Consider the following 56,263-nt stretch of genomic DNA (forward strand, 5'->3'; position numbering starts at 1 on the left):
TTCGATCCAGATTCGTCCACCGTAGCGCTCGATGAGCGTCCTGCAGATGAAGAGCCCGAGACCGTCGCCCCTCCCCCGGGCTTTCCCCCGCTCGAACCGGTGGAAGAGTTTTTCCTTCATGTCGTCGGGCACGCCGGGCCCGTTGTCCTCGACCGTCACCAGCACCTCGCCGTCCCGCTCCTCCGCCCGGACGACGATCTCCACGCCCGGCCCGCCGAACTTGACGCTGTTGCCGATGAGGTTCATGAAGACCATGGAGAGGAGGTTGTCCGCCATGACCTCAAGCGGCGGAACCTCCCGGCGTATCGATGCGCCGCGGAAGTTTCCGCCCTCCTCATCGACGACCATGCTGAGGTCGACCGGTGAAAACCCGGTCGAACTGGTGTGAATACGCCTGATCGTCGAGACGTTCATGAGGATCTCGGTGCTCCGCGAGATGCTGTCGTGAAGTTTTTGCGCGTAGGCCTTCTCGCGCTCCTCGAGCAGATCGAGCATGAGGCCGGCGTAGATGCCGGAGACGTTGTTCGCATTCCTGATGTCGTGTGTCATGATGTCGAGGTAGAGGTTCGCCTCCCGGTGCGCCTCCTCGAGACTGGCGATCAGCCGGTTCCGCTCCTCCTCGGCATGTTTTCGGTCGGTGACGTCGCGTGCGTTGACGATGAACCCCCGGGCGCTCCCCTCCCGGAGCAGGCTCGCACCGGTAACTTCGAGGTGTATCCACCGCCCTGAAGAGTCCCGGACCCTGACCTCGAAGGTGATTATCGCCGATGGCTGAACCATTCTGGTTCTCATCGCCTCCAGCACTGTTGGCATATCATCAGGATGCGTAAGGTCGAGTGCATTCATTCCTATGAGATCTTCGGGGTCGTAATTTCCAATCCGCTTCACTGAGGGGCTCGCATAGGTGATGCACCCGTTTATATCGAGAAGGAGGATGATATCGGACGCGTTCTCGATGAGAGAACGGAAGTGCTCCTCGCTCTCCTGCAGAGCCCGGTTGAGAAGCGCCAGCTCTTCGGTCTTCTCCTGTAACTGCTCGGCGGTGCACTGCAGTTCTTCGTTCTGGACCTCCATCTCTTCGGCCGACTGCTGCAACTGTTCCAGGAGTCTCTGCTTCTGCGCCTCCGCCCGCTTCAGTTCCGTAATCTCCGTTCCGACGGCGATGACTCCAGTGATGCCTCCCTGCGCATCCCGGAGAGGGGTCTTTGTCGAGTAAAAGATCCGGTTCCCGACCTCTTCCTCGAAGGTCTCGGTGATCCCGGTCTCCATAACGCGCTGCTCGTGGGCTACGACGGGTCCGCCGACCTCCGGGCCGAGGAGTTCGGCCTCCGACTTCCCGAGCACCTCGGGGTGCGATCTGCCGATTGTCCGGAGCACGGCGGGGTTGCACATCACGAGACGGCTCCGGCGATCGGTGACGTAGATGGGTGCCGGCGTATTCTCGCAGATGGCGTTGAGGATGGCGTTGGCCTTCGCGAGTTCGTCCGTGCGTTCGATCACGCGCTCCTCAAGCGTCTCGTTCAGTTTTTGCAGCGCCTCCTCGGCCCGCTTGCGCTTGGTTATGTCGATACCCACCTCAAGAATGTGGAGGGGGCCGTCCGCTTCGGTGAAGGGGAAGTCGAAGATATCGTAATCGTGACCGTCCGGGCCGGTCCACTCCCAGTGGTGGGGCGCTCCCGTCCTCACGACGTTGTATGACTCGCAGTTCTCGCAGGGCTCCGTGCGTCCGAAGAGATATTCGAAGCAGCGCCGGTCACCGCATTCGCCGAACCGCTCCCGGAAGGAGCGGTTGGCGAAGGGTACGCGGTAGTCTGGCGAGAGGAGTATCACGTATACCGGCAGGGTCTCCAGGACGTCGTAGAGCCGTTTCCGCTCGGCCTTCGCCGCCTCCTCGGCCCGGATGCGTTCGGTGATCTCGGCCTGCAGCGCTTAGTTCGCCTCCCGGAGCTCGAGGGTCCGTTCCCGCACACGCATCTCGAGTTCATCGTACGCTCTCTGCAGCGCCTCCTCGGCCTGTTTGCGCTCGGTGATGTCCTGGCCCTGCGCGATGACCGAGGAGACCGTCTTCTGGTCGTCTTCGTACACGGCGGCGGAGTTCCAGAGGACCGTCCTGATCCTGCCGTCCGCCGTGAGTATGGGGATCTCGACGACCTCCCATCGCTCCCCTGCCGTCGTCTTCCAGATGAGATCCATCAGTTCTTCCCGCCGGGTTTCGGGAAAGAGGATCTCCGGCGACCGGCCGATGACCTCGCTCGCGGTCCGCCCCGTCAGCCGTTCGAAGGCGTTGTTGAACCGCGTTATCCTGAGACTCGCATCCCAGACGATTATGGGGGCGTTGGCGTAGGTGATCAGGTTCTCCAGGTACTGGGTCGTTTCAGATCCTTTCTCGGGTGATTCGTGATCGTGTATCAAAATTTGATCCTCCTTCATAAGACACGCTGTCGAGCGAACCGGGAGCGTGGGGAGGTTATCACCGGCGGCCCGGAGCGGTTTACTCTCTCGAGCGCTCCCGGTGCCGGCCTTATTGTGGGCTGATCCGGCGACGTTCCGGGTAGAACGCTTGAATGGAATTGGACCCCTATCCGTGAACCGGTTTTAGGATACCTCTGCAATTAATCTTTGGCATTTGGTACCTGCAAAGGCACAAGAAGGCCGGACTATACTCCTTTTTGTCTCCAGACGCCCTTCATTCGGTTCGTGCCTCCATAAACCGCCGGCAGGAACCGTCCGGCCGAGAGCAGGCGCCGTGAGGGCGGTGCGTGAATAACGTTCAATCTAAGTGGGCATTTTTCCCGAAAGTGGCGTCGAATACGACGATAAATTCGCTATGTTTTTCTACCCGGGTCGCCTTTTTTCCTTCATGCGAATACGTATCGGTACGACTCATTTTCTTCAAAATTGCCTCTGTCTCTTCGCCGTGCTTCTTCTGGTATCGAATGCAGCGGCATGCACCGTCTTTGCGATAACCCCCGGCGCATCCGAAGACGGGTCGATGTACGTCGGGCATACGAACGACGGTGTCGGGAAAGACTGGAGGAACATCGACGACATCAGCATACTCTACGTTCCAGCGGCCGACCATGCTCCCGGAGAGAAGAGGCCGGTCTTCTTCGATCCCGACAGCGGTTCGGATGCGGCGGGAGGCGCGAGCGCCGGTGATTCGCGCCTGGTTCTCGGGCATATCGACCAGGTGCCGCACACCTACGCCTATTACACCGGCTCGTACGGCATGATGAACGAACACCAGCTCCTCTCCGCCGAGTGTACCGACTACGCGAAAGTCGAGTTCGATGCAGCCGAAGGAAAGCGGATCTTCTACTCCTCGGAGCTCTCGAACGTGGCGCTCGAACGGTGCACGAAAGCGCGTGAGGCGGTCGAGCTGGTCGGCGGCCTGATCGACACCTACGGCTACTATGGAACCGGCGAGACGCTCGTCTTCGCCGACCCACAGGAGGCATGGGTCATCGAGATCTGTTCGAGCCTCGATGAGGCGGACGGCGGCGGTCTCTGGGTCGCACAGAAGATCCCCGATGGAGAGGTCTTCGTTGCGGCAAACGAGTTCAGGATCCGCGAGGTCGTTCCCGGGAGCCCTGATCAGATCTACTCGAAGGATCTCTTCGGGAAACTCGAAAAGGCGGGATTATGGTCGCCTGCGGACGGCCCGATCGACTGGCTCGAGGCCGTCAGCTACGGCGAGTATGCACATCCCTATTACTCGCTGATGCGGGTCTGGCGTATCCAGGATCGGCTTGCCCCGTCGCTCAACCTGAGCCCGTACGTCGAGAACTCGTACATGAAGGCGTACCCGTTCACTATCAAACCCGACGAGAAGGTCAACCTGACCGGAGCGTTCTCGCTCTTCCGGGATCACTACGAGGGAACCGAATTCGACTTATCGAGCGGTGGGGCCGCAGGGCCGTTCGGAAACCCGTACCGCTATTTGGGGCCTGCCGACGCCCACACCAATTTCCAGAACGGATCGTACATGGAGGTCCGTCCCGGGGCGAATCCGCGGCCGATCTCGGAGATCTTCTGCAGTTACAGTTACGTCGCTCAGGCACGCTCGTCCCTCCCCGACCCGGTGGGAGGCGTGCTCTGGTTCGGTCCGGCGGTCGCGTACGAGACGGTCTATGCGCCTATCTACGCGGGCTCGACGAACGTATCCGCCGCGTACGCGGCCGGCGACCGGTCGACATACGATAGCAGTACCGCCTACTGGACGTTCGACTTTGTGACGAACTGGGCCATGCTTCGCTACGACGCGATGATCGAAGAGATCACCGAAAAGCAGGGCGAACTCGAGGCCGGGTCGATAGCGCTCGTGCAGGAGACCGACAGAAAGGCGGCCGACCTCATCTCCGACGGCGACGATGAAGGCGCGGCACATCTCCTCACGGACTTCACCGTCACCCGGGGCGACGAGATCATCGAGGAGTGGCACGATCTGTCGGGCACGCTGATCGTCACGTACTCGAACGGCCTCATAACCGACCCGGCGACGGGGGCGGTCGAGGAGCCCGGGTATCCGGCATGGTGGCTGAACGAGACCGGGTACCAGTACGGGCCGCGGGTCTACGAACTAGATGAACTCCGCGCAACCGACGGGCTGAACTACACCGAGAGCAGCGTCTGGGTCCCGAAGAGCGCAACGTTTGCGGATATCCGGGAACTCATCTGACCACTTTTTTTGCCGATTGGGCGTCACCGTTATATGACGTGAGCAGGATGGGGGTGCACCCATGGATGGGGGGGACTCCTATGAGAGATGTGATCCTGCTTGCAGCGGTCGTATCCCTGCTCCTCCTCGTCGGCGGTGTGGGCGCCGCCGACATCGGGACTGCCGGGATGCGGAACGGAACGACGGTGAATATCCTGAGCGGCGGCCAGAGTTATCCGGCTTACATCACGACCCCCGAGGACGGCGGGCCGTCCCCGGCCGTGGTGCTGCTCCACTCCTTCAACGGCCTGGAGCCCGGCTATCAGGTCATGGCCGACCGCCTGGCGACGGAGGGGTTCGTCGTCATCGCCCCCGAGTGGCAGACCTACGCCCAGTCGCCGGAGGACAACGTGACGGAGGCGCTGGTCCGGGATACGGTCGCGTATCTCGGAACCCGGCCCGAGGTTAACTCAAGCAGCATCGGCCTGACGGGGTTCTGCGCGGGCGGGCGCTACACGATGCTCTTCCTGCCGCAGATAGAGGAGTTCAGTGCGGGTGTCGCCTGGTACGGCTTCCCCTACTCCGGCGGGCAGGCGAACGGGACCGCCCCGGCGGAGGTCATCGGCAACATCACCGACCCGATGCTGATCATCCACGGCACGGCGGATGAGGCAAGCCCGGTGACCGATATCTACCGGTATGCGACCGATCTCGATGCGGCCGGGAAATATTTCGAGCTCAAGGTCTACCAGGGCGAGCCACACGGGTTCATGATTGGAGAGGACGGGCAGCTGGTGGAGAGTCCTGTCGCAGAGAGTGCGTATGAGGAGATGGCAACTTTTTTCAACCGGACGCTTGGGTGAGTGCTATCTTATTGAACATTTCTTATTTTTTTGGCTCTGTTGAAACCATATTCTGATCTTCACCCTTACCCTGATGAGGGCGGTGCCGGACTAGTCTCGTCCCTAGGGCGATCTTTCGTCTCTGGGGCATGTCCTCATACAGTGACCGTGGCGGCTATCGCCATTGGGGGTGGGGCTGACGGGGAGGGGGAGACCCCCTCCCCTGTCTCCCCTATCTGAGACACCAGTAACCCCCACCCCACCCGGCCTCCGGCCTCCTCCTCCGCACCTTCGGTGCTCATGCTCCGGCCCTACAGCCCGTCGCACCCCGCCCCGGGGGCGGGGGCAGTCATGGCGATATGCGATGGACGGAACGCCCGGAGCGCAAACACCGCAGATGTGCAACCTGGTGAAAAGCCATACCCATGAGTCCCCCTGATTGTGGCCACCTGGAACAAACAGTTGGGGTTTCAACAAAGCCCAATTTCAATAGCATTAAATCCAAGAGCGACTCCTCTTGCCCATTTAATTTAGGCAATATGTGTTGCGTTTTTGTCGGCTAACGCCCCATATCCGAGCCCGCCTTTCCAGGGCGTTTAGAATCCCCTCCTGAAGAGTTAGCCCGTTATTTCCTGACTATGGTGAATACAGTCTGTCGCTCCGGTCGATCTTCTTCACCACCTTCCCCCAGGACTCCGTGATGAGGAAACTCTCCTCCATGAAGCCGACCACCTGGATAAACTTCTTCATGGGAAAGGCCATCGTCAGGACGTCCAGCGGGACGCAGGGCCGTGCCGAGGGGTCGAACATCCCGAGCACCGCTCGCGGGTTCTCGCTCTGCTGTTCGAGCCACGGGAAATAGAAGACCGAGCTGCACCCGGCGCCGAAGGGAGTGATGACGCCGTTCGGGTCTGACCGGTCGAAGTTTGCAAGCGTGAAGAGGCCAGAGAGCACCTCGGGCCGGGCGAAGAAGACGACGGCGTCCGGGTTGTCCGCGTCCGTGAGATTGTCCCAGCGCTTGAAGACGATGCTCTTCCCTTTCGTCGGTATTCGGGTGGTCCCCCGGTCGAGTTCGTCGACGATCTCCGGCGTCTGCTTGTAGCGCTCCCCCTCCATCTCGCCGGGTTTCCCGTAGGAGAGGAAGTAGCGGAAGTCGGGGAACCGTTCGGCGTCGTAGCCGAGGTAGAACCTCCCCCCGCGGCACCCGATGGCATCTTCGGAGAAGGCGAGGCTTTTGCCGTTTCGCACCTTCGTAAGGTCGCAGACGAAGCACCTCCAGCCCTTCGGGGCGGGGGCCTTCTCCACACCGTCGGTCGGTCCCCCGACCTCGAAGGCGATCGGGAGGTCCGTTCCCGGGAAGTAGTTCTCGTGGAGTCGCGTGTAGGCGTCGCGCAGTGCTGTGTCCATACGGGCCTGTTTTGGCGCGGTGGGGATTAATATTCTGATCCGTGCCGCTTCAGGCTTTCCTCAGCGTGTTCCAGCGCATGAGCCTGAGGGCGTATTCCGTCACGCTCCCGATGATCCGGGCGCCGACGGTCTCATACTCCTTTGTAACCTCCGCGAGGTGCTCCGGGATGGGGAGATGCTGCGGGCATACCTTCACGCACTTGCCGCAGTTCCTGCATAACGACGCATACGCCGGTTCCGCTCCGTCCATCTTCCCTCCGACCCGGAGGTGGTACATCACCTTCGACTGGAGCGTCCCCCCGCCGGTGTTGTAGGCCTCGAAGCATCCGGGGATGTTCACGCCCGCCGGACAGGGCATGCAGTACCGGCACCCGGTGCAGCCCACCCTGTTCAGGCTGCGGTAAGCCTCCGCCGCCCGGCCGACGATCTCGAGTTCCTTCTCGGTGAGAGAGTTCGGGCGAGCTTCTCCGGCGATCCGGATATTCTCCTCGATATGCTGCTCGTCGTTCATCCCCGAGAGGACCACCGTGACCTCGGGGTGGTTCCAGACCCACCGGAGCCCCCATTCGGCCGGAGTCCGCTTTGTATCGGCCTCGTCCCAGACTGCCCGCACCTGCGCCGGCGGGTCTCTCGCAAGGTAGCCGCCCCGGAGCGGCTCCATGATGATGACGCCGAGCCCCTTTGAAGCCGCATACATGAGCCCTTCGGTTCCCGCCTGGTTCATCTCGTCCAGGAAATTATACTGGATCTGGCAGAAGTCCCAGCCGTAACCGTCGACGATCTCCTTGAAGGCCTCGACGCCGCAATGCGATGAGAAGCCCGCGTTCACGATGCGGTCGTCCGCCTTTGCCGCATCGAGAAACCCGGCGACCCCGAGGTCGTTCATCTTCCTCCAGCCCTCGCCGCTCGTGAGGCTGTGGATCAGGTAGTAGTCGATATGGTCCGTCTTTAAGGTCCTGAGCTGGAGATCGAGCATCCTGTCCATATCCTCGCGGGACGTAACGAGCATGTGCGGCAGTTTCGTCGCCAGTTTGACCTTTTCCCGGTAGCCGTCGGCAAGCGCGCGGGCGAGCACCTGCTCGCTTCCCGGGTATATCAGCGCGGTGTCGAGGTAGTTCACCCCGTGGTCGACGGCATACCGGATCTGCCGTATCGCCCGCTCTTCATCGATACCCATCCGCTTCGTCGGCAGCCTCATGCAGCCGAAACCCAGCACCGAGAGTTCGTCGCCGGTCTTCTCCATCTTCCGATATAGCATGGTCAGTACCTCCTCTCTCAAAGAACCGCTATCCGTCATTCTCTCGTCAACCCTCCTGCCGATCTCCTCCGCCATCCGGTTCTTGATGAGGTCATCCCGAAAAGATCCTGAACGTTCCACACTCCCTGATCGGAACACTCACCTCCGAGGTTTCTCCCCTCTGAACGATATCCCGGGCAAGGGGGGTGAAACGGCTTCCCATCGGGTATCGCCACTCGGTGGAGGGATCGGGAGGGGGTGTCCCCCTCCCGGCAAAGAGGTTTTAGGACAACTTCGATATCAAAGTAGGCGAAGTTGATGAGTTCCTCTTTCGTCGGGAAGTAGTGAAAGAGCGTCCCGTTTGAGATGCCGGCCTCGCGCGCGATGAGCGACGTCGGGGTGCCGTGGAATCCCCTCTCCGTGAAGAGCCTGACGGCAGTGGCGACGATGGCGGTCTTTTTTCTGTCCCTGTCCTCGGTCATACGGGCCTCGCGGGTGTGACCGGTCGTTCTGGAGTGACCACTCATTCCAACGATCTTCAGGGCATTATGGCTTTCTTTTCGTGCGGTTTCATACACGATTCGGACTGCCTCCATGAGCGGAGAGGGTATGAGGGGTATACCGATCTCCCCGGGTACGTGGGCGGCCCTGCAGGAGAGTTAGCGGTGAAACAAATCGAAATGTATATATTGTCAACCTCTGAATGTTGACGCATGCCTATCCCCTTAAACGACAGGCAGTTTGCGTTCTGGAACCTCCGGCGGAGCGGTCTTCCCAACATCCAGATCGCGGACCGCTTCAAGATATCCCGCCAGGCGGTCTCGAAGGCGCTGCTTGCCATGGACCGGAAGGTCGAGGAGACGCTTCTTTCGATGGCGCAGGCGAACCAGATCGAGATCGAGCGCCTGAACGCGGGAGTTGGCGTTCTCTTCGGGCGTTCCGTCCCCTTCGACGCGGCGGCCATTGTCTTCGTATCGGCGGACCACGGGGTGCAGGTCTGGTACGAGCACGAGGGCGACTGCGGCGCGTGCCGGCGATACACCCGGTGCATCGAGCTCCTCTGGGGCTACGCGGACGAACTGGGGATTACGCTTGAAAAGACCGACGATCCGACCCGTCTGGCCGACGAACTCTTTGCGAAACTCCGGGAGATGGTATGATGACTCTCATGGAGACGATACGGGCGTACCTCGGGTGGTGCCCCGCGGAGGGGCAGACACGCCGGCAGATGCAGCTGGGGCCCGAAATGCGCGGGGACACTCCACATGACGGCCGACGGCGTATAGGCGGTATAAGTATGAAGTTCGATTCCATCGTCAAAGAAGAATTCTGGCGCTCAACTGCAGTCTTCTGGATCTTGGTCATCATCACTGCTTTCGTCATTACGGCTGGTTATCTCCCAATACCGGCATTTCTGTTGTTTCCCCTGCCACTGGCGATCACTGCAGTAATCTTCTGCATCGTGGTGTGGTACAGGCGAAAAGAGCATCTGACCGATCCCAATCCTGTGAGCATCCTCCATCACGCTCTCGGGTTAAGAAACAGAGAGAAGAAAACGAAGCGGAGAGGAACTGCCATCGAGAAAATGTTCGATGCCGTCCTTCTCGCTCTAATCTTCTTAATCTACCTCTACGCATCCCTTGCGTACTCTATCAGCCAGATCTACTGGCTTCCCGTCCTTATCGTCATTGGCCTGTTCCTGACACGCATTGTCTTCACCGACGGTGGTGTTCAACATGTCACCGTTGCGCGATCAGTTATCTTCTACCTCATAGTAGCCATGATCTTTCTTCTGCGCTACCTAGCATTGGGGTATCCCATTGTCCCCCTCCTCCAGGCATTCGTGCTTATTGGTATCGTTTCTTTCCCCATCCTCTACATCTGGGAACGGCGGCGCACACAGGAGGGAACAGATTGATGATAACTCTTGGAGCGATGGAGCAGTTTTGCACACCCGTCCGGGAGATATTCGGGGCGGAGATCAGCAGCGAACCCACTTTGCGGGAAATGGTAGCGGACAGACAAAGAATTCGGGAGATGATGCTATGACTCTCATGGAGACGATCCGGGCGTACCTCGGATGGTGCCCCATGACGGGGGCGGTGCAGGCGGAACTCGCGGTGCGGTCGGCTGCGGCCGTAGCGGCGGGCGGGCGGGACTGCGTCCCCCGGAACGAACCCGGGTGGTGGCGCCGCTATCACAACCAACTCTTCACCATGGCGCTGGCCGCATCGGCGGCGACAGCAGCGGTTTATCTCCTGATCGGGGATGAGTTGGGGTATCCGGATGTGTGGACGGGCCTTGCCATCGGGGCTGGAGGGGCCCTCGGCTTCCTGCTCGGTCACCGGAAGCAGTATGCGCGGGTTGCCGCCGGCGAGTTCATCAGGGCCAACATGAGCCGGCAGCAGCGCGTCATCCGGGACCTGGGCGGGCCGGTGGCCCTCATTCTCTCCGCCGCCATCATGGTGCTTTTTGTTTGGAACGGCATGTTCGGCCAGATCATCGGGTTCATGCTGGCCGTGAGCCTCATCGGGTGGGCGACGTACGGTATCACGATCCTCTGGGAGCGCCGGCACCGGACAACCCTGATCGCGGAGAAGGGGTCGATGTATATCCTGGATACGACAGCGGAGGGTGAAAACGCATGATGCTGAAGGTCACCGGGGCGATACGGAGGCTTATGGGCTGGTGCCCCATGACGGGGTCGATGCGGCCGGAGCTCACGATGCGACCGGCGACTGCCGCGGTACCGGGCGGGCGGGACGGCCCCCTCCGGACCCGGCCCGGGTGGTGGCGGCTCCACCACAACCAGCTGCTGGTCGCGGCAATAGCCTTCTCGGCGGCGGCACCGGCGCTCTTTATCCTGGTCGAGGATGCTCTCGGGCACCTCGCCATGTGGACGGGTCTTGCCGTCGGGGTAGGAGCGCTCCTCGGCTCTCTGCTCAGTTACCGCTCCCGGTATGCGCGGGTTGCCGCTGGCGAGTTCCGCAGGGACAACATGACCCGAAGACAGCGCATTGTCCAGTACCTGAGGGTGCCGGTGGCCTCCGTTCTCCTCGCCGCCGGTATGGCGTATTTTGTTCTGGGCGAGATGTTCGACCGGATGCTCGGGGTCGTGCTGGGCATGTGTCTCATCTGCTGGATCTGGTACGGCCTCACGATCCTCTGGGAGCGCCGGCACAAGGCGATCATGATCGCGGAGTGGGGGTCGGTGTATACCGTGGATACGGCAACAGAGGGTGAACGCGTATGATAATGAAGTTCTCCGAGACGATACGGAGGCTGATGGGCTGGTGCCCCATGGCAGGATCGGTGCGGATGGATCTCTCAGTGCGGCCGGCGGCGGCCGCGGCAGCGGGCGGGCGGGACGGGCTCTTTCGGGCCGGGGCCGGGTGGTGGAGGCACTATCATAATCAGCTGCTGGTCATGGCGCTGGCTGTCTCGGCGGTGGCAGCGGCGTTCTTTACCCTGGTCGAGGACGCTTCCGGGTATCCGGCCGTATGGATGGGTCTTGCCATCGGGGCGGGAGCGGTCATCGGCTTCCTGCTCGGTTGCCGAAAACAGTATGCGCAGATTGCCGCCGGCGAGTTCCGCAGGGAGAACATGAGCCGGCAATTGCGCATCACAAGGGAACTGAGTGTGCCGGTAGCCTTCATTCTTCTTCTCGCCCTTATGGCTTATTTACTCCAAGAAGGCTTGTTCGACCAGATCCTCGGGTTCATGCTGGGCTTGAGCCTCGCCTTCTGGGCTCTATATGGCATCACGGTCCTCTGGGAGCGGCGGCACCAGGCGACCCTGATCGCAGAGAAGGGATCGATGTATGTCGTAGATATGGAGCGCAGCGAGGAGGAAATTGTATGACGCTGAGGCTTTCCGAGACGATCCGGAGGTGGATGGGCTGGTGCCCGAACGCGGACACTAACAGGTTCAGTCGACGCTACGCCACGCTGGACGATGAGATCGTGACCGGAACGGCGAAAAAAAGCGACCGGGAGGCGGTGGAGGGGGCGCTGGTGGACTATGGCCTTACCGGGAATCCGGCAACGTACCTCATTCTAATTGTTGCCACCGCCCTTCTCATCGGCTGCTTCTTCGTTACGTCTCCTGCAGGGAACCTGTTTCTGCTGGTTATCATACTGGCTTTCTCCGGTGTGGAGTTGTACGGGGCCCTGAGAAAGGCCCGTGTCGAGATCTCTTCGGATACGATCACTATCCGGCGGCCACTCTTCCGCCCCATAGTCATCCCGAAGGATGCCGTCGAGAAGGCGGAGGTGGGAGAGAAAAAACTCCCCGTCCCTTCCTGGCTCCTCGTGGCGGCGCTCGCGGCGATCTTCGTGTCGGCGGCCGGCGGCATATACTCTGGATGGGGTGATCCGACCTCCATGCGGTTCATCTTCGGGCTTGCCGCCGCGATCTTCTTTCCGGTGCTCTTCTACCGCACCTACGTGCGGATCCGCTACCTGCAGGTCCTGGTGATAACGACCACGAAGAAGAGGATTGCTGTGATCTACACGGACGATCCCAAACGGATAGCCCGAGTGCTGGGGGTAGCCAGATGACGTTCTTCATGGAATATCTCAGGAAGAAGCTCGGTTGGTGCCCGAACGCAGCAGTGACCGGCACCGTCCGGCGGCGGTACGCCGCGCCGGCCGGCGAGGTCGGTATGGCGAGAGAAGGCAACCGGGATGTGGTGGAGGGTGCACTGGTGGACTACGGCCCGATCGGCACCCCGGGGAGGCTCTTCATTCTGCTTGTTGCCGGCGCTCTCCTCACTGGATGCCTCGTCGTTCTGGCACCTGCTGTGGGCCTTTTTGTGCTGGTCATCATACTGGCTTACTCCGGTATGGAGATCTATGGAGTCATGCGAAGAGCCCGTGTTGAGGTCACCCCGGACACGATTACCATCACGCGACTCTTTCGGCCCATCGTCATCCCGAAGGACGCCGTCGTGAAAGTGGAAGTGAAGGAGAACAAACTCCCCATCCCTTACTGGCTCCTTGTGGGGGCACTGGCGATGATCTTCCTATCGGCGGCCGGCGGTATATACTATGGACTCTCAAATCCGGCCTCCATGCGGTTTATCTCCGGGCTTGGCGCCGTGATCTTCTTCCCCGTGATCATCTACCGCACCTACGTGCGGACACGTTACCCGCGAGCCCTGACGATAACGACTCCGAAGAAGATCGCCGCAATCTACACCGATGACCCCGAACGGATTGCCCGAACGCTGGGGGTAGCCGGATGACGGTCTTCATGGAGTATATCCGGAAGAAGCTCGGCTGGTGCCCGAACGCCGGCGCCGTCAGACCTGTCCGCCAGCGATATGCCGAGCCGGCCGGCGAGGTCGGGCTCGGGGCGGCGGCGGGCGGCAACCATGAGATGGTGGAGGGTGCCCTTGTGGATTACGTCAGTCCCCGCCTCTTACCGCTGATACTGCTTGCCTTCGGTGGGTTCTTCGGGCTCCTCGTAGTAGGCTTCCTGATCCCCCAGTTGCGTTCCGGGTTCTATATCCTCCTCGCCCTCACCTTCACGACGTATGCCGCAGTGCGCCTCTATCTCGATACGAAACAGACAGTAGTAGAGTCCTTCGGGGATGCCATCGTCGTCCGGAGACCACCTTCCCGACCGCTCATCTTCGGAAAGGATGTCATCAGGTCGGTCGAGGTGAAAGAGACAAACCTTCCCATTCCACGCTGGGCGTTCGCGTTGCTCTTTCTTCTCCTGATTGCGGGGATATTCTTCGGCCTCGCAGGGAGGGGGTTGACGCAGTTTTTAGGTGGCCAGGTCATCGACCCCGATCTCTCGTTTCATCTTCTCTTTTCAGCCGGCTTTGCGGTGTATTTGCTAGCGAAGTTATATCACGCCCTTCTCAGTCTGGGGTATCCCGGTTACCTCAAGGTGAAACTGGAGCCCGCCGGATACCTTCATATCTACACGGACGACCCGGAGAGGGTTGCGGTGCTGCTCGGTTCCTCTCGATGACGGGGCATACCTTTTGACGGGAACCGTCCAATATACAGAGCGACATCCGATGAAACTCCTGTACCGCATCCCCACCCGACGGAGCAACCGGCATGACCGATAACACTCACTCCTCTCCCCCGCCGCTCATCGAGTTCCGAAACGTCAGCGTCGTCCGGGACGGCCACAGACTCCTCGACCGGGTATCGCTCACGATCCGGGAGGGAGAGCATATCGCCATCCTCGGCCCGAACGGTGCCGGGAAGTCGTCGCTCATCCGGGCGATCACCCGCGAGTACTACCCCTCCTCGCCGGGCCCGGACGTCACGTTCCGGTTCCGGGGGCGGGAGACCTGGGACGCCTTCGACCTCCGGTCGCATATCGGGCTTGTCTCCGGCGACCTCCAGCACACCTTCACCCGCGGCATATCGGGCCGCGAGGTCGTGCTCTCGGGGTTCTTCTCAAGCATAGGGCTCTTCCTATCCCATGAGGTTACGGACGCGATGGAGCGAAAGGCCGACGAGGTCCTCGAGTTCCTCGAGGTCGCCCACCTCGCCGACCGCCAGATGACCGAGATCTCCTCGGGCGAGGCCCGCAGGCTCCTGATCGGGCGGGCGCTCGTCCATGACCCCGGCACCCTCGTCCTCGACGAACCCACGAACAGCCTCGACCTCGCCGCGCTCCACACCTTCAGAAAGACCCTCCGGAAGATTGCACAATCGGGCACCGGCATCATTCTGGTGACCCACAACCTCCACGACATCATCCCCGAGATCTCCCGGGTCGTGCTTATGCGGGACGGCGCCGTCCGGATGGACGGCCCGAAGGCGGAAATCCTGACCGATGAGGCCGTCGGGGACCTCTTCCGCGTCCCGGTCCGCGTCCGGGAGGAGGACGGCTACTACTACGCGACGGGCTATTGAACGCCTTCAACGCTGCTTTTTCCGATCGACATAACGCTTAAGGCCGGTGACGATCTCTCCCGGCTGCTTGTCCCTGCGATGGGCCAGCACGATCCGCTCGACGGGTTCGTCACCTACAACGAGTTCCGGGCGGCGGCCGGGGGGACCCATCTCTCGGTCGAGATCGCCGGGATCTGCCGTGGCGGCTCCCTTGTCACGGACGATCCGCTCGGTATCGGCGGTCTTCTGTTTGATGCTGAAAGGGTGGCGCAACTCGCGGACAGGGAAGGGTTTGCATACGAAGATCTGCTGGCGTCAGTCCTCGATGCAGCCCTCTCCGGCCTCGCTGCCTTTGCCCGGGGCGGGATGCTCCATTATCCCGCGGACCACCGCCTCGCCTTCCGGGAGCTCGGGCTCTCGATCGGGCTTCACGGGGTCGGTATCCTCACGGAACGGCTCCGGGAGAACCCGGCTCTCTTCCGGTGGGCGGACGCTCTCATGTGGTATGTGCCGCTCGTCGATGAGATCGAGCGCTTCTGGCTGGACTCAAAGAACCGGGAAGCCGGTACCTGGATGCAAAACCGGGAGATCAACGTGGTGATGCTCGCGACCAGCCTCGCCCCCGGGGAGTTTCTGGCAGTCTGAGGCCACGGTTCCTGCAACCCTCCTTCCCCGGGACACCGTCACCCATACCATTTTAAGGAGAGGCGATAAGGCTGGGTTTAATTGGAGGAAAAAATCATGACATCAAAACTGATTGACTACTTTAACAAACAGCCGAGGATCGGCGTCCTGAGCACCGCAAACAAAGAGGGGAAGGTCGATGCGGCAATCTTCGGCTCGCCGATGATGACCGACGAGAAGACCGTCGTCATGGGGCTCGGGGAGAACCGCACGTTTGAATACCTGCAGGAGAACCCGAACGCCGTCTATACTATCGTGGAGAGCGGCGAGACGATCGTGGACTGGAAGGGGCTCCGGGTCTACCTGAGGATGAAAGAGTACGCGACCTCCGGAGAGATGCTGGAGGGCTATAAAAGGCAGATTGCCGAGATCGTGGGCGAGGATGCGGCGGCGATGGTCCACGCCACGGTGACGTTCGAGGTCACTGAAATCCGCCCCCTCGTCGATATGGGCCAGGGCTGGGAGCAGTCCACCTGAGTCCTCTGCCGGGAGGGCTGTGTCTTCCCGCGTAACCTCAAGGTGATTCTCATGAGACTGAAAGATAAGGTTGCCATCGTCACCGGGGCAAGCTCCGGGATGGGAGCCGCAATCGCCGAACGTTTTGCCAAGGAAGGCGCCTCCGTCGTCGTGATTGCACGGCGCAAAGAGAGGCTGCAGAGCCTTGTCGACCGGATTGCCGCCGACGGCGGCCGGGCTCTCGCCGTTGCCGGAGACGTGACCCGTGATGAGGATGTCGAGAACGCGGTGAAGACGGCCGTCCGCGAGTTCGGCAAACTCGACATCGTCGTCAACAACGCGGGGTTGCTGGACCGATTCGTTCCGGTTGCCGAGCTCGATAACGACCTCTGGAACGCGGTTCTCGACGTCAACCTGACGGGGCCGATGCGGATGTTCCGGGCCGCTATCCCGGAGATGGAGAAGACCGGCGGGGGCTCGTTCGTCACCATCGCGTCTGTCGGCGGGCTCCATGGGTGCCGGGCAGGGACCGCATACACGGCGTCGAAACACGGCGTGATCGGCCTCGCGAAGAGTGTTGCCTACATGTATGCCGCAAAAGGCATCCGGTCGAACGTCATCGCACCGGGCGGCGTCAAGACCGAGATCGGCGCAGGCCAACCAGCGAATGAGGGAGGTGCGGCCATATGCATGACAGGCATGAACACTAACCCGCGAATGGGTGAGGCCGAGGAGATTGCATCCGTAGCCCTCTTCCTGGCCTCGGATGAGGCCAGCTTCGTGAACGGTGCGACGGTAGTCGCCGACGCCGGGTGGACCGCTTACTAGGCGATCCTTCTGCCGCCCCCTCCCTTCCCGGGGCGGCCGGCCTCCCGCCTACTCCGAGAGGAACGGAAATATCCGCTGCAAATCCCTATCAAGCGGTTTCTTCTTCTGCCAGGTCTCCTCGAGCGGGGTGTAGGTGAGGTTCCCGCCGACCTCCCCCACCATGCACTCGCTCCGTCCATCCATCAGCGTCTCGACGGCGGAGAAACCGAGGAGGCTCCCGAGCACCCGGTCGCGCAGCGTCGGCGGCCCGCCCCGCTGGAGGTGCCCGAGGACGACGACCCTTGAATCGAAGTTGAGGCGCTCGCTGACCTCCCGGGCGATCTCAAATGAGATGCCGGGTCTCTTCCCCTCCGCCACCACCACGATCGCGCTCTTTTTGCCGATGGTGAACCCTTTTTTGATGCGCTCGCTGATCCGGTCGATCGAGACCTCTTCTTCCGGGATGACCAGTTCCTCGGCGCCGCCGGCGATCCCGCTCTCGAGAGCCAGGAACCCGGCCGTCCGCCCCATCACCTCGATGAAGAAGAGGCGCTCGTGGGACCGGGCCGTGTCGCGGATCCGGTCGATCGCCTCGACCGCACAGTTCGCCGCCGTATCGAACCCGATACAGTAGTCGGTCCCGTAAACGTCGTTGTCGATGCTCGCCGGCACCCCCACGAGCGCCGCCGTATCCGCGTCGGCGGCAAGCAGGCTTGCCCCGTGAAACGTCCCCTCGCCCCCGATCAGGACAATCCCGTCAAGTTCCATCCGGTCGACGGCGGCCGCCGCTTTGAGCCGCCCTTCGCGGGTGTAAAAGTCCTTGTTCCGCGAGGTCTCGAGGATGGTGCCGCCCAGGTGGATGGTGTTACGGATCGCCGAGCGATCAAGCGTCATCGCGTCGCCGGCGATGAGCCCGGTATACCCCCGGCGTATCCCGACGACGGCGAGGTCGTTTGCGAGCGCGGTCCGCACCGCCGCCCGGATACAGGCGTTCATTCCGGGAGCGTCGCCCCCGCTCGTCAGGATACCGATGCGCTTCATGGTCTCTCTGCATCGTCGAGCGCTTCAACGCCCGGGAGCGGCTTTCCTGCGAGCATGGCGAGAGCGGCCCCGCCGCCCGTCGAGACGTGGGTCATCTCGTCGGCAAGCCCGAACCGCTGCACCGCATCCGTGGTCGAACCCCCGCCGATGACCGTGGTGCCGCGGAGGTTGGCGAGGGCCGCAGCAACCCGGCGGGTTCCTTCCGCAAACTCCGGGATCTCGAAGACCCCCATCGGGCCGTTCCAGACGACGGTTCGCACGCTCCCGAGTTCCCGGGAGAACTCGTCGGCTGCCTCCGGCCCGATATCGGCGATGATCCGGCCGTCCGGGATCTCCGTCGCGGGCACAACCCGGGTCGGGGTGCCCGCTTCCAGCCTCTCCGCGACGACGACATCGCGGGGAAGGATGAGGCGGACGCCGCGTCTTTCTGCATTCTCCCCGACTCTTCTGACGTCGTCCAGACGGTCGATCTCGACGTGCGACGCACCGGTCGGGTAGCCCCGGCTCGCAAGGAACGTCGCCGCCATGCCTCCCCCGATGAGAAGGAGGTCTACCCGGGAGATGACGTTGTCGAGAACCTCCAGTTTGTCGCTCACCTTGGCGCCGCCGATCACGGCGGCAAACGGCCTCTCAGGGTTCTCCAGGATGCGTGCAAACGCGTCGACCTCCCTCTCCAGCAGGAGCCCGGCCACCGCCGGCAGGTGCTGTGGGACCCCCACGACCGATGCGTGGGCCCGGTGCGAGGCACCGAATGCATCGTTGACGTAGATCTCGGCAAGATCGGCGAGCCTCTCTGCAAAGAAGGAATCATCCGCCCGCTCCTCCGCGTGGAACCGGAGGTTCTCGAGGAGGACGATATCCCCGTCGCTCATCGCCGCGACCGCGCTCTCCACCTCCGGCCCGATGCAGTCCCGGAGCGCGGCGACCGGCCGGTCGAGCAGTTCGGAGAGCCGGTTTGCCACGAGGGCGAGGCGTAACCGCTCAACGATCTCACCTTTCGGCCGGTCAAGGTGGGAGCAGAGGATCACCCGCGCTCCCTGCTCGCAAAGGTAGCGTATCGTCGGCAGGCTGGCCCGAATACGGGTATCGTCGGCGATTGTCCCTTCCTCATCGAGCGGCACGTTGAAGTCGGCACGGACGAGCATCCTTTTGCCCCGCACGTCGATCTCCCGGACTGTCTTCTTCCGTCTTGGTATCACGTTCTGCATACCGGCATACCCCCGGAGCAGCGGAGAACGGCAGGTTTCCGTGACTGGTGTGCGGGCGGCTGCACCCCCAGATCCGGCTGTCTCCTGCCTTTTAACGTTCCCCGCCGGATTACGGTCCCGCAGTGCATGCGTGCCCTCGCATATATAGTGTTCGTAGCGCCACCCATGGCGCGGATCCGGGGGTACACTGCCCCGGAGATCGCGCGGCAAAGGCGGCGAGGCCGTCGTCCCGGGTTGCAGCCCTCTCAAAATTGTCGCCGGCCCCGGTTCTCTGCAAGGGCCGGCATTGATCGGATTCCGGTTCTCTCGAGCAAGCTCACCGCTCCATGCGGCGTTCCCAGTAGGGCGTGTAGCCGTAGTGGCTGTACATCCCGGTGAGCCACCCGCGTTCGGCGCTCGTCGGCCAGTTGTCCTTGTCGAAGCCCGGCGCGTTCTCCAGCCGCTCTCTGGGCATGTCAAGGACGAAGGTGTCGTCGGTCGCGTTGTACTGCAGGGCCTCCCAGGGGACGGCGAAGAGTTTGTCGCCGAGCCCCAGGATCCCCCCGAACGAGAGGGCGGCATAGGCGATGCAGCCTTCGCTCGTATCGATCACGACGTCCTTGATCGTCCCGAGATCCTCACCCTGCGGGTTCCTGACCGAATAATCCGCAATATCCTTTCCCCGTATAATATTCCGTGTCTGCATCTCTGTGGCAGTTCCTCTCATCTGCATCACGTCTCCACGATCGTGGAACGTCCTGTCCCACGGTAAGAGGGTGAATACAGGCCGGGGTTATTTAATCCTTATTGAAATATATTGGCGATTGGATATGTTGTGCCACAGGAGCGTTCTCCCGGGCGGGCGCCCGGAAGACAGGATTGCCCGGAGCACGATCGAATGTGTCGCTCCTCCTCTCTCCTCCACGCTCCGCCCGCTCCTTTCTCGTAGACCTGCTTCACCGCCGACCGGGCGATCGCGCGAGTCTTGTGGGTTTCGCCGCTCCGAAAGGTCGGCGTACTGCTCCCGGGCGCTGTTGACGCTTCACCGTAGATGTCCCGGCCGTGCCCGGGAAGCGGCTCTCTCACCAGCAGCGGCAGGTCGTCACCTTAATCGCGTGTCCAGAGAGATTGGTAGGATACATGCCGTGCAGACAGAACCGCCGGGAACCCCGGTGAGCGCAGGCTGCACGGCCGGAACACCGCAGATATGAAGGTCTACTGGCGACAGATCCCCCAGGCGAGCAACACCTTCGCCGCGCTTACCGCAGCGTGCGAGGTGCACGGATACGTCCTCGAGGCGGCGGACGGGCCGCGCCCCGACGTCACCATCTATAGCCTGAACTCCATCAACGAGCGCCTGTACCGCGACGAGATCGCGGAGGCCGACTGCATAACGATCGTCGGCGGCCCCCACGCCTCTGCCTGCTACCGCGAGGTGGCGGAGTACGCCGACTACGTCGTCGTCGGGGAGGGAGAGTACACCCTCCCGGCGCTTCTCTCCGCCATTGAGGAAGGAAGAGATCCTCCTCCCGGGGTCGCCACCGCCGCGGGCTACACGCCCGCCAGCCACACCGTCCTCCTCGACGCTTACCCGCCCTTCTCGCAGATCAAGGGTTTCGTCGAGATCACCCGGGGGTGCCCGTTCTCCTGCGGCTACTGCCAGACACCGCGCCTCTTCGGGCGGTGCATGCGCCACCGCTCCATCGAAGAGATCGTCCGTTACGCCTCGCGCTACCGGGATATCCGGTTCGTCACCCCGAACGCGTTCGCCTACGGCTCCGACGGCGTCCACCTCCGTCTCGACAGGGTCGAACGTCTCCTCCGGAGCCTCGACGGCCGGGTCTACTTCGGCACCTTCCCCGGCGAGGTGCGCCCGGAGTGCATCTCGCGGCAGTCCGTCGAGCTCGTCGTCGACCACTGCGCCAACACCCGCCTGCACTTCGGGGCGCAGTCCGGGAGCGATGCGGTTCTGCGTCGCCTGCATCGTGGGCATACCGTCGAGGACGTCGTCCGTGCCTTTGACCTCTGCCGGGAGCACGGTCTCGTCCCGGTCGTCGACTTCATCCTCGGGCTGCCGTTCGAGAGCGACGATGACCAGCGCGCGACCCTCGAACTCGTGGAGATGGTTGCCCGGGGCGGGAAGGCGCACATCCACTACTTCATGCCGCTTCCTGGGACTCCCCTTCAGTATGCCCGCCCCCGTCCGCTCCTTCCTGAGGCGGAGAAGGTTCTCGGGAAACTCGCGCTCGACGGCAGAATAACCGGCTCGTGGATGGATCATGAGATAAGGTTTTTTAGACGCACTTCTCATCTATAGAGCATGACGGATGTGCTACTCCTAGCAGATCTGCACGGTAACTACGGAAAGCTTGACGCTTTTCTCAGCTACGACTACGATGCAGTCATCATTGCAGGCGATATCACCAATTTCGGTCCACTTGAGCCTGTAGATTCGGTACTCTCCAACTTTGAGGTGCCGTGTTTCGCAATCCCCGGCAACTGCGATCCCCGCGAGATCATCGATGTGCTCGAACGCTCGGATGCGGTCTGCCTGCACAATTCGTGGATCGCGCTCGGCAAGATCACGCTCGCGGGTCTTGGCGGTTCGAACAAGACCCCGTTCGACACGCCGTTCGAGCTGACGGAGGAAGAGATCGACAAAGACCTCACCCGGATCACCAATCACATGGATAAAAACATCCACAACGTCTTGCTCTGCCACGCCCCGCCATACGAGGCGCTGGACACCGTCGAGGATAACCACGTCGGCAGCCAGAGCATCCGCAAGCACATGGCCCGGTTCGATCTGGTCTGCTGTGCTCACATTCACGAGGCACGGGGCGTCACCGAGGTCGACGGCGTCAAGGTCGTCAACCCCGGCCCCGCTTCAGAAGGCTACGGTGCTATCATCCGTTTCGGAAAGGAGCCCAAAGATATCCATATCGACCTTATTGCTGTTTAGATAACAGCATCTCCAGATACGAGGTGTAGATCGGTGGACCGTCTACACCCAATTCTTTTGCAATAGCCCCGATCCGGTCGGCGGCATCCTCTTTGTTCTCGTCTGTCAGGATCTCGATCTCGGCGAACGTCCCGAGCCCCTCGACGTCGTCGAGCGTGACCGTCACGTCCCCCATCTCGTAGAACTCCCGCACCTTCAAGACCATGGCGGCACGCCGGAACCCGAGACGGGAGAGGATTCCTTCGAGGGTCTCTCCGTCGGCGACCGCGAGGTTGAACTCCTCGCGGGCCTTTGCGCTCCCGACCCGGATCTTCGGGCCTTTGTAGGTCACGGTGACTCCGGTATCGTCGTACCTGACCCGTAACGCCTCGTCGGTCTCCCCGAAATCGCGGTGGGGAGCGTTGTAGTAGACGTCGCGTTCCTGTTGCCTTCTCCCCATCCGCACCCCTTTCCGGTCGAGCCCGGCCCTGACGCTCTCCAGGTCATTGACCGCAAATTTTGCTTCTACTTCGAGCATGCTCACTCTGCGTCAGATTGTCTCTCGGGAACGACGATAAACCCTCACCGCCCGGCCGTGAGCGGGCCGGAGGCCCTCTGCCGGATGAGATCCCTCTGCCGCTCTGCGGCGGCGAGGAGCGCATCGTCTTCGAGATGCTCCGCGGAGACGATCGCCCGCTCCGTGAGCAGCAGGGCGGTATCGTGGTCATCGCGATGATGGAACCGGAGCCCGATCTCCAGGTTCAGGTCGGCGGCTTTCCCGTACTCGTGCGCGTTAAAGAGGTGACCGGCAAGCGAGAGGAGGACGTACAGCCTGTCGGGGAGGCGATGTATGGAGCGCTCGAAGCAGTCTGCAGCGCGGGCGTTGAGCACAACCGTCGTTTCATCAGAGAGGCCGTGCCTGCAGTGCTCCTGCAGGATGGGGTGCGCGAAGGCATACTCGCCGTCCGGGAGCCTGCGGAAGATGCTGCTCTCCAGCAGCCGGTCGGTCGCCGGCGCCACGCCCGCCTCCTGAAGATCGAGCATGCAGGCCATGACCGGCACGGGGAACGGGGGGTTTAAGACGCAGAGGTCCTCCGTCCATGCCTTCATGGGTTCGGGGAGCGCGGCGAAGACAAGCCCCGCCGGATCGTCTGCCCCGGCGATGACGTCCGCGACGTTCTCCCGGGACGGTGCGAGCCCCCGGTTGCGCAGGGCGTTGAAGCAGGCCATAAGGCCGAATGGGTCGCCCGCTCTCTCTTCGAGGAGGCCGGCGGCCGCATTGTCGATGGAGACGTGGAACCGCCTCTCCGCGAGTTCCCGGATCTCGGGCCGTTGCATCCCGGATAGCTGCACTTCAAAGATACCGAGCTCCCGGATCTCCTCCTGCATCGTCGCGTACCCGGAACCGGCGCCATCCTCCGTCCGGCAGGTGAAGGCGAGGAGGATGCCGGGCGGAAGGTCGCGCACGACATCCCGGAGGAGGCGCCGGTCGTGGCTCGAGGCGAGGTGGACGTCGTCGAGGAGAACCGCCGCAACGTGGCCCGTCATGCTCACCTGTCTCCCGAGTTCCTTGAGTAGTTCCTCGAAGGCCTGGTATACACGGTCGTATCCGACCTCGGGCGACCGGGCGAAGACGCCGATGATCTCCTCGCCGGCCTTCGGGAGCAGGCCGACCGGCTCCACCGGGGCGGCGTATTTCTCGAAGACGTCGTCGGCATACCGGAGAGCCTCGCTCATGCTCTCGGCATCAAGGAGGCTCCCGAACCTTGCGGATGCCGAGGATCGCTTAAGATCGTTCAACAACTCCCGGAACGCAGCAAAGATCATCCCCGGGAGGTCGAAGACCTCCGCCCTGAGGATGGGGGACTGCCGCCCGCCGGGGCGTTCCTGCACCTCGTATGCGAGCCGGTTCAGGAGCGAACTCTTTCCGATGCCCGGCGAGCCGGAGATCATCACCGTCTGCCCGTGCTCTCCCGCTCGCAAGAGGATGGCCGAGAGTTGCTCAAGTTCCTCCCGTCTGCCGCAGAACTCTTCCGGAGGCGAGGGAGCGTACGAGACCCCGCCGACCTGCTGCTGTATCTCGTCCATGATCCTGCCGGGTGTTCCGGTAGACAGTATAAATACCATTCCATCCAAATAAAATGGAACAACAAGACGCAGGCATGCGGCGGACCGGTGCGGAAGGTGTTCCGGGCCCGCAACGCATCCGCTATCCAAGGTGAATGGAATGGCACTTCAGGAAGGAGATTTTATCAGGCTCAGGTACACCGGCCGCGTCGGTGAGAATATTTTCGATACCACGGATGAGGAGAATGCAAAGGAAGAAGGGATCTACAACCCGCAGGCGGAGTACGGTCCTGTCACCGTCCGCCTGGGGAGCCACCACATCATCATCGGCCTTGAGGACGAGCTGACGGGGAAAGAGGTCGGCGCCGAGGGCGAGGTCGACGTCCCGCCCGAGAAGGGGTTCGGGGCGCACGAGGATGAAGCCGTGAAGTCGGTCCCGGTCACGCAGTTCCGCGAGAAGCCGCAAAGGGGGATGCGGATCGAGGTCGAGGGCCGCGAGGGCGTCGTCGTCGACGTCATCGGAAGGCGTGCGGTCGTCGACTTCAACCACCCGCTTGCCGGCAAGACCCTGAACTACTCCTACGCGATCCTCGAGAAAGTCGAGGAGCCGGTGGAGCAGATCAAGGGTCTCATCAAGCTCTTCTCGGGCAGAACCGACATCGGGATCAGCATCGCCGACGGCACGGTCGAACTGGAACTCCCCCCCGCGATCACCTACGACCGGCGCTGGATGGTCTGGCGCGGCACCCTCGTCCGCGAGATCTTCGAGAACTACTCCGATATCAACGACGTCGTCATGAAGGAGACGATCTCCCGCCCGAAGAAGCCGGAGGCGGCACCTGAGATCGTTGAGGCGGAAGAGCCCGCCGAGACTGAAGAGACGAAAGAGGCAGAGGAGTAATTCTCCTCTGTTTTTACGATTTTTTTCTTTGACTTTGTTGAATCCCTCCATTAAAGGTCGAATCGCCTCCAGAGTTATCCGTACATCATCGACTCAAAGGAGTGCGGCGGTTCGTGAGTGCGATTGCCGTCCCGGCAGGAGTTTGAGCACCTGGAAGCGAGGGCAAAACCCCGTGCAGTGGACCTTGGGGGTATCGCGTCTGGAGGAGTGCGACTGGCCGAAGGGCAAGAGCACGAGATGAACGAAGTTCTTTGAGAGGGCAGGGGAGGGGGATGCTCCCCCCTCCCCGCCGGCCCCACCCCCGCGTGGCGATATCCACCTGAAATCCGAAGACGGTGATATATGACCGAAGAGAGCAGCGTAATTCAATTAAGATTCTCAAAAAACTTCGAGAAACAATCTCCTCAACGCTCACCTCCTTTAGATTCCCATCCCCCGGCTCCTGCTCCCCGCCCCATCTGTCGCACCTCCGGGCCATCGCATCCTATAAACAGTCGTTTCTGACAAACCGCCGCTTCCTAGAGGATTGTCACCCTCCGATGCTTTGGTTTGTGCCCTCCTGTCAGTCCCAACTCATACACGGCTTTTCATGGGGTATCGCACCTTCGGTGCTCGAGCTCCGTTCCTGCCGGAACGTCGCTTATCGCCACGCACTGCCCCCGCCCCGAGGTGTGGGGTGCGACGGGCCGTAGAGCCGGAGCATGAGCACCGTCAGGTGCGAATGAGGAGCGCGAAGTGCGGGAGGGGGGGGTTACAGGTGTCCGTGTGTAAGGTAGAGACAAGGGAGGGGGGCTGCTCCCCTTCGAAGAACTTTGTTCTTCTCGTGCTTCGTTCCTGCGGAATGTCGCACCTTGCACCTTGCGGTGTACAAGCTCCGGTTCTACGAACCGTTGCACTCCCTGCTATCCTCGCTCCCCCGCCCGTTCCCCACCACTTCAAGAACCTGTGCCGCCCGCCCGTACCCTTCTTTAGGTACCGGGCCGAATGTATTCTGAATCAATGGCGACACTACAGGGAATGAGCGGGGTCGATCTTCGGGCGCTGGTAGCGGAGGCCGCCGATCGCCTCCCGCTCTGGGTCGGCAAGATCTACCAGTTCGACGCGAAGACCCTCGGCATCAGGCTGAACGGTGAAGACCGGGCGAAATACCTGTTCCTCGTCGAGACGGGACGGCGCGCCCACTTCACCGCGGAGTTTCCTGTGCCTCCAAAGAACCCGCCGAGTTTTGCGATGCTGCTCCGGAAGCACCTCGAGGGCGGGAAGGTGCTCGGTATCCGCCAGCTCGGGCTCGAGCGCACGGTAAGCCTCGATATCGGGAAGCGGGATACGACCTATCACCTCATCTTCGAACTCTTCGACGAGGGGAACGCCGTCCTCTGCGATGAAGCGTATACGATCGTGAAGCCCCTCTGGCACCACCGGTTCAAGACCCGGGAGGTGGTCCCGGGTGCGGTCTACGCTTTCGAGGGATCCGACTGCATGTCGCAATCGCCGGAGGCGTTCCGGGCGATGCTTGCAGAGTCCGACCGCGACATCGTCCGGACGCTCGCCGTCGGGTGCATGCTCGGCGGCGCGTATGCCGAAGAGGTCTGCCGGATGGCGGGCGTCGAGAAGAGCGCCGCCGCCGCGGAAGTGGACGCGGAAGCCGTCCGGGAAGCGTTCGAACGGCTTATGGCCGATGTAGGGGGACGCCGTGAGCCGGTGATAACGGCGTCCGGGTGCTGGCCGGTGGTGCTTGCCGGGGAGGAGGTTCGCGAGCGGTTCTCGACCTTTAGCGAGGCGCTGGATGCCTTCTACCCGAAGACGGCGGGCGGGAAGCAGGAGACCGCGGCCGAGAAGCCCCGCCTCTCCCAGGCAGAGGTGATCCGCCGCCGGCAGGCTGAGGCGATCAAGGGCTTCGAGAAGAAGATCGAGCGCTATGGGCGGATCGTGGAAGTGATCTACGAGAACTACACGGCCGTTACCGGGATCATAGCGACGCTCGATGAGGCGAGCAAAAACCGGTCGTGGCAGGAGATCGAGCAGATCCTGAAAGCGAACGGCGATAACCCTGCGGTAAAGATGGTCAGGGGCGTCCATCCCGCCGATGCAGCGGTGGACCTCGATCTCTCGGGAGAGCGGGTGAAGATCCACGTCCACGAGACGATCGAGCAGAACCTCGGCCGTTACTACGACCAGATCAAGAAGTTCAAGAAGAAGAAGGCGGGCGCGCTCGTGGCGATGGAGCGGACTGTTCCCGAGAAGCCCCGGACGAAACGGAACCTTGCCCTCCAGAAAAAGCGGTGGTATCACCGCTTCCGCTGGTTCACCACCAGCGACGGCACTCTCGTCATCGGCGGCCGGGACGCCTCCCAGAACGAAGAACTCGTCAAGAAGTACATGGAAGGCGGGGACCTCTTCGTCCACGCCGACGTCCACGGCGGGAGCGTCGTCATCGTGAAGGGTGCGACCGAGCACCTCGACGAGGCCGTGCGGTTCGCCGCATCCTACTCCAACGCCTGGAAGGCGGGGCACTTCACGGCGGACGTCTATGCCGCCCGGCCCGACCAGGTGAGCAAGACGGCCGAGTCCGGCGAGTACGTGGCCCGGGGAGCCTTCATCGTCCGCGGTGAGCGGCAGTACTTCAGAAACATGCCGCTCGGGGTGGCGATCGGCCTTCAGATGGCGCCTGAGGTCGCCGTCATCGGCGGCCCGCCGGGTGCCGTCACCGGGCGTACGAAAGTGTGGGTGGAACTCCGCCCCGGACAGTTCGAACCGAACGACACCGCAAAGAAGGTAGTCCGGGCACTCAGGGAGAAACTCTCGGAAGACGAGTGGAAAGGGCTCAAGAACGCCCTGAACACCGAAGCGGTCGCCGCGTTCGTCCCGCCGGGAGGCTCCGATATCGTGGAACCATGAAGGCCGAAGTCCGGGAGATAAAGAAGCAGTTCGGCGAGATACGCCTCTTTCCGGAGACACTCGACGACCTCTGGCACCTCTCCCACCTGGTCGGGCCGGGGGATCTCGTCTTTGCGACGACCTTCCGGAGCGTGGAGGCTGCGACCGACAAACTCCGGCCGGAGAAGGTCGAGAAACGGCCGGTGCGGCTCGGAATCCGGGTCGAGAAGGTGGAGTTCCACCAGCACACGAACCGACTCCGGATCGCCGGCGTCATCGAGAGCGGGGTGGACGTCTCCGCGCACCACACCCTGAACGTCGAGGCCGGGTTCGAGATCTCGGTCGTCAAACGCTGGCGGTCTGTGGACTGCGAGCGGATCCGGCGTGCCGTCGATGCCTCCGCATACGGCGTGGTTCACGTAGTGAGCGTCGAGGAAGGGGAGGCGCAGGTCTACCGGCTGCGCCAGTTCGGCCCGGAGTGGGTGACGACCGTCACGATCGGGAGCAGCAAGGGTGCCGAGACCGGCACCCGGTCGGTACTCTTCGAGAAGACGCTTGAGACGGTCGCCGCGGTCACCGGTCCTCTCGTCGTCGCGGGCCCGGGGTTCGTGAAGGACGAGTTCGCGGAGTACGTGAAGGCCCGCGCTCCCGACCTCGCCGGGCGGATGGTCGCCGTCGAGACCCGGCGCATCGGGCGGGGCGCCGTGCAGGAGGTGATCGGGCAGGGGATCCTTGACCGGCTGCTCGGCGACCTCCACCTTGCCCGGGAGGTCGGGCTGATGGACGAGGTCCTGCTCCGGATCGCGACCGAGGGCGCCGTCGCCTACGGCCTCGACGAAGTCCGGAAAGCGGTCGCCTACGGTGCGGCGGAGACGGTGCTGGTCGCCGACACCCTGCTCCGCGACGATGAGGCTACGGGCGTCATCGAGCAGGCCGAGCGCGTCAACGCCGCGGTCGTGGTGCTGAGCACCGAGTTCGAGCCCGGGGAGCGCCTTGATGCCATCGGCGGTGCCGCGGCGATCCTGCGGTATAAGATCGAGTGATACCTGAAGGATTTTCATTCCGGGAATTTGAGCACATTTAGTGCGATTTACGTGGCAGAACGATCTCAATCAAGGACAAAGCCCTGTGCACTGGACCGTGGGGACATCGCCATTGGGGGGGAGGCGGCTCGCGGGGAGGGGGGATGCTCCCCCTTCCCCTGTTTCTACCGCATAATGGGTGCCTGTAACCCCCACCCCACCCGGCCTTCGGCCTCCTCCCCCGCCCAAGGGCGGGGGCAGTCATGGCGATATTCCCTCGAAATCCGTATCCGGGGATGCGCAACAGCAGGGGCATAGAAGCTCTTCGATCTTCGAAAAAATAGCGGATAAAGCGCGATATTTGAGCGTAACCGACTCCGAGCCTCCAACCGCCAGAGCGTCCCTTCTGCACGCCCCTGCCCTTCCTGATGCGTGCCCCACGTGAAGAACAATCACAAACCACTCCGCTCCGCTGCTCCTCCTGCCCCGACGGGTAGGAGGTACCTATCATTTATAACCGGAGAACGCCCTATAATGTAGTAATTCCGTCAATCCCGGGAAGTGGCCAGAAGTCGGTTTGCTCCCGTCGGGCCGCCGCCCCGAAGGGACTTCCCTTTCAGGAATGGCGCAACACTGGTGTCACGATGAGTGAGAATGCGGTAGCAGCAGAGTCTGAAAAGACACGGCCACGGACACGCGCCGAGAAACAGGCTGAGCACAGAAATCGGATAACACGGACGCTTGTAGCCTGCTTCATGGGTATCCTGGCCGGGGGACTCTCGTTCTACCTCTCCGGCACGCCCGACCCGGCGAGCGGCCTTCAGGAAAACGCCATCATCGGCATCCTTCTTCTCATGGCGGGCGTCGTCTTCCAGAAACACATCTTCATGCTCATCCGGATCGACCACATGGCACTGACCGGAAAGGACTGGTTCTACCAGAGTTTCATGACGTTCGCGCTCTGGTTCATGACCTGGACGATCCTCCTGACTACCACCGTCCTGTGATCACCCATGCGTATTGCTATTGTACACCGTGATCGGTGTCACCCCGTCAAGTGCGGCACCGAGTGCATCCTCTACTGCCCCCGTGTCCGAACCGGCGACGAGACCGTCGTCATCGGCGAAGACCAGAAGGCCGTCATATCCGAAGAACTCTGTGTCGGGTGCGGTATCTGCGTCAAGAAGTGCCCCTTTCAGGCGCTCGACATCGTCAACCTCCCCGAACAGCTCGACCAGCCGACCCACCGCTACGGCCAGAACGGCTTCGTCCTCTACGGCCTCCCGATCCCCGTCGAGGGGAAGGTCACGGGCATCCTCGGCCCGAACGGCATCGGGAAGAGCACGTCGGTGAAGATCCTCTCCGGCACGCTCGTCCCGAACCTGGGGAGGACCGCTGCCGGGATCTCCTGGAACGAGGTCCTCGACCTCTACCAGGGAACCGAGCTCTTCGACTACCTCCAGCTGCTCTCGCAGAAGAATGTGAAGGTCGCGGTAAAACCGCAGTATATCGACCAGATCCCGAAGGTCTTCTCCGGTTCGGTACGCGACCTTCTTGGGACGACGGACGAGCGCGGCAAACTCGACTACTACATCGACCGGCTGACGCTTACGGCGGTCATCGACCGGCCGATCACGACCCTCTCCGGCGGCGAACTCCAGCGGGTGGCGCTCGCCGCATGCCTTGCGCGTGACGCCGACTTCTACTTCTTCGACGAGATCACGCCCTATCTCGACGTCTACCAGCGGATGGCCGCCGCGAACCTGATCCGGGAACTCGCCCAGGAGCGGCCGGTCGTGATCGTCGAGCACGACCTTGCCATCCTCGACATGCTTGCCGATACCGTGCATATCGCCTACGGAGAACCGGCGGTCTTCGGCGTCATCACCTACCCCAAAGGCGTCCGGGTGGGGATCAACCAGTACCTGGAGGGATTCCTCCCGGAGGAGAACGTCAGGTTCAGGACGTATGCGGTGACGTTCGATACCCGGGCGCATGCTTCCGATGTGAACCGGGAGGTGCTGCTCGAGTTCCCGGCGATGACGAAAGCGTTCGAGCAGTTCTCCCTCACTGTCGACGGCGGGGAGATCCGGAGCGGCGAGGTGCTCGGTGTCCTCGGTGCGAACGGTATCGGGAAGAGTACGTTCGCCCAGCTCCTTGCCGGGGTGCTCGAACCCGATACCGGGGCGATGGATACCCGGGTGCGGATCTCCTACAAGCCCCAGTATCTCAAAGGCGATACGGAAGCGACCGTCGAGGAGGTCCTCCGGCAGACGACGACGAAGTTCGACACGTCGTACTACCAGCACGAGATCCTGGAGCCGCTCTCCCTTGCGCAGCTCCTCCAGGCGCCCATAAACACGCTCTCGGGCGGCGAACTCCAGCGCGTGGCGATAGCGATCTGCCTCTCGCGCGACGCCGACCTCTACATCCTGGACGAACCGAGCGCCCACCTCGACGTGGAGCAGCGGGTGAAGATCTCGAGGATGATCAGGAAGCATGCCGAGGGGCGGAACGCGAGCACGCTCGTGATTGACCACGATATCTACGTCATCGACATGATCAGCGACCGTATCCTGGTCTTCGAGGGCAAGCCGGGCATCAACGGCAAAGCCGCCGGGCCGTTCGATATGGCGCCGGGCATGAACCGGTTCCTCGAGGCGCTCGGGATCACCTTCCGGCGGGACAAGAGCGGGAGGCCGCGGATCAACAAACCGGGATCGTTCCTGGACCGGGAGCAGATCGCCGCCGGGGAGTATTATTATACTGAGATCTCGAAGTAGAGAAAGGACGGCCGGTTAATTTCTTTGGTTTCAGAGACTTTGAGGCTGATTTGATACTCCGGCGGTCGCTGCATGCTTTTTTTTGACGAGATTGATGGAACGTAAAGACGCGGGAAATCTCAATACAGTGGACCGTGGGAGTATCGCCACGGGGGGAACGACTGCCGGAACGAGGAGTTCGAGAAACCCGAAGGGTTTCGCTGTGGGGACAGGGGAGGGGGGCAAGCCCCCCTCCCCGTCAGCCCCTCCCCTCAATGGCGATAGCAGGTGGGAATCCGTGTCTGAGGATGTGCAGCTGGCTAAAAAATGGAGCAATGAGAGACCAGAGGTCTCAAAATTGTGATCGACGGAGCCTGAGCACCGCAGAGGTGTGAATTGTACCCGGTGGCATCAACAAGCGGCTCTCCTTCGCTCAGCTCAAACCCTGTGATCCCTGGTCACCCACGGCTCACCGCGCCGAACAACCCCTCAAAGAAAGCCCGGACCCCATCAAACAGCCCGGCACTCTCTTCAGGCGTCGCCGCCGGTGCCGTGGTCTGAGGCAGGGGCGTCTCGGTCGCCACTGGCGTCGGCACCGGGACTGCGGAGAGATCGAGGGTGGCGTGGCCCGCCGTCGGCGGGATGTAGCCCACGTTTCCGGGAACGACGAACCAGCACCGGCCGTAGGCGTCGACGAAGAGTTGCTTGACGCCGTTTGCACGGATACCGTCTTTGGATGTGATATGCAGGGCGACGCCCGACGAGTTCCACCCGTATATCCCGCTATCGGATGCGATGTAGAGCATTCCTTCAGCCGTCGTTGCAACGTCGTTGATGACGATTGGGAACGCGCTCAGGTCCCCGGCGTTGAGGACCGGTGTAACCCCCGTATCTTGGGCGTAATGGAGAACCGTCGTGCGGTTGAAGAGGTACACCCCCCCGAACGGATCGACCCGCACCTCGGAGACCCGGCGAAGTGTGTCGCTACCGTAGTTGACCTGCTCGAAGCGGGCGTCTCCCGTCCGATCCCTGAGCACCCGGATGCCGTCGCCCTCCGACCCGATGACGAGTGCATCGCTCGCGGCATCGACCGCCATGCTCACGATCGTATAGCATCCCAGATTCTCCGGCCCGGCAGGCTTGTACCATGTCCACTCGCCATCCTGGTAGCGGTGGAGGCCCGCCCGCCCGGTGGCGACCCACATCTCGTCCCCCCACCGTGCGATGCAGTTGACATTGAGGTTCTTGAGGAGATCCAGGTCCTGGACGGCGTGGTATCCCGTTCCGTCGCCGATCTGCAGCCCGTTTGAATACCCTATCCAGAGGTGGCCTTCCGCATCGAGCGCGACCGCAGTGGCCATAGTCTCGAGCGGCGCGAGCGAGCCGTAAGGCGTCTCCCCGGGGTTCCTTGCATTGACCGAATACCAGGTGCCGTTCTCCGTGTACACGGAGATGCCGCCGTCGGTCGCAAAGATGACGTCCCCGTACCGGCCGTTGATCGCGTCCTTTACCCCGGCGGACGCGATACCCGAATGATAGTCGGGCACCTCGACGTACAGGGCTGATGCAAAAGGGATGAAGAGGGATGCCGCGACTAAAATGAGTATCAGAGCGCGATACATGTCCCGTCCGCCCTCTTGATGATGAGACGGCCCTCTCCTTCCGGCCAGTAATATACGGACCGCCCGACCTTTCCGCCGATCTCCTCGTGCTCGATCCGGATGCCCTGCTCCTGGAGCAGTTCCTTTACTGCGGCGGCATTCCGCTCGCCGATATTCAGGGAATTGGCCGAGAACTCAAACATACTTGCACCGCCGACCACGATTGCGGTGAGCGAGGACTTTGTGCTCCCGGCTTTCCCCATCTCTTCAAGGAGAGCACACATGGCAGTATCTGCGAACTTCCCGGGACGATCGGTATCCCCCCGGCTCTCGGGGAGCATGATATGGGCGAGCCCCGCAAGGGACCTCCGCTGGTCGTGCAGGATGAGCGCGATGCAGGAACCGAGCCCAATCGTCCCCATCGGGCACTTCCCGACTCGGAGCTCGCCCAGGCCCAGGATTACTGCCGTCTCCTCACCGAAAAAGTTGTTCTCCATGGTATCCCGGAGACTGGTTATGAGAGCGGTTCCATCATCCGTTCCAGCATCAGGAACAGCTGCTGCGTAAGTTCGGCGTTCGGAAGCATGTAGATGCTTCCGTAGACGGGCGGCGCCTCGCTCGTGAGCTCGGTGTTGAAGATCAGGACGTCGTTCACGTCGCCTGCCACCTGTGCGACGATGGACTCGAAGGCGGCATGTGCCATATCGATGGCCAGCGCCGGGGGAGACGGCAGCATGACGATGCCCAGCAGTTCGGCCGTCGCATCGAGAAACGCCGATATCATGATGTTCCCGATCTCGATCGCGGCGCTCTGGTCCATCTCGTTGATATCGCGATCGGCATCGGTGGTTCCGAGCATCTGGTTGGTCAGCTGGATGACGGTCTCCCGGGGCATGCTGACGACGACGTATCCACCGTCCGCGACCTCCCCCTGAATCTGGAAGACGACCATGGCGGTTATCTCGTTGTTGATATAATTATGCAGATTGGCGATATCGACGGCCTGCACCTCCGGCACCGTCATCTCGATCGGGCTCATCAGCATCTGCGATAGCGACGTTGCCGCGTGTGCGGCACCGATATTCCCAAACTCTGCCAGCGCGTCCTTCTGAAACGGATCCAGTTCCATGAACTATCTCTCCTAAATCATTGTATTTACATCGAGTACCGGCACGACATCCCCGTCTCCGGGGATGGTGATCCCGCTGATCCCGCGGCAGTTGCCTGCAATGTTGGAGAGCGGTTTTACCACTACCTCCTGCTGGCCGTCGACGGTGTCGACGACGATGCAGCATCTCCTGCCGTCGTTCTGCAGCACGACCAGCGTGTTGCTCTTCTCTGCCCGGCCGAACATATCCTCCAGGCGATGCATGGGAAGGGTCTGGTCCCGGAGCAGGATCGCCTCGGTGTTGCCGATCCGGTGAATCGCCTCCGGTCTCGTCTGCGCCACCTCGACGACGTTGCTGATCGGGATGGCGCACCGCATCCCGTTGATGTGCACCATCATGACGTCGATGATCGCCATCGTCGGGGGCAGCACCAGTTCGAACATCGTCCCTCTGCCGACCTCGGTCTCGACCTTGATCGTTCCTTTGAGCGATTCGATCGTCTTCTTGACCACATCGAGTCCGACGCCCCTGCCGCTGATGTCGGTGATCGTCTCGGCCGTGCTGAACCCGGGCTCGAAGAGCAGGCCGACAAGTTCGTCTTTCGTTGCATTCGCCGCCGCTTCGGGCGTCATGAGGCCTCTCTCGACCCCTTTCTTCCGGAGTTTCTCGTGATCGATGCCGGCACCGTCGTCCTCGATCTCGATGACAACGTTGTCTTTGTCCCGCCGCGCCGACAGCCGCAGCAATCCTTTCGGGTGTTTGCCGCTGGCTTTTCGGATCTCCGGCGTCTCGATGCCGTGGTTCACGCCGTTCCTGATGAGGTGCAGGAGCGGGTCGGAGAGCCCGTCCATCATGCTCCGATCGAGTTCGGTCTCGCCGCCCTCGATGGTGAACTCGACCTCTTTCCCGTCGTGATTTGCAACGTCCCGCACGACGCGGGGAAGGCGGTTGAAGATACGTTCGAGCGGCATCATCCGGATCCCCATCATCAGGTTCTGGAGGTCGGAGACCGAACGGCCGACCATGGAGAGCGCCTCGTCGAACTCCTTGATGCCGTGCTTCTTCGCGATCTGCTCGAGCCGTCCGCGATTGATGACCAGGTCCTCCACCAGGTTCATCATCTGGTCGAGCCGCTGGATGTCGACGCGGATGTTCTTGATCTCCCGGCTCTTCTCGGCCTTCGCCGGCCGCGGGGCCTGCGGTTCCGGAGCCGGTTCGGGTTTTTGGGTCTCCTCGCACGCCGCCGGGGGGATCACGGGAGGAGCATCCAGCAGCGATTGCGGTGTGGAGAGGGCAAGGAGCGAGAGTTCCGTGCCGGAAGCGATCGTCCTGAGTGCATCTTCCCCTGCCTCGCTCTCGATAAGAATCTCGAACGGCCCGTCGAACTTCCCGTCCTCGAGGAGTTCCCGTGCGGGGGTCGTCGAGTGGATCGTCCCGAGCTCTTCCAAATTCTGCAGGAGCAGCATCGCCCGGACGTCTTTCATGGTGCTGGACGGGTCGATGGCAACCGTTAACGTATACAGCGGGCGACCATCGGCGTCTTCTGCCGGTTCAGCCGGAATTTCGGCCGGGGGCGCCGCACCGGGAGATGGTTCATGCTCGCCCCCCTCCTCTTCTTCGGCAAACGCCTGGAGTTCCAGAACCAGACTTGCGGACTGCTCGTCGGACGGCGCTCCTCCTGCCTCGATAGCGTCCAGCATCTCCTCAATCGCGTCGGTGCAGTTGAGCAGGAGATCGGTGAGCGACACGGTCGCCTCGCGCCGGCCGCTCCTGATGAGAGAGAATACGTCCTCCATCGAGTGGCAGAGATGCTCCATCGCATCAAAGCCCATCGATGCAGACATGCCCTTGAGTGTATGTGCGGACCGGAAGATCTCGTCGATGGCGGCCTGCTGGTCATCCCCGGTCTCGAGAGCAAGAAGATTGTTCACGATGTTCTCGTGGTTCTCTCGCGATTCCTCAACAAACAGCTTCCGATATCCCTCTTCATCAAACATGATTCACCTCGAGTTGTTTGACTGCTCTCGTGATCTCGCGCGCGAGACCCTTGAGCGGGACCACCTTATCGACACAGTTCCTGGAGAGGGCGGAGCGCGCCATTCCGTATACAAGGCAGTCCTCTTCGGCGCATACCATCGTCCTGCCGCCTGCAGTCTTCACCGCGAGCATTCCCTCGCCGCCGTCGTTCCCCATCCCCGAGAGGATCACGGCGACGGTGCGCGGACCGAATACGTGTGCTGCAGAGGCAAAGGTCTTGTCGACGGCAGGCCGGACCGCGTGCAGGCGGGGAGCGGTCGAGTGGATGATTCGCCCGTGGTTTTTTCCGTTGCCCGCTGCGACTCCCGAGATGATGGTGTGGAACCCGGCCTTTGCGATCAGGATTGTTCCGGTCTGCAGGCTGTCTCCGTTCTCGGTCTCTTTCACGGGGAGAGCAGAGACTCTGTTCAGGCGCTCGGCGAGCGATGCGGTGAACCCCTCGGGCATGTGCTGGGTGACGACGACCGCGGCAGGCAGGTCCGGCGGAAGCGCGGAGAGGAGCGTGTCGAGCATCGGCGGACCCCCGGCGGAAGAGCCTATCAAAACGACTGCATCAGCCTCATTCCGGCTGATTGCAGCAGATTTTACGATCGTCGGGAGCGCGACAAGGTTCCTGATCTTCTGGATGAGTTCGTTCTCGATGCCCCTGACGTTCGGGACATCCCTCGGTTTGAGCATGAAGTCGTCCGCCCCGAGCCGCAACGCCCGGTGAGTCATATCGGCCTGGCGGGACGTCAGGGTGCTCAGGACGATCACTTTCGGTTTCGCGGGAACCCCGGAAAGCGCCTCAAGTGTCTCAAGGCCGTTCATCCGGGGCATCTCGATGTCGAGCGTGACGACGTCGGGTTTCAGACTGGATATCTTTTCGAGGGCATCGATGCCGTTGACCGCCGTTCCGACCACTTCGATATCAGGGGCGCCTTTGAGCAGATCCCGGAGTATCGTGCGGATGAAGAGCGAGTCGTCGACGATCAGAACCCGTATCATGGTTACGCACTGAGGACGTTCTTGACTTCTTCGAGGACTTTCGGAGCCTGGAACGGTTTGACGATGTAGCCTCTCGCCCCGCTCTTGACGGCGAGTTTGACCATCTGCTCCTGGCCGACCGCCGTGCACATGATGACTTTTGCTGCCGGGTCGGCCGCTTTGATGGCCTTGAGCGCCTCGATCCCGTTCATCTTCGGCATGACCACGTCCATCGTGACGAGGTCCGGCTTGAGTTCCTGATACCTGGCGAGGGCCTCCGCCCCGTCCGCTGCCTCACCGACGATGTCGTGCCCGCCGGAGAAGAGGATGTTCTTCAGCAGCGTTCTCATGAACATTGTGTCATCGACGATTAAGATTCTCCCCATCGAACACCACTCATTGAATATTTGATAAAAAAGTTATATATATCTTCGTATTTTGAAGAAATAAGGTTTTTAATCTATTGGAGATTTTACAGACTCTGAGATGTATCTTACGCCTTTCGGGGTAAGTTGTACCTCCTTCCTGACGTAGAGCACTTCAGCGAGGCCCGAGCCGAGAAGTTTCTCGTAGACGGCTTCGAGTTCTTTGTGCGAGAGTTTCAGCATGTTCTCGATGGCGCTCGAGTCCATCCCGCTGTAGACCAGCATGGCCACCTGCCCGGTCAGGGGATCGATCTCCTCGCGGATCTCGGTGTCGTGTGTCGCCTCTTTGAGGAAGTTGTAGAGGACCTGGAGTGTCGTCAGCGGGCAGAGAACGAAACTCGTCACGAGCTCGTTCTCGATGAGGTGGTCGATCTTCACGACGTCGAGATTCTTCTCCTGGATCTCCCGGGACGTAAGTTCGATGCCGGTCACTTCGTCGAGGGGGATGCAGACCTGCTTCTCCTGGCTGACGAACCAGATGCCGGTCTTCATGACGGCGATCGCGCCTTTCTCCCACTGGGCGTTCTGGACGAGCACCCCCCCGCGGATTGCGGGCGACATGAAGAAGGCGTTCAGCCGGTAGGCGCTGGCCTGGGTGATGATGAACTTCTTTAAGACCGCGAGAACCTTCTCGACCGAGGCGATGCGGTAGACGGTCTCTCCGTCCGCCCCGGCGGTGATGATAACCTGGTTCTTCTTCTCCTCGAGGTCGACCACGGATTTGTAGGGAACCTCCTGCTTAAGAGGAAGATCGATGCGGAAACGATCCTCGGCGATACCCATCGTCGTCGGAACCCATCTGCCTTCGTGCTCGACCTTTACCGGAACCGATTTCATCTCTTCCTCCCCTACCTCCTCTGTATTACTACCCTGCGCGATACCATCATCATTGTGATCTCATTGCCGTGAGGATATCCTCGAGTTCCCCCGCAAGTTCTTCTGCATGGAACTTCTCCCCTTTCAATTCGCGGACCAGGCTGATATCCTCCACATACTCTTTCTTCTTGGCGTCGGCTTTGAGTGCGGTGATCAGGTCGTCCTCGACCGCGCCGCCGGACGCAAAGGAAACCATGTCGAAGTCTTCTTTCGGCTCCTCCGCTATCTCTTCGATGACCTCTTCTTCCGGGATAGGTTCTTCGGCGTCGATCTCCTCATCTTCTTCCTCGCCCTCGATCTCGCCAAGATCCAGCTCGTCGAGATCCAGCGCGTCGAGCGCGGAGAGTTCTTCGCTCAGCGCGCTCATGTCCGGCATACCGTCGTCTCCGGGCAGTTCCGGGACGTCCATTGCTACCGGCGGGAGGGCGCCGGCGGGCTCATCGGCACCCCCGGCAAGATCGATGCCGGTCGTGAGGTCGAACTCATCGAGTTCGTCCTGGTGCGACTTGAGGATATCCGATATGGCTTCCGCATCTTCCGCCGAGAGGAGAGAGATCTGGTCGGCGTCAAAGGCCGTTCCCGGATCGGACGCTTCATCGTCGAGATCGAGCCCCTCCAGCGAGTCGATGTCGAGGTCTGCAAGCGAAGCAAGGGGATCGGCAGAATTTCCGCCGGCCTTCGGGGGTGCCGGGGTTATGGGCTGATCGGGAATCGCACCCTCGACCGCCTGGTCGAGCATGGCGTCGATCTTCTGGATGTTGCTCTTCTTCTCATCCTCAGGGGAGCGGGCATGCGCGATCGCTTCCATGACCGATGCCTTGAAGGTCCCGAGCATACCGGGGATGTTGGAGAGGGCGATCCCGGAGAACGGGCGGCTCGAGGTGGAGGATGGGCTTTCTGCCGGTGCATCCGGTTTTGCCGTCTCCGGGACGTCGGATTGCTCCTTCTTCTTTCCGCGCTCCCGGAGCGCGGCGCGCAACCTCGACGGTTTCAGTTCGGCAAGGTCGAGCGCCCCGGTGACGACGAGCGCGAGAAACCCTGCGAGCACGGTGCCTGCGATGATGATCTCGGTAGCGGCGTCGAAGACGATGATCACGGATCCTATACCGACGGTGATCAGGAACAGAAGCGGACGACGTAAGTTATCTCTCAAGATCACACCCCCGTGAATGTCGGAATGATAAAGAGTGCGCCCACGACGATCGGTGCAATGATGTAGACGACACCGGTTACCACACAGAGCAGGCTTGTGAAGAAGTAGTACAGATATCGGTCGCCGCCCATGACAATCTTTCCTGCCAGTACATTTGCAACGGTCAGCATTAAGAGGATCGTTACCACGTAGGTTCGCATCGTGTCTTCGGGAAAGTTGGCGAAGATGTTTAGCGATGCTCCCATGCTGCTGCCGATAGAGGCCGACCCTCCCGAGAGCGCGGCCGAGGTCTCTGTGAAGCGGGTCATCACCTCCGTCACGGCACGGGACATCGCGAGGAGGATCTCGAAGAGGAAGACGAAGATGCTGATCATCGCTCCGTGCATCGGCACGAGGAGGACGACGAACCCCTTCACCATCATGTCGCGCTTTCTCCGGAGCAGCACCTGTTCGAGCATCGAGGAACTGACGATCTTTCCGATCGCGTCGGGCGACCCGCCGAGAGCCACCGCGTCGCGGAAGATGTTCATGTACTTGTAGATCAGGTAACTGCCGGTCTCCCCGATGAACTTCTTCCAGCTCCCGGCTTCGTCGAGCCCGAGGTTCAACTTCGACGAGACCGAGTTGATGAACGGTTCCAGGTGGAAGAGCGACTTCCGGTCGACCTCCTGGAGCGCGTCGCCGGTGGTGATGCCTTTGCCGCCCATGATCGACCCGAGACCCCGGATGAACGTGGCGAAATCGTTGTCCCGGTTGACGACGTTCGCGTCGTCGATGTAGCCGATGACCCCGAGCGGCATCAGGAGCAGGCCGACGAGCAGGAAGATGATGCCCGCGTTGGCGCCGACGAGGATGAGCATCAGCCCGATTGCGGCGGTTATCGGCAGGATAAGGCGTTCCAGCCGCCGGATGAGGCCCTGCTCTCGTGAGCAGATCTCGGAAAGACCGTGCGTACGGGGGTCGTCGGGGACGGCCCGGTACATGATCGTGAGGCCGAAGATCGATATTGCGAGGATGATGAAGTAGGATGTGTTCAGCGTCGCTTCAATCCCGTCGGGTGCGTAGATGGCGACCGAGATCATCATGATGATCGCGACGAGCGCTCCGGAGAGGAGCATCGCGATGTAGGCGTCGCCCCATTTCTTCAGGAGTTCGATCCCCTGCTCGAACGAGTTCCGGTAGATGCTCCGGATGCTTGAGAGTTCCGTGTTGATGAAGTCGTCATCCGGAACACCGGAGTCGATGGAGTTGGCGTAGCGGTTGAGCATGCTCTGGAGGGTTGCGTTCCGGCAACGCTCGGCGATCGCCCGGAGGGCGCTGGAGTAATTCTGGCCCCACTTGGCGACCAGACGCTGCACCTTTGCTATGTAGCGCGACGGGATGTACTCGAACCGCTCGGCGGTGTACTGGAAGATCTCGGGCCTGGTCACGGTCGATGTGGTGATCGCGGCCATGTAGGTGTACATGAGGAGCAGGTCCTGCTCCATCTTCTTGTTCTCGAGGATGGTGGAGCGGAGATCGGCGAGAGCTGCAGCCTGCTCCTCGAACGGGATCTTTCCCTGGTTTGCCGCCCGCAGCCGTTCGGTCACATCCTCGAACAACGCCTACACCTCGATATTAAGCAGCCCCTGTTTCTTGATCTTCGTGGTCATGTGGAAGAGATCCCAGAACTGGGTGTACCCTGCCTTGTGGAGCCGCTCAAGAATTTTGGCGCGTTTATCGACCTCGTCGTAGATCTCGGCCCGCCGATTTTCGGGGATGCCGAGCATCGTTGCGATCTTATTCTCAAGCAGGTAACTGCTTCCTTTACCGGTGAAGGTGAAGGTGTCGGTGGCGGGATCCCAGACGAACGCCGCCATGAAGGAGAACCCCTGCGTCTCGGGGTCGTAGCCCACGAGTTCGTTGACGCTGAGCATCCGGCGCACGGTTCCGCCCTGGGGGAGTTTCACCGCGCTCTGGATGATGACCAGATTGAGGTTGTCGACGTAGGTCTTCGGGATGTTGATCGGGTCGCCGCAGAGACGCTGGATCAGTTTCTCGACCGACGCTGCGTGGAAGGTGCTCATCACCGGGTGACCGGTCTGCATCGCGGAGAACGCGACGGACCCTTCCACACCACGGATCTCACCGACCAGGATCTGGTTCGGACGCTGACGCAGTGCAGCTTTGAGGAGATCGAACATCGTGACCTCCGAGCCTTCTCCTTCGCCCTTTCCTTTGGCCTTCGCGACCTCGCGTGTCCAGTTCCTGTGAGGGACAGTCAGTTCCGGGGTATCCTCGATGGTGACGATCTTGTTCTCGGGCGGGAGGAAGGTCGTCAGGGCGTTCAAGGTCGTCGTCTTGCCGCTTGCGGTCTCGCCGGAGACGAACATCGACATCCCGTACTCGAGGCAGATCCAGAGGTAGGCGGCCATCATGTAGTTGCACGCCCCGCTCTCGATCACCTGCAGGATGCTCAGGGGAACCTCGTTCACCTTACGAATGGTGAAGTTGCTCCCGTGTTTGCTGATCTCCGTTCCGTAGACGATGTTGATACGCGAGCCGTCGGGGAGGGTCGAGTCCACGATGGGGTTCCGATACGTCAGCGGCCGTTTGATCCGCTCGGCGAGTTTGATGACGAAGTTGTCGAGTTCCTGCGAGTCCCGGAACCCAATGACCGACTTTAGGCCTTTGAAGATCTTGTGCTCGATGAAGATCGGCCCGACGCCGTCGCAGGTGATATCTTCGATATACTGGTCGGAGAGGAACGGTTTGAGCGTCCCCATCTCGATCTTGTCGCGGACGATCATGTACTCGAGCGCCCTGTACTCCTGTTGCGTGAGGACGATCCGCCCGTCGGCAAGTTCCTGATGCCCCTCCGTCCGGGGTTGCTTCGGCGCTCCGATCTCCGAGGTGAGGAAGGTTTTTATCCGGGTCGCGAGATCCTTTGCCGTCCCGCCGGCAAGCAGCGACTCGTCGATCTCCTCGCCCGGCCGCTTGATGTAGACGAGTTGCTGGATGAAGCCCTTCAGCACCCCGATCCGTGCCTGCTCGGTCACCGGTTCCTCGTCGAGGGCGTCGATCATATCGATCAGTCTCTCCTCGATCACCGGGAGGATCTCTTTGACGGAGTGGAGAAACGAAGGCTCGATCGGGATGTACCAGTTCCGGACGTCGTTCGGGTCGGGGAAGATGTGGATGAACGTCGTCTCGTTCACCGGGTAGATGATGTTCGGGTTCTCCATCGATTTCAGGTCCTTCTTCAACTCCGAGAGGAAGAGCGGGATGCCGACGGTGTTGACCGGCAGGATGTGGAGGTACTCGAGGAGGTGAGGGCTTGCCTTGACGTAGTCGCGTGCGTTTGCCGGGAGCATCCTGTAGAGCGCGCAGGACTCGACGTTGTTGTAGCAGTCGTTCCCCTCGTCGATGAACTCCGGCTCGAAGGGGAGGGTCACCGTTGCTTCCAGCGCCGACGCCATTCTCTACACCTTCGCGACCGAGACAGGGATGATCTTGATGCCGTACCCGGGGTGAACCTCGAAACTGATGATATTGCCCGTGGTCTTTCGTGCGCCGCGAACCTTGACGACCTCGAGCATCATGACGTATTTGCCCCCGACGAGCGCCTTCTTCATGAAGAGGTGAGCGTCGCAGATCGAGCGGATCCGGACGAGCGAGTCCTCCACGAAGGCGTAGGTGTGGGGGGTTACGAGGATGGTCTTGCCGTGGTCGACGAGGTTCTTGCAGTTCGTGAAGAACGTGAGGACGGTGTCCTGCTTGGCGTACTCGGTGAAGAGGGTGAGCGAGTCGATGACGATCACCTGCGCCTTGCTCTGCTCCATGTAGGCGATCATCCGTTCGAGCGTCCCCTGCATCTTCTCCTTCGTCCACTCGAACCCGACGACGTGCATGGGGAAGACCCGGAGGTAGCCCCAGGCGAAGTAGTCGGATATGTCGAGGCTCATCGACTCCATCTGGGTGATGAAACTCTTGCTCGTGTTCTCGGTCGAGAAGAGGTCGACGTTGAACCCCTGTTTCAAGGCGCCCCAGACGATCTGCTGGGTGAGCACGCTCTTTCCGGTGTCGTTCTCTCCCTCGATGAGGGTGAGGGATTGGAGCGGGAGGCCGTCGGCGATTTTCTTGTCGAGTTCGGTGTTTCCGGTCGAGAGGATCGTCTTGTCGGGTGTGTCGAGGATACTGCTGTTTGCGTCGCTCAGTGCCATGTTATTCACCTATGGTTGGGTTGGTATGTACGCTGAACTGGAGACCCCGTTCGGGGTGACGACCTGAACCCACGCGGGGTTGATCTCCTCGCCGTACGCGACGGAGATGGTGAGCGTCTCGCCGGGGTCGAGTTCGCCGGGGTGGACGGTGTCCGGGGTTATGTTTCCCCTCTCCCAGCGGTTCGTGCCGGCCCCGTAGGGGATGTAGACCGGTTCGCCCCCGCTCAGGAGGTAGACGTCGATCGACGGGATCTCGACGACTGGTTCGCTCCCGGTGTTCTTCACCTCGACGTCGAGGGTCGTGCCGTCGAGGGTCGTGTTCTGGATCGCGATCGCCGTCCGCATCCGGACCTCCTGGTTGGCGGCGAGGTTGCTCTGCGCTTCGACCATCACCTCCGTGGTGGCGAGGGTGCCGCCGATCAGGACGTAGGCGGTGACGACCAGGAGGAGGATGCCGACTCCGGATGCGACGAGAGGTCCCGCACTCATGGTCAATCACTCGCGGTGAAGGTGGTCGACCGGGTGAGCCCCGAGGGGAGGACGAACTGGAAGTAGACGATCTCCCCCTTACTGGGAATCTTTTGGGGCATCGCCTCGATATAGAGCGTCTCGCCGGGGTCCCAGTAGTTGTTGGTGTCTTCGAGGATCTCGTACTTCCAGGTTCCTCCCTCATCAAGCGTCGCCGCTCGTGTCAGCCGTATGAAGTTTCCCTGGCTCCCGAGGAAGACGTCGGCTCTCTGTACGCTGGCTTCGGCGATCCTGCCGGTGCCGACGTTCTTCAGCCAGATCTTTGCGGTGTCCCCACCGGCATACGTCGTGACGATCTTCACGTCGGTGCTCAACCGTTCGTCCACGCTGTGGGAGGACGACGAGATCGTGCTTGACAGGGTGTAGATGACGGGAAATACTGCGTTAATGAGAACGCCGGCCGATATAATGGCGGCGATCAGGAACATCGCTGTGGTGAAGGTTTCGCTCGACATCCATCATATCCTGTCCGGTATTATATCCTGTCCAGCAACTCAATCCAGGTGTCGCCGGCGTTCCGCCCTTTTGAAGACGCCTTCTCAGCGTCGGGCGCTTCCGCATCCCGGCGGGAGAGCATCAGCACCTCGATCATGTCGCGGTCGAGCGTCGCGTCGTCGGGGTCGAGGATGCGGTTTAAGACGTAGAGTTCGGAGACGAACTCATTCGGGCCGATCTCCCTGACCTCCGCCCGGGTCTCGGGGGCCATCCGCATGATCTCTCCTATCTGGTCGGAGACATCTTCGGAGATGTAGTCCATCGATCGGTAGGCGTCGATCATGATCGTCATGTGCTCGTGCCCGTACTTCCTGCACCCCTGGTGCACCCACTCAAAGAGCCGGTGGACTTTCTGGAGTTTGAGTTTTCCCGCGGGCTTCGCCCGTGGGAGAGCAGCCATGCTGGTTTCCGGGAAGCCGGCTGCCCCGAGTTCGGTCGGGAAGAGTTCGCCGCCGTCAAGCCCCTCTATTGCGGTGGTCGCCGGATCGCCGAGACCGGCGGGCATCGCGTCGAGTTTGGACATCTCGTCGTCCGTCTCCTCGTCGACCGAGGCGGTATCCTGCGGCCTGAACCCGGCTCCTGAGTAGGCCAGAGTGCCGCTGGTGAACGGGTTGTCCAGTTCGTTCATCCGCTCCCGGAGGTCGATGAGCAGCCGTTTGATCGACGTCTTGACGAAGTCCAGTTCCTTCTCGAGCGTGTCGAGACGGGCCTCCGGGTCTTCCGAGGACGCACCGGAGAGTATTTTATCGATTTGAGCCTGGTCTACCCCCACCATAATATTGAATTATATCATTGTCATAGTTAATAAAAGTTGCTCATGTTGATATCCGATTTTCGGTCGCCTTAACGTCTTCTGGACGTTGTCAAGGGCCTGTTCGGGGTATATGTCTTCGATATTGCCGGGGACTGCCGAACGGTATGGTTCCTGAGGGGCGGGGTGAGGTGAGATGCGGGATCAGGATCGTGCAGTCGGGTGTTGGCCGCCTGTACGAGTGCTTCTTTTGGAGATGGCGCCCCTGCGTTTCAGGGCATTCAGGGCCGCGCCGGGAGCGCGCAAACGGGGCGGTCAGCCAGTCCGGGAGGTGGGAGAGATTCTCACCTTCTCTTCTGCGGAGCGATGGGTTCATACCGGTGCACATCATGATCTGGATGTCGATTCGAGTGCGAACCGGGACATCGCTCGGATGGTTTCCTGGCTCCCCTGGTCGCCCCTCACTAATGGCTCCAGCGATGCGCCCCGGTTGTCGCGAGATTTTGAGGCGATGTACTCCGGAATATTTCTGTGGAATCTGTATGGTGAAAAAAGGTACGCATTAAAAGAATGACATCGTATTTTTCACAAGGCAGGCAGATTCGTAATTGCCTATTCGTGGGGGCCGACCGTGCAGATTAAAACTGGAATAAATCAACGTTTTGCCGCTCAGTTGCCTCGTAACCTCGCGGCAAATATCGCCTATTTCCTGGTGAATGTTGTTATCGGTGTGCTCCTGGTACCCTACTTCATCAACACCCTCGGGGTCGCAGCTTACGGGATCATCCCTCTCGCGACCTCGATCACGGGATATGTGGCGATCGTCGTCCAGTCGCTCAACACTTCGGTCTCCCGGTTCCTCACTGTCGACCTCCAGCGGGAGGATTATGTAGCAGCAAACAGGACCTTCAACACCGCGCTCTTTGGGCTTACTGCGGTCATCCTCCTGATGGTCCCGGTCGTCCTCGCGGTCGCTTACTTCGCTCCATCGATTTTCAACGTCCCGGCCGGACAGGAGGCCGGTGTAGTCCTCCTCTTCCTCGGGGTCTCCGCTGCCTTCCTGATCCGGGCCTGGAGCGGGAACTTCACGGTCCAGCTCTTTGCCTACAACCGTCTCGACTTGCAGAACTTCGTCAATATAACAAATGTGGTAGTCCAGGCCGGGATGATCGTCCTCCTCTTCGCTCTCTTCGGCCCCGATCTCGCCCTCGTCGGCGGCGCGTACCTGGCCGGGGCGGTGGTGGCTTCCGTGGTTTCGATCGCCCTCGCCCGGGGGGTCTGTCCCCATCTTCGGGTCTCGATCCACGCCTTTGACCGCAGGAGAGTGAAGGACCTCTGCGGGATGGGGTGGTGGGTGGTCATCAACCAGATCGGCTCCCTCCTCTTTCTCCAGATCGATCTCATCATCGTGAACCTCCTCTTCGGGTCGACGTCCGCCGGGGAGTACGCGATCGCTCTCCAGTGGGTGGTGCTTCTGCGGGCGGTCGCCGGAGTGCTCTCCGGCGTCCTGACGCCGACGATCCTCTCCTGTTATGCCCGGGAACAGACCGGAACCCTGATCCGGGTCACGAAGAGCGCCGTCAAACTGATGGGGCTTGCCATGGCCCTACCGATTGGCGTCGTCTGCGGGCTTGCCCCGCAGCTCCTCACGGTCTGGGTGGGGGAGCAATTTACCTCCCTTGCCCCGCTGATGGTCCTCCTGACGGTGCACCTCGCGGTCAACCTCGCGGTGCTGCCCCTCTTCCCGATCAACGTCGCCTATAATCGGGTGCGGGTGCCCGGGCTGGTGACCTTCTTTATGGGGATCGGGAATTTCGGCCTTGCGATTGCCCTCCCGCTGCTGACAGGGTGGGGCTATTACGGCGTCGCGGCCGCGGGGGCGATTGTCCTCACGTTGAAGAACGCTTTCTTCACCCCCTGGTATGCGACGAGGGTGCTTGGGGTTGGGGTCCACACCTTCACGCGGTCGATGCTCCCGGGGATCGTTGCGACGGTTATCGTCGGGGCCGCGGCGGCAACCCTGGGTGCCGTCGTCCAGCTTCCCGCTCTGATTACGCTCGCCGTTGTCGGTGCGGCTATCGCCCTCGTCTACCTTTGGATGGTCTGGGCGTTCGGCCTCAGTGGGTATGAACGGAGGCTCTTTGAATCCTACCTTCCTCAGCACTCAGGAGAATGATTGCGTGAAATCGCCTGTCATTACAAGCGTTGTTGAACACGATCTCTGCATCGGCTGCGGCCTCTGCGCCGCCCTCTGCCCGCAGGGTATCCTTGCGATGCAATGGAATTGCTACGGGGAGTATAACCCGGTGGAAACATCGCCTTGCACCACAGAGTGTGGCCTCTGCCTGAAGGCCTGCCCTTTTGCAGACTCCGGGGAGAACGAAGACACCATCGCGAAGCGGCTCTACGGTGCTGTCCCGGGCATCCGGCACCGCTCCGAGACCGGTTACTACCTCGCCTCGTACGTCGGCTACTCCGAAAGACACCGGGCGACCAGCGCCTCGGGCGGGGTGGCGACCTGGCTCCTGGAGGCGCTGCTTCGCGAGGGCATCGTCGACCACGTCATCTGCGTCACCCCTACCGGCGACCCGGAGCGGCTCTTTGCTTTCCAGGTCTTCGATACCCCGGAGGAGGTCCGCACCGGGGCCGGGTCGGCCTACTATCCGGTGGAGATGTCAGGGGTCATCAGGCAGGTTCTCGAGGTGCCGGGACGCTACGCCGTCATCGGCCTGCCCTGTTTTATCAAGGCGATCCGGATTGCCCAACTGAGAAATAAAAAACTCCGGGAGCGGATCGTCTTCACCGTCGGCCTCGTCTGCGGGCAGTTGAAGAGTAAGTATTATACAGCATATCTTGTATTGCTCTCCGGCATGGACAGCAAACCAAGCAGAGTGAAATACCGTTCTAAAAGACCTGGTGTGCCTGCAGCAGATTACCATTTTGTATGTGAAGGTGTAAACGGGAAAAGGAGCAAGGAAGTATTCTTTAGTAAAGGCATGGGTGAAGCATGGTTAAACCGCTGGTTTACTATTAACGCCTGTAATTTTTGTGACGATATCTTCGCAGAATGTGCAGATGTCGTATGTATGGATGCCTGGCTGCCCGAATATTGGACTGATCCAAATGGACACAACCTAGTAATCATTCGATCCCCACAAATCTTTCAAACGATCATAGGTGGAATACAAAGAGAACAGTTAAAACTAAAAGATATCTCTATAGATGACGTGATAAGAAGTCAAAATGAAGTAATCTACGGTAAGAGGGTTTTATTATCTTATCGATTAAATTTGGCTCGAAAACAAGGCAAAAAAAGGCCGCAAAATAAAAGGATAGATGCAGGTGGATCCTACAATTTACTCTTAAGTAAACTCACCCAAAATCTATTGGAAATGCAAAAAGAAAGCAGAAAATTGTCACAGGCCATTCTTTTTGATAGAGAAGAAGATATTCTTCTGCTCAGAAACAAAATGAGCCCGTATCTCCTTAAAGTATCAAGGGTGAATAGAATCTTTCGCATCTGGTCGCTCCCAAGAAGACTTCTGAAACGCATTTCAAAATAGTTATATGACGTAAAATCCACACAAGATGTGTAAATATGAGTAATACATTTATTCTCGCGGGAAATGGATCTTACGGCAATAAAGGATGTGAAGCGATAGTTCGTGGGACTACAAAGGTCATCCGGAATTTTTTCAAAAACCCCTCTTTTCAATGTTATAGTACCTTTGAAAATGATGAAGTTTTTAAGAGACAATCCTCCCACGAAAGTGACAGATCCGTAGTTCACAAAAGCATCTATAGACCAAAAGGTGCTGTGCCCCTAGTATTTCGAGCACTAGGTCCTCTTGGCACAAGGATCCGGCAAAAATGTGAGTACAAAAATATGATCTCCGCCCTAGATGAAGCGTCTGCGGTGCTATCAGTTGGTGGTGATACATATGCTTTCGATTGGGGAATCCCAAGGCTTTACACAGATTTAGACGACGTAGTTATACGAAACAACAAACCATTGATTATCTGGTGCGCTTCGATAGGTCCGTTCAATCAAAATCCGAAATATGAGGATTACATCCTCAACCACCTCAAGGACGTGGATGGTCTCTTCATTCGGGAACCAAAAACAATAGGATATCTTAAAAAAAATGGGATTCAAGATAACGTCTACCATGTAGGGGATCCGGCATTTGTCATGGATCCATCAAAACCTAACGCAGATCAGACACCAGTGATAGAAAAGGATGCAATCGGAGTGAACTTAAGTACGTTGATGGCTGGATATGTCACCAATGGAGATAGGGAACAGTGGGGAAATATCGCTGCGAAACTGATCGAGCAGCTGCATCGTAGTTTTGAGAGACCGATTTACCTGATACCCCACGTAACTCGCCCGGTGCCCAGCGATAATGACTATATCTTTTTAAAAAACACCTTAAAGAAGAGTGATATTAACAGTGACGAAATACACCTAATCCCGCCAAACCTTAGTGCTTCAGAATCAAAGTGGGTCATTGGGAACATGTGCCTCTTTTTGGGATCGAGAATGCATGCAAATATTGCAGCCCTATCATCATGCGTTCCCACTCTATCTCTTGCCTACAGCATAAAGGCAAAAGGTATTAATATTGACATTTTCGGGTCAGATGATTATTGCTTACAACCGGGAGAAATATCAATTGAGAGGATAATCAACTCCCTTTCCCACCTCACTGAGGATGAGATGAATGTTAGACAAAAACTGCACGAAGAAATTCCAAAAGTCCAAGAACGGGCATATAACGCAGGGAAGTATCTAAAAGAGATTCTTGAAGAGCCATGAAGCCGGATATCTCCATAATCATACCTTTATTGAACAAAGGACCCCATATACAACGGGCATTGCAATCTGTAATGGATCAGACCATTCAGAATTTTGAGATCATCGTAGTTGATGGGGGATCAACAGACTATGGCCCAGATGTGGTGGAGATGTTTGATGACTCCCGGATACGGTTTGTTCAACAAGAAGGAACCGGGGTTTCGGCTGCCAGGAATCAGGGGGTGAGCATAAGCCAGAGTGACTTCATCGCATTTCTGGATGCCGATGATGAGTGGATGCCCCGCCATCTCGAAACAATTCAAAGATTAAGAAATATGTTTCCGCAAGCAGGGGCCTATACGACGGCATACAAGATTCAGGAGGTCAGTGGTAAGTTTCGAGGGGCAAAATATAGGGCGATTCCACCCGCACCCTGGGAGGGGTTGATCCCGAACTATTTTAAGTCCGGCACACTTGGCGAGTATCCCGTGTGGACGTCCGCGGTATGTATGCCAAAGAAGATCTTCCTTGAAGTGGGCGGGTTCCCAGAGAATTCGTGGTATGGAGAGGATGCTGACCTATTCGGTAAGATTGCGTTAAAATATCCTATTGCTTTCAGTTGGTACATAGGCGCAATCTATCATTTGGAGGCCACTAATAGAGCCTGTGAGCGACAACTTCCTCTTGATCCTGAGCCGTTTGTGAAAACTGCGCTACAATTAGTAGAAATCGATGCAATCCCCAAAGATTTGCTGAATGATGTAAAAGAGTATGTAGCTAAAAAGGAAATCAGCAGAGCTTCAAGAAATCTTGATGCGGGTCAAATAGAAAAAGCAATTCAAATATTGAAGGTACATAAATCTAGTTGCTGTCGATGCAAACGGTTGCTCTTACTTGCGATAGGTATCATGCCTTATCCAGCATTTCAAATGGCTCTCAAATTAAAGAAAATGTTTAATCGCTGCATTAGAATCGCGATAAGCCAATAATGGGAGATGAATGTTCAAACGGAACTACTCTACCAATATAGAAGAGGCGGGCACACGGACAAGCGCTGTGCTCTCTTCAGACATCATGGATATTGCACGGAACCCACGATTACGGTGGGCAGCGCTGGGTGTCGAGGTAGAACCTAAAGGCCTTCTTGGAGATAATTGATATGTCCGATGTGGTAGCAGTTTCGGTTGTTATTCCTCTCTATAACAAAGGCCCTCATGTCGCTTGTGCTATCCAATCTGTCTTAAGTCAGACCGAGCAATGCTTTGAAATTATCATCGTAGATGGGCAGTCTACAGATGAAGGACCAGAAATTGTCAAGTCCTTTAAAAATCAACGTATATTCTTCTATGAGCAGGTGGGTTCGGGTGTTTCCTCTGCTCGGAATGAAGGTGTCTGCCACTCGAAATCGGATTTCATCGCATTCCTCGATGCCGATGATGAGTGGATGCCTGATCACCTCGAAACATTGTTACGGTTATGCAGAAAGTACCCTGAGGCTGGTGTATACACAACCGCGTATCTTGTAAGATATCCCAATTCCCGGATGGTATTAGCGAATATCCATGCGGTTCCGGAGAGGCCTTGGGAGGGATTGCTCCCGAGTTATTTCAAGTCTGCTGCCTTTGGAGATCCACCGGTATGGACATCTGTGGTGGGCATACCTAAACGGATTTTGGAAGAGATGGGCGGTTTTAACACTGATGCATGGTGGGGAGAAGATACCGATTTATGGGGGCGGATTGCTTTGAAGTATCCCGTTGCATTCTCATGGAATATCGGCGCAATATACCATACAGAAGCGGTGAACAGGATCCCACATCGTGTCATGGCTGTTGAGGAAAACCCGTTTATTACCACAGTCAAAGAATATCTTGCAATGCAAGAAGTATCTCCCGAACTTTTGAGAGATCTTTATACATATGTTGATAAAAAAAGAGTTGAGACTGCTATAATTAATGTTAGATCTGGTTGCCAGAGTCTGGCACGTCAACAGTTATTAAGTTGCAAACCTCGCTCTATCACGGGTAAGTGGCTCAAAGTATTTATATTGACGCTATTGCCCCAATCAATAGTAACCTGGCTCCTAACTGCCAGATAAAGAATGACCTTTTGGTGATATTTTGAGATCCAGCTGTTATATAGTCATTCTAGGGCTGATGTCAGGATAAATTATGATGGAAGTTATCCCAAAACGCTGTTACCGGGAGGGGGTGTCCCCCTCCCGGACCCTCCCCCGCGTGTCGATATCCAGTGGAAAGCCGTTTCATCCCCCTGGCTCAGGATGTGGCTCAGATGGCGGATACCTGAGAATTAAGGGCTCCGATCAGGGTATGCCGGGGGTTCGGAGATCTTTTTGGGATGACCTCATGGTAACGGGTTTGAGGTAGTTTGTTGTACGCTTAAGGTAAATTCCGCTACAGGTACTTAGAATACTCATCAATGTATTGTTTAGCCATATTCTGCAAGTTATAGGTCCTCTGAATTTCCTTCCGGTTTCGGGCACCTATGGCGGCTTGCAGATTCTTATCTTGCGCCAGATAGTGTACTTTTTCGGCGTAATCGTCAACGTTGTTCATTTCGCACAAGAATCCGTTGTGGCCATCCCGAATTACTTCAGGCATGGAGGCACAGTCTGTGGTAATTATAGACTTTCCACAGGCCATTGCTTCTAATACGGTCAACGCGAGCCCTTCTGATCTTGTCGGGAATAGAAACATGTCACAGAAGTTGTATAGATTAACCAGTTGGTCTGGATCGACCTTTCCCGCGTACCGGATGTTTTTCCCATACCTTTTAACGTCTCCTCTCAAACCGGAGGTCATAACCAGAGTGTAGTCATCGCCGAGTTTTTTCATAATATTTGGTAAGAGGTCTGCACCTTTTCTAAGTGTTGGATTTCCTACAAAGAGAAGGATGGTCTTATCTTCCTCAATATCGAGTTTTGTCAAATACTCTTCCCGATTAATGTACCGTGGCCGAAAAAAATCATGATCGACGCCATTGTGTATTACTTGTGCATCCGAGTAACCGAAAATCTGTTCGAGCATAGTCTTGGTATGATTGCTTACGCATACTACACGATCCGCAACTGTTAAAGTTCGATTTTCATAGCGATGAATGAGCTTGTGATACGCTTTCTGCGCAGGTGATTTATACGGCTTCAAGATCTGATCATGGATTACCAGGTGCTCTGTGACTACCATTGGACGAGAATCCTTGAATGCAAACCCATTCCACGTATTGCAATGGAGTACATCAAACACCGGAGTTGTAGCCCGTTTTAATCGGGCCAGTTGAGGAAAAAGCCCATAGTACGTTGGATAGTATTTCGTTGTGCATTCAACACCCTTTTTCCGAAGCGCTGCGGCCAGCGAGTCCGTCCAGACGTCCGTGCCGGAGTTGCCTTTAACCAGTTTAAACGCGATCTTCACAGGTTCACCAGCTGTACATAGGTCTGAGTAAACTTTGTGGAAATCTGGCGCCATGAAAAATGTTCGTATATCGTCTGCAGACCATTCTCTTTAAACTGTTCACGAACAGTCTGGTTTTCCAATAGAGCAATAATCCGTTCCGCAAGTTCAGACGGTGACCGCTCCTGGACCAGATATCCGTTCCACTCGTCCTGAATGATGTCCGGAATCCCTCCGACATTACTCCCGACCACCGGCGTTCCGCAGGCCATCGCTTCGAGGAGGACGACGCCAAGACCTTCTGTCTGCCCTTCTGCCTGAATGGACGGCAGCACGAAGACTGCCGCTTCGTGATAGTACCTGGAGAGGTCTGAACTTTTGATTAGCCCGACAAATCGCACGGAATCGTTTAACCCCAGGTCCTTTACCTGCTGCTTCAGCTGCTCTTCCTCGGGCCCTTCTCCGCCGATGATGAGTTTTGCTCCCGGTATCCTGCGCGAAACGATAGCAAACGCATCGATCAGATATTCCAGTCCTTTCCAGTCGATCAACCTGCCTATGTAGAGGATATACGGGTCGCCGGATTTTTCTTTGGGGTTACCGTTCAACGGGTTTTGGAAGAGTTCAACGTCGACGCCCATCGGAATCACCTCAATTTTACTTTCGGCAGAGGGGTCGATGGATACGAATAGTTCCCGCGTGTACGTGCTGTTCGTCAAAATTTTGCCACTGTTCCGGGTGACGATCCTTGTCACCCATCCGAGAACCCGGTTCTTTGCCGCAATATTGACGTCAGTACCATGTACGGACAGGATGTGCGGGCGGTGAAGGAGGCGACCAGATAGTGCCCCGATCAGTCCCTGAGGCACTATCCAATGAGTATGAATAAGATCTATCTTCTCTCTCCGGACAACCCGGATGGTGTATACCAGTTCCATCGCAAGGAATAGCGGCAATTGAAGTTTTGCGAGCAATGACTTCCTGATATTTTGGAACATACCGCCTTCGACGGCTATCCTTTGGAGAGAGTATGGATAGAAGTAGGGGAACCGGTACACCTTTACCCCGCTCATAACCTCCTTCCTCGCTGCTCCTGGAAAATGCGGGCACAGGACGACGGGCTCTATGCCGTTCGGCTTCAGCGATTTTGCCAGTTCGAGGATGAATTGTCCGAAGTAATCCCCTTCATGCCGGGGGAACGAGCTCGTAACCATGAGCACCTTTAAGGGCGGCTTTCCATCAAAATTCCGGGTTTTTTCGGTCAGTACCATCCGCCGTTCCTCTCCGCCTGCATATCGAACAGCATCGCAAAGAGCAAGAACTGCGCTCCCAGACCGAAGACGAGGATCGAGATGACCGCCGGGACGAAGATGGGATAGCTCTGGACAAACTTGAAGTGCAGCGCGTAGACGCCGACCAGCAACCCGAGCACCGTAAAGATCGTACCGAAGAGGTAGTAGAACACCAGCGGGTGGAATCCCATGATGACGTACTTCGTCTTCATTCTCCAGAGGAAGTCTTTCAGGAGGAGCCCGGAGAGCTTCACGATGTAACGGCCGTACCGGATCCCGGATTGCTCGAGCCCGTAGCGTGCAGGGTGCGGGACGTTCTTCACCCGGAACCCGTAGACGTTGAGCCGCACGAGGATGTCGTTGCAGTAGCCGTACTGCGGGTAGACGGCGTCGAGGGGTATCGTCTCGAGCGCCCGCCGTGAGATTGCCGTGTAGCCGTTCTGCGGGTCCATCAGCTGCCAGTAGCCCGAAGCGATCTTCGTGAGCAGGGTCAGTGCTGCGTTCCCGATAAACCGCCATCGGCTCATATCCTTACGGAACTCGGGGTTGATCAGCCGGTTCCCAACAGCGTAGTCGGCTTTTCCATCGACGACCGGATCCAGCAACTTCGGGAGGAACGCCGGGTCCATCTGGTTGTCGCCGGCCATGACGGCGACGATGTCCATCCCGTCCGCAAGCGCCGCCGTATAGCCGGTGACGATCGCCGCCCCGACACCGGAGTTCGCCTCGTGCCGGAGGGAGACAATCCGCGGGTCACGTGCCGAACGCTCCCTGATCTCCGTGGATGTCCTGTCCGTGGAGCAGTCGTCCACGACGTAGACCCGGTCCACGCACTCCGGCATGGTATCGAGCGTCGGCCCGATCAGGAG

53 protein-coding genes and 1 pseudogene are annotated in these 56,263 nt (G+C 59.5%); 26 read left to right on the top strand and 28 right to left on the bottom strand.

The genetic code is table 11. The annotated features are described in order from the left end of the window. Positions 1 to 1,830: PAS domain S-box protein (locus tag L21_RS05240; RefSeq protein ID WP_143727214.1), on the bottom strand; the 1,830-nt coding region annotated here is incomplete at its 3' end. 99 nt (positions 1,831 to 1,929) lie between these two features. Continuing rightward, entirely contained in the window at positions 1,930 to 2,412 is a 483-nt protein-coding gene (locus L21_RS05245) for a PAS domain-containing protein (RefSeq protein ID WP_074369449.1), read from the bottom strand. 505 nt (positions 2,413 to 2,917) lie between these two features. Here L21_RS05245 and L21_RS05250 point away from each other — a divergent pair. Both L21_RS05250 and L21_RS05255 read left to right on the top strand, forming a co-directional pair. Next, positions 2,918 to 4,678: a dipeptidase gene (locus L21_RS05250; RefSeq protein ID WP_256712401.1), complete on the top strand. Its 1,761-nt coding sequence runs from the start codon at positions 2,918 to 2,920 to the stop codon at positions 4,676 to 4,678. A gap of 80 nt (positions 4,679 to 4,758) precedes the next feature. Next, entirely contained in the window at positions 4,759 to 5,520 is a 762-nt protein-coding gene (locus tag L21_RS05255) for a dienelactone hydrolase family protein (RefSeq protein WP_074369492.1), read from the top strand. A gap of 615 nt (positions 5,521 to 6,135) precedes the next feature. Here the strand turns inward: L21_RS05255 and L21_RS05260 are convergent. From L21_RS05260 to L21_RS13530, 3 genes are read right to left on the bottom strand one after another with little or no spacing between them, the layout of a single operon-like run. Then, a complete protein-coding gene (locus L21_RS05260; RefSeq protein WP_074369451.1) occupies positions 6,136 to 6,906 on the bottom strand; it encodes a DUF169 domain-containing protein in 771 nt (256 codons plus the stop codon). Positions 6,907 to 6,955: 49 nt separating this feature from the next. Then, entirely contained in the window at positions 6,956 to 8,164 is a 1,209-nt protein-coding gene (locus L21_RS05265) for an aldo/keto reductase (RefSeq protein WP_074369493.1), read from the bottom strand. Between the two features lie 35 nt (positions 8,165 to 8,199). Next, positions 8,200 to 8,721: a TetR/AcrR family transcriptional regulator gene (locus tag L21_RS13530; RefSeq protein WP_256712404.1), complete on the bottom strand. Its 522-nt coding sequence runs from the start codon at positions 8,719 to 8,721 to the stop codon at positions 8,200 to 8,202. 135 nt (positions 8,722 to 8,856) lie between these two features. Between L21_RS13530 and L21_RS05275 the strand changes: the two genes are divergently transcribed. The 12 genes from L21_RS05275 (at position 8,857) to L21_RS05330 (ending at position 16,974) form a co-directional block, all read left to right on the top strand. Further along, positions 8,857 to 9,303 carry a hypothetical protein gene (locus tag L21_RS05275; RefSeq protein WP_074369452.1) on the top strand — a complete coding sequence of 149 codons (447 nt, stop codon included), beginning with the start codon at positions 8,857 to 8,859 and terminating at the stop codon, positions 9,301 to 9,303. Next, complete coding sequence (locus tag L21_RS05280; RefSeq protein WP_074369453.1) at positions 9,300 to 10,061, top strand: hypothetical protein; 762 nt, start codon at positions 9,300 to 9,302, stop codon at positions 10,059 to 10,061. Before L21_RS05275 ends, L21_RS05280 begins: the two co-directional genes overlap by 4 nt. Before the next feature lie 127 nt (positions 10,062 to 10,188). Then, positions 10,189 to 10,791, top strand: a complete 603-nt coding sequence (locus L21_RS05285; protein WP_074369454.1) for a DUF1673 family protein — start codon at positions 10,189 to 10,191, stop codon at positions 10,789 to 10,791. Next, on the top strand, positions 10,788 to 11,396 hold the full coding sequence (locus L21_RS05290; protein ID WP_256712407.1) for a DUF1673 family protein: 609 nt from the start codon (positions 10,788 to 10,790) through the stop codon (positions 11,394 to 11,396). Before L21_RS05285 ends, L21_RS05290 begins: the two co-directional genes overlap by 4 nt. Further along, positions 11,393 to 12,004: a DUF1673 family protein gene (locus L21_RS05295; RefSeq protein ID WP_256712409.1), complete on the top strand. Its 612-nt coding sequence runs from the start codon at positions 11,393 to 11,395 to the stop codon at positions 12,002 to 12,004. The genes L21_RS05290 and L21_RS05295 overlap by 4 nt, the downstream gene beginning before the upstream one ends. Continuing rightward, on the top strand, positions 12,001 to 12,702 hold the full coding sequence (locus tag L21_RS05300) for a DUF1673 family protein (protein ID WP_074369455.1): 702 nt from the start codon (positions 12,001 to 12,003) through the stop codon (positions 12,700 to 12,702). Before L21_RS05295 ends, L21_RS05300 begins: the two co-directional genes overlap by 4 nt. Next, positions 12,699 to 13,388, top strand: a complete 690-nt coding sequence (locus L21_RS05305) for a DUF1673 family protein (RefSeq protein ID WP_074369456.1) — start codon at positions 12,699 to 12,701, stop codon at positions 13,386 to 13,388. The genes L21_RS05300 and L21_RS05305 overlap by 4 nt, the downstream gene beginning before the upstream one ends. Then, complete coding sequence (locus L21_RS05310) at positions 13,385 to 14,125, top strand: DUF1673 family protein (protein WP_074369457.1); 741 nt, start codon at positions 13,385 to 13,387, stop codon at positions 14,123 to 14,125. Before L21_RS05305 ends, L21_RS05310 begins: the two co-directional genes overlap by 4 nt. A gap of 92 nt (positions 14,126 to 14,217) precedes the next feature. Next, positions 14,218 to 15,027 carry an ABC transporter ATP-binding protein gene (locus L21_RS05315; protein WP_074369458.1) on the top strand — a complete coding sequence of 270 codons (810 nt, stop codon included), beginning with the start codon at positions 14,218 to 14,220 and terminating at the stop codon, positions 15,025 to 15,027. A gap of 78 nt (positions 15,028 to 15,105) precedes the next feature. Further along, on the top strand, positions 15,106 to 15,651 hold the full coding sequence (locus L21_RS05320; RefSeq protein WP_074369459.1) for a hypothetical protein: 546 nt from the start codon (positions 15,106 to 15,108) through the stop codon (positions 15,649 to 15,651). A 96-nt stretch (positions 15,652 to 15,747) separates the two neighbouring features. Continuing rightward, entirely contained in the window at positions 15,748 to 16,167 is a 420-nt protein-coding gene (locus tag L21_RS05325; protein ID WP_074369460.1) for a pyridoxamine 5'-phosphate oxidase family protein, read from the top strand. A 51-nt stretch (positions 16,168 to 16,218) separates the two neighbouring features. Beyond that, entirely contained in the window at positions 16,219 to 16,974 is a 756-nt protein-coding gene (locus L21_RS05330; protein WP_074369461.1) for a glucose 1-dehydrogenase, read from the top strand. Positions 16,975 to 17,022: 48 nt separating this feature from the next. On the opposite strand, the gene pfkA is transcribed toward L21_RS05330, so the two are convergent. From pfkA to L21_RS05345, 3 genes are all read right to left on the bottom strand, one after another. Further along, positions 17,023 to 17,994, bottom strand: a complete 972-nt coding sequence (gene pfkA / locus L21_RS05335; protein ID WP_074369462.1) for a 6-phosphofructokinase — start codon at positions 17,992 to 17,994, stop codon at positions 17,023 to 17,025. Next, positions 17,991 to 19,202 carry a phosphoglycerate kinase gene (locus L21_RS05340; protein ID WP_074369463.1) on the bottom strand — a complete coding sequence of 404 codons (1,212 nt, stop codon included), beginning with the start codon at positions 19,200 to 19,202 and terminating at the stop codon, positions 17,991 to 17,993. The genes pfkA and L21_RS05340 overlap by 4 nt, the downstream gene beginning before the upstream one ends. 316 nt (positions 19,203 to 19,518) lie before the next feature. Continuing rightward, complete coding sequence (locus L21_RS05345) at positions 19,519 to 19,887, bottom strand: PRC-barrel domain-containing protein (RefSeq protein ID WP_074369464.1); 369 nt, start codon at positions 19,885 to 19,887, stop codon at positions 19,519 to 19,521. A gap of 501 nt (positions 19,888 to 20,388) precedes the next feature. Between L21_RS05345 and L21_RS05350 the strand changes: the two genes are divergently transcribed. Beyond that, positions 20,389 to 21,498, top strand: coding sequence for a TIGR04013 family B12-binding domain/radical SAM domain-containing protein (locus tag L21_RS05350; RefSeq protein WP_074369465.1), 1,110 nt, complete (start codon positions 20,389 to 20,391; stop codon positions 21,496 to 21,498). A gap of 3 nt (positions 21,499 to 21,501) precedes the next feature. Beyond that, positions 21,502 to 22,143: a metallophosphoesterase family protein gene (locus L21_RS05355; protein ID WP_074369466.1), complete on the top strand. Its 642-nt coding sequence runs from the start codon at positions 21,502 to 21,504 to the stop codon at positions 22,141 to 22,143. Here the strand turns inward: L21_RS05355 and cyaB are convergent. Beyond that, positions 22,130 to 22,660 (bottom strand): class IV adenylate cyclase, encoded by a 531-nt coding sequence (cyaB, locus tag L21_RS05360; protein ID WP_074369467.1) that lies wholly within the window; start codon positions 22,658 to 22,660, stop codon positions 22,130 to 22,132. The two genes, L21_RS05355 and cyaB, sit on opposite strands and share 14 nt — an antisense overlap. 44 nt (positions 22,661 to 22,704) lie before the next feature. Next, entirely contained in the window at positions 22,705 to 24,210 is a 1,506-nt protein-coding gene (locus L21_RS05365; protein ID WP_074369468.1) for an AAA family ATPase, read from the bottom strand. Positions 24,211 to 24,349: 139 nt separating this feature from the next. On the opposite strand from L21_RS05365, the gene L21_RS05370 reads away from it, so the two are divergent. The 5 genes from L21_RS05370 (at position 24,350) to L21_RS05390 (ending at position 31,772) form a co-directional block, all read left to right on the top strand. Next, the gene (locus tag L21_RS05370; RefSeq protein ID WP_074369469.1) at positions 24,350 to 25,090 is read left to right on the top strand and encodes a peptidylprolyl isomerase; all 741 of its coding nucleotides are present in this window, start codon (positions 24,350 to 24,352) and stop codon (positions 25,088 to 25,090) included. Between the two features lie 999 nt (positions 25,091 to 26,089). Beyond that, positions 26,090 to 27,988: a ribosome rescue protein RqcH gene (gene rqcH / locus L21_RS05375; protein WP_074369470.1), complete on the top strand. Its 1,899-nt coding sequence runs from the start codon at positions 26,090 to 26,092 to the stop codon at positions 27,986 to 27,988. Next, positions 27,985 to 29,010: an mRNA surveillance protein pelota gene (locus L21_RS05380; RefSeq protein WP_074369471.1), complete on the top strand. Its 1,026-nt coding sequence runs from the start codon at positions 27,985 to 27,987 to the stop codon at positions 29,008 to 29,010. The genes rqcH and L21_RS05380 overlap by 4 nt, the downstream gene beginning before the upstream one ends. 623 nt (positions 29,011 to 29,633) lie before the next feature. Continuing rightward, positions 29,634 to 29,996 carry an EMC6-like membrane protein gene (locus tag L21_RS05385; RefSeq protein WP_067075705.1) on the top strand — a complete coding sequence of 121 codons (363 nt, stop codon included), beginning with the start codon at positions 29,634 to 29,636 and terminating at the stop codon, positions 29,994 to 29,996. Positions 29,997 to 30,002: 6 nt separating this feature from the next. Further along, positions 30,003 to 31,772, top strand: coding sequence for a ribosome biogenesis/translation initiation ATPase RLI (locus tag L21_RS05390; RefSeq protein WP_074369472.1), 1,770 nt, complete (start codon positions 30,003 to 30,005; stop codon positions 31,770 to 31,772). A 437-nt stretch (positions 31,773 to 32,209) separates the two neighbouring features. Here L21_RS05390 and L21_RS05395 read toward each other — a convergent pair whose 3' ends face one another. The 14 genes from L21_RS05395 to L21_RS05460 form a co-directional block, all read right to left on the bottom strand. After that, positions 32,210 to 33,373 (bottom strand): ligand-binding sensor domain-containing protein, encoded by a 1,164-nt coding sequence (locus tag L21_RS05395; RefSeq protein ID WP_256712421.1) that lies wholly within the window; start codon positions 33,371 to 33,373, stop codon positions 32,210 to 32,212. Beyond that, positions 33,358 to 33,849 (bottom strand): chemotaxis protein CheD, encoded by a 492-nt coding sequence (locus L21_RS05400; protein ID WP_074369473.1) that lies wholly within the window; start codon positions 33,847 to 33,849, stop codon positions 33,358 to 33,360. The genes L21_RS05395 and L21_RS05400 overlap by 16 nt, the downstream gene beginning before the upstream one ends. Before the next feature lie 17 nt (positions 33,850 to 33,866). Next, positions 33,867 to 34,481 carry a chemotaxis protein CheC gene (locus L21_RS05405; RefSeq protein ID WP_074369474.1) on the bottom strand — a complete coding sequence of 205 codons (615 nt, stop codon included), beginning with the start codon at positions 34,479 to 34,481 and terminating at the stop codon, positions 33,867 to 33,869. A 12-nt stretch (positions 34,482 to 34,493) separates the two neighbouring features. After that, positions 34,494 to 36,458 (bottom strand): chemotaxis protein CheA, encoded by a 1,965-nt coding sequence (locus L21_RS05410; protein ID WP_074369475.1) that lies wholly within the window; start codon positions 36,456 to 36,458, stop codon positions 34,494 to 34,496. After that, positions 36,451 to 37,485, bottom strand: a complete 1,035-nt coding sequence (gene cheB, locus L21_RS05415) for a chemotaxis-specific protein-glutamate methyltransferase CheB (protein WP_074369476.1) — start codon at positions 37,483 to 37,485, stop codon at positions 36,451 to 36,453. The genes L21_RS05410 and cheB overlap by 8 nt, the downstream gene beginning before the upstream one ends. A gap of 2 nt (positions 37,486 to 37,487) precedes the next feature. Next, positions 37,488 to 37,850 (bottom strand): response regulator, encoded by a 363-nt coding sequence (locus tag L21_RS05420; protein WP_074369477.1) that lies wholly within the window; start codon positions 37,848 to 37,850, stop codon positions 37,488 to 37,490. A 69-nt stretch (positions 37,851 to 37,919) separates the two neighbouring features. Further along, positions 37,920 to 38,726, bottom strand: coding sequence for a CheF family chemotaxis protein (locus L21_RS05425; RefSeq protein ID WP_074369478.1), 807 nt, complete (start codon positions 38,724 to 38,726; stop codon positions 37,920 to 37,922). A 49-nt stretch (positions 38,727 to 38,775) separates the two neighbouring features. Then, on the bottom strand, positions 38,776 to 39,924 hold the full coding sequence (locus L21_RS05430) for a hypothetical protein (protein WP_256712425.1): 1,149 nt from the start codon (positions 39,922 to 39,924) through the stop codon (positions 38,776 to 38,778). After that, positions 39,921 to 41,519, bottom strand: coding sequence for an archaellar assembly protein FlaJ (gene flaJ / locus L21_RS05435; RefSeq protein ID WP_074369479.1), 1,599 nt, complete (start codon positions 41,517 to 41,519; stop codon positions 39,921 to 39,923). Before flaJ ends, L21_RS05430 begins: the two co-directional genes overlap by 4 nt. Before the next feature lie 3 nt (positions 41,520 to 41,522). After that, positions 41,523 to 43,376 carry a type II/IV secretion system ATPase subunit gene (locus L21_RS05440; RefSeq protein WP_074369480.1) on the bottom strand — a complete coding sequence of 618 codons (1,854 nt, stop codon included), beginning with the start codon at positions 43,374 to 43,376 and terminating at the stop codon, positions 41,523 to 41,525. 3 nt (positions 43,377 to 43,379) lie between these two features. Further along, positions 43,380 to 44,120 carry an archaellum protein ArlH gene (gene arlH, locus L21_RS05445; protein ID WP_074369481.1) on the bottom strand — a complete coding sequence of 247 codons (741 nt, stop codon included), beginning with the start codon at positions 44,118 to 44,120 and terminating at the stop codon, positions 43,380 to 43,382. Positions 44,121 to 44,129: 9 nt separating this feature from the next. Next, on the bottom strand, positions 44,130 to 44,609 hold the full coding sequence (locus L21_RS05450; protein WP_074369482.1) for a flagellar protein FlaF: 480 nt from the start codon (positions 44,607 to 44,609) through the stop codon (positions 44,130 to 44,132). Positions 44,610 to 44,611: 2 nt separating this feature from the next. Continuing rightward, on the bottom strand, positions 44,612 to 45,103 hold the full coding sequence (locus L21_RS05455) for a flagellin (RefSeq protein ID WP_074369483.1): 492 nt from the start codon (positions 45,101 to 45,103) through the stop codon (positions 44,612 to 44,614). A gap of 20 nt (positions 45,104 to 45,123) precedes the next feature. Beyond that, positions 45,124 to 45,918, bottom strand: a complete 795-nt coding sequence (locus tag L21_RS05460) for a FlaD/FlaE family flagellar protein (RefSeq protein ID WP_074369484.1) — start codon at positions 45,916 to 45,918, stop codon at positions 45,124 to 45,126. A 706-nt stretch (positions 45,919 to 46,624) separates the two neighbouring features. On the opposite strand from L21_RS05460, the gene L21_RS05465 reads away from it, so the two are divergent. The 5 genes from L21_RS05465 to L21_RS05485 all read left to right on the top strand — a co-directional run bounded on the left by L21_RS05465 (position 46,625) and on the right by L21_RS05485 (position 52,790). After that, complete coding sequence (locus L21_RS05465; RefSeq protein WP_394329526.1) at positions 46,625 to 48,070, top strand: oligosaccharide flippase family protein; 1,446 nt, start codon at positions 46,625 to 46,627, stop codon at positions 48,068 to 48,070. 4 nt (positions 48,071 to 48,074) lie between these two features. Then, positions 48,075 to 49,457, top strand: coding sequence for a Coenzyme F420 hydrogenase/dehydrogenase, beta subunit C-terminal domain (locus L21_RS05470; RefSeq protein ID WP_074369486.1), 1,383 nt, complete (start codon positions 48,075 to 48,077; stop codon positions 49,455 to 49,457). Between the two features lie 35 nt (positions 49,458 to 49,492). Beyond that, complete coding sequence (locus tag L21_RS05475) at positions 49,493 to 50,713, top strand: polysaccharide pyruvyl transferase family protein (protein WP_074369487.1); 1,221 nt, start codon at positions 49,493 to 49,495, stop codon at positions 50,711 to 50,713. After that, positions 50,710 to 51,681, top strand: a complete 972-nt coding sequence (locus L21_RS05480) for a glycosyltransferase family 2 protein (protein WP_074369488.1) — start codon at positions 50,710 to 50,712, stop codon at positions 51,679 to 51,681. Before L21_RS05475 ends, L21_RS05480 begins: the two co-directional genes overlap by 4 nt. 170 nt (positions 51,682 to 51,851) lie before the next feature. After that, positions 51,852 to 52,790, top strand: a complete 939-nt coding sequence (locus L21_RS05485) for a glycosyltransferase family 2 protein (protein WP_074369489.1) — start codon at positions 51,852 to 51,854, stop codon at positions 52,788 to 52,790. A 316-nt stretch (positions 52,791 to 53,106) separates the two neighbouring features. On the opposite strand, the gene L21_RS14390 is transcribed toward L21_RS05485, so the two are convergent. The 4 genes and pseudogenes from L21_RS14390 to L21_RS05500 all read right to left on the bottom strand — a co-directional run. Beyond that, complete coding sequence (locus L21_RS14390) at positions 53,107 to 53,640, bottom strand: glycosyltransferase family 4 protein (RefSeq protein ID WP_256712434.1); 534 nt, start codon at positions 53,638 to 53,640, stop codon at positions 53,107 to 53,109. Between the two features lie 48 nt (positions 53,641 to 53,688). Then, positions 53,689 to 54,177, bottom strand: a pseudogene (locus L21_RS14585) (glycosyltransferase family 4 protein); the annotation flags it as partial. Beyond that, positions 54,120 to 55,373, bottom strand: a complete 1,254-nt coding sequence (locus tag L21_RS05495; RefSeq protein ID WP_083608808.1) for a glycosyltransferase family 4 protein — start codon at positions 55,371 to 55,373, stop codon at positions 54,120 to 54,122. The pseudogene L21_RS14585 and the gene L21_RS05495, both read right to left, overlap by 58 nt. Continuing rightward, the coding region (locus tag L21_RS05500) for a glycosyltransferase family 2 protein (protein ID WP_074369491.1) at positions 55,364 to 56,263 on the bottom strand (900 nt) is incomplete at its 5' end. The genes L21_RS05495 and L21_RS05500, both read right to left, overlap by 10 nt.

Origin of the sequence: Methanoculleus chikugoensis (assembly GCF_900095385.1) — an archaeon.
Classification (GTDB): domain Archaea; phylum Halobacteriota; class Methanomicrobia; order Methanomicrobiales; family Methanoculleaceae; genus Methanoculleus; species Methanoculleus chikugoensis_A.

What these genes read in the sequence shown, in the direction of transcription:
- L21_RS05255 (WP_074369492.1), top strand. Translation starts at nt 4,759, where the DNA reads ATGAGAGATGTGATCCTGCTTGCAGCGGTCGTATCCCTGCTCCTCCTC.
- L21_RS05260 (WP_074369451.1), bottom strand. Translation starts at nt 6,906, where the DNA reads ATGGACACAGCACTGCGCGACGCCTACACGCGACTCCACGAGAACTAC.
- L21_RS05265 (WP_074369493.1), bottom strand. Translation starts at nt 8,164, where the DNA reads ATGCTATATCGGAAGATGGAGAAGACCGGCGACGAACTCTCGGTGCTG.
- L21_RS05275 (WP_074369452.1), top strand. Translation starts at nt 8,857, where the DNA reads ATGCCTATCCCCTTAAACGACAGGCAGTTTGCGTTCTGGAACCTCCGG.
- L21_RS05280 (WP_074369453.1), top strand. Translation starts at nt 9,300, where the DNA reads ATGATGACTCTCATGGAGACGATACGGGCGTACCTCGGGTGGTGCCCC.
- L21_RS05285 (WP_074369454.1), top strand. Translation starts at nt 10,189, where the DNA reads ATGACTCTCATGGAGACGATCCGGGCGTACCTCGGATGGTGCCCCATG.
- L21_RS05290 (WP_256712407.1), top strand. Translation starts at nt 10,788, where the DNA reads ATGATGCTGAAGGTCACCGGGGCGATACGGAGGCTTATGGGCTGGTGC.
- L21_RS05295 (WP_256712409.1), top strand. Translation starts at nt 11,393, where the DNA reads ATGATAATGAAGTTCTCCGAGACGATACGGAGGCTGATGGGCTGGTGC.
- L21_RS05300 (WP_074369455.1), top strand. Translation starts at nt 12,001, where the DNA reads ATGACGCTGAGGCTTTCCGAGACGATCCGGAGGTGGATGGGCTGGTGC.
- L21_RS05305 (WP_074369456.1), top strand. Translation starts at nt 12,699, where the DNA reads ATGACGTTCTTCATGGAATATCTCAGGAAGAAGCTCGGTTGGTGCCCG.
- L21_RS05310 (WP_074369457.1), top strand. Translation starts at nt 13,385, where the DNA reads ATGACGGTCTTCATGGAGTATATCCGGAAGAAGCTCGGCTGGTGCCCG.
- L21_RS05315 (WP_074369458.1), top strand. Translation starts at nt 14,218, where the DNA reads ATGACCGATAACACTCACTCCTCTCCCCCGCCGCTCATCGAGTTCCGA.
- L21_RS05320 (WP_074369459.1), top strand. Translation starts at nt 15,106, where the DNA reads ATGGGCCAGCACGATCCGCTCGACGGGTTCGTCACCTACAACGAGTTC.
- L21_RS05325 (WP_074369460.1), top strand. Translation starts at nt 15,748, where the DNA reads ATGACATCAAAACTGATTGACTACTTTAACAAACAGCCGAGGATCGGC.
- L21_RS05330 (WP_074369461.1), top strand. Translation starts at nt 16,219, where the DNA reads ATGAGACTGAAAGATAAGGTTGCCATCGTCACCGGGGCAAGCTCCGGG.
- pfkA (WP_074369462.1), bottom strand. Translation starts at nt 17,994, where the DNA reads ATGAAGCGCATCGGTATCCTGACGAGCGGGGGCGACGCTCCCGGAATG.
- L21_RS05340 (WP_074369463.1), bottom strand. Translation starts at nt 19,202, where the DNA reads ATGCAGAACGTGATACCAAGACGGAAGAAGACAGTCCGGGAGATCGAC.
- L21_RS05345 (WP_074369464.1), bottom strand. Translation starts at nt 19,887, where the DNA reads ATGCAGACACGGAATATTATACGGGGAAAGGATATTGCGGATTATTCG.
- L21_RS05350 (WP_074369465.1), top strand. Translation starts at nt 20,389, where the DNA reads ATGAAGGTCTACTGGCGACAGATCCCCCAGGCGAGCAACACCTTCGCC.
- L21_RS05355 (WP_074369466.1), top strand. Translation starts at nt 21,502, where the DNA reads ATGACGGATGTGCTACTCCTAGCAGATCTGCACGGTAACTACGGAAAG.
- cyaB (WP_074369467.1), bottom strand. Translation starts at nt 22,660, where the DNA reads ATGCTCGAAGTAGAAGCAAAATTTGCGGTCAATGACCTGGAGAGCGTC.
- L21_RS05365 (WP_074369468.1), bottom strand. Translation starts at nt 24,210, where the DNA reads ATGGACGAGATACAGCAGCAGGTCGGCGGGGTCTCGTACGCTCCCTCG.
- L21_RS05370 (WP_074369469.1), top strand. Translation starts at nt 24,350, where the DNA reads ATGGCACTTCAGGAAGGAGATTTTATCAGGCTCAGGTACACCGGCCGC.
- rqcH (WP_074369470.1), top strand. Translation starts at nt 26,090, where the DNA reads ATGGCGACACTACAGGGAATGAGCGGGGTCGATCTTCGGGCGCTGGTA.
- L21_RS05380 (WP_074369471.1), top strand. Translation starts at nt 27,985, where the DNA reads ATGAAGGCCGAAGTCCGGGAGATAAAGAAGCAGTTCGGCGAGATACGC.
- L21_RS05385 (WP_067075705.1), top strand. Translation starts at nt 29,634, where the DNA reads ATGAGTGAGAATGCGGTAGCAGCAGAGTCTGAAAAGACACGGCCACGG.
- L21_RS05390 (WP_074369472.1), top strand. Translation starts at nt 30,003, where the DNA reads ATGCGTATTGCTATTGTACACCGTGATCGGTGTCACCCCGTCAAGTGC.
- L21_RS05395 (WP_256712421.1), bottom strand. Translation starts at nt 33,373, where the DNA reads ATGTATCGCGCTCTGATACTCATTTTAGTCGCGGCATCCCTCTTCATC.
- L21_RS05400 (WP_074369473.1), bottom strand. Translation starts at nt 33,849, where the DNA reads ATGGAGAACAACTTTTTCGGTGAGGAGACGGCAGTAATCCTGGGCCTG.
- L21_RS05405 (WP_074369474.1), bottom strand. Translation starts at nt 34,481, where the DNA reads ATGGAACTGGATCCGTTTCAGAAGGACGCGCTGGCAGAGTTTGGGAAT.
- L21_RS05410 (WP_074369475.1), bottom strand. Translation starts at nt 36,458, where the DNA reads ATGTTTGATGAAGAGGGATATCGGAAGCTGTTTGTTGAGGAATCGCGA.
- cheB (WP_074369476.1), bottom strand. Translation starts at nt 37,485, where the DNA reads ATGATACGGGTTCTGATCGTCGACGACTCGCTCTTCATCCGCACGATA.
- L21_RS05420 (WP_074369477.1), bottom strand. Translation starts at nt 37,850, where the DNA reads ATGGGGAGAATCTTAATCGTCGATGACACAATGTTCATGAGAACGCTG.
- L21_RS05425 (WP_074369478.1), bottom strand. Translation starts at nt 38,726, where the DNA reads ATGAAATCGGTTCCGGTAAAGGTCGAGCACGAAGGCAGATGGGTTCCG.
- L21_RS05440 (WP_074369480.1), bottom strand. Translation starts at nt 43,376, where the DNA reads ATGGCGTCGGCGCTGGAAGCAACGGTGACCCTCCCCTTCGAGCCGGAG.
- arlH (WP_074369481.1), bottom strand. Translation starts at nt 44,120, where the DNA reads ATGGCACTGAGCGACGCAAACAGCAGTATCCTCGACACACCCGACAAG.
- L21_RS05450 (WP_074369482.1), bottom strand. Translation starts at nt 44,609, where the DNA reads ATGAGTGCGGGACCTCTCGTCGCATCCGGAGTCGGCATCCTCCTCCTG.
- L21_RS05455 (WP_074369483.1), bottom strand. Translation starts at nt 45,103, where the DNA reads ATGTCGAGCGAAACCTTCACCACAGCGATGTTCCTGATCGCCGCCATT.
- L21_RS05460 (WP_074369484.1), bottom strand. Translation starts at nt 45,918, where the DNA reads ATGGTGGGGGTAGACCAGGCTCAAATCGATAAAATACTCTCCGGTGCG.
- L21_RS05475 (WP_074369487.1), top strand. Translation starts at nt 49,493, where the DNA reads ATGAGTAATACATTTATTCTCGCGGGAAATGGATCTTACGGCAATAAA.
- L21_RS05480 (WP_074369488.1), top strand. Translation starts at nt 50,710, where the DNA reads ATGAAGCCGGATATCTCCATAATCATACCTTTATTGAACAAAGGACCC.
- L21_RS05485 (WP_074369489.1), top strand. Translation starts at nt 51,852, where the DNA reads ATGTCCGATGTGGTAGCAGTTTCGGTTGTTATTCCTCTCTATAACAAA.
- L21_RS05495 (WP_083608808.1), bottom strand. Translation starts at nt 55,373, where the DNA reads ATGGTACTGACCGAAAAAACCCGGAATTTTGATGGAAAGCCGCCCTTA.